Source organism: Bacillus sp. MYb56 (genome assembly GCF_002976445.1).
In the GTDB taxonomy this organism is placed as follows: domain Bacteria; phylum Bacillota; class Bacilli; order Bacillales; family Bacillaceae_G; genus Bacillus_A; species Bacillus_A mycoides.
In genome coordinates this window covers 57,672-115,342 of the sequence record NZ_PCOH01000015.1, presented here as the reverse complement: position 1 = coordinate 115,342, position 57,671 = coordinate 57,672, and the positions used below count along the sequence as shown (strand labels likewise).

48 protein-coding genes, 3 pseudogenes and 4 riboswitches (2 of these 55 cut by a window edge) are annotated in these 57,671 nt (G+C 35.3%); of the genes and pseudogenes, 16 read left to right on the top strand and 35 right to left on the bottom strand.

Annotated elements, in window-relative coordinates; genetic code table 11:
* The 4 genes and pseudogenes from CQ058_RS18440 to CQ058_RS18420 form a co-directional block, all read right to left on the bottom strand.
* Positions 1-198: the 5' end (the start) of a TetR/AcrR family transcriptional regulator gene (locus tag CQ058_RS18440; protein WP_002124986.1), read on the bottom strand. 384 nt of this gene lie to the left of the window's left edge; the window shows 198 of its 582 coding nt (coding positions 1-198); it begins with the start codon at positions 196-198; the stop codon falls past the left edge of the window.
* Between the two features lie 293 nt (positions 199-491).
* Positions 492-743 carry a hypothetical protein gene (locus CQ058_RS18430; RefSeq protein WP_000394370.1) on the bottom strand — a complete coding sequence of 84 codons (252 nt, stop codon included), beginning with the start codon at positions 741-743 and terminating at the stop codon, positions 492-494.
* Positions 744-756: 13 nt separating this feature from the next.
* Positions 757-1,071 carry a thioredoxin family protein gene (locus tag CQ058_RS18425; RefSeq protein ID WP_002063639.1) on the bottom strand — a complete coding sequence of 105 codons (315 nt, stop codon included), beginning with the start codon at positions 1,069-1,071 and terminating at the stop codon, positions 757-759.
* A 10-nt stretch (positions 1,072-1,081) separates the two neighbouring features.
* Positions 1,082-1,452, bottom strand: a pseudogene (locus tag CQ058_RS18420) (DnaJ family domain-containing protein).
* 372 nt (positions 1,453-1,824) lie between these two features.
* Here CQ058_RS18420 and CQ058_RS18415 point away from each other — a divergent pair.
* On the top strand, positions 1,825-3,849 hold the full coding sequence (locus CQ058_RS18415; RefSeq protein ID WP_002191817.1) for a glycosyl hydrolase family 18 protein: 2,025 nt from the start codon (positions 1,825-1,827) through the stop codon (positions 3,847-3,849).
* Positions 3,850-4,321: 472 nt separating this feature from the next.
* On the opposite strand, the gene CQ058_RS18410 is transcribed toward CQ058_RS18415, so the two are convergent.
* From CQ058_RS18410 to CQ058_RS18385, 6 genes are all read right to left on the bottom strand, one after another.
* Entirely contained in the window at positions 4,322-5,854 is a 1,533-nt protein-coding gene (locus tag CQ058_RS18410; RefSeq protein WP_002191816.1) for an ABC-F family ATP-binding cassette domain-containing protein, read from the bottom strand.
* A gap of 445 nt (positions 5,855-6,299) precedes the next feature.
* Positions 6,300-7,049 carry an ABC transporter ATP-binding protein gene (locus CQ058_RS18405; protein ID WP_002124980.1) on the bottom strand — a complete coding sequence of 250 codons (750 nt, stop codon included), beginning with the start codon at positions 7,047-7,049 and terminating at the stop codon, positions 6,300-6,302.
* Positions 7,046-8,044 (bottom strand): ABC transporter substrate-binding protein, encoded by a 999-nt coding sequence (locus CQ058_RS18400; protein WP_002193395.1) that lies wholly within the window; start codon positions 8,042-8,044, stop codon positions 7,046-7,048. The genes CQ058_RS18405 and CQ058_RS18400 overlap by 4 nt, the downstream gene beginning before the upstream one ends.
* Positions 8,041-8,814, bottom strand: a complete 774-nt coding sequence (locus tag CQ058_RS18395) for an ABC transporter permease (protein ID WP_002091231.1) — start codon at positions 8,812-8,814, stop codon at positions 8,041-8,043. The genes CQ058_RS18400 and CQ058_RS18395 overlap by 4 nt, the downstream gene beginning before the upstream one ends.
* Positions 8,786-9,106: an MTH1187 family thiamine-binding protein gene (locus CQ058_RS18390; RefSeq protein WP_000082898.1), complete on the bottom strand. Its 321-nt coding sequence runs from the start codon at positions 9,104-9,106 to the stop codon at positions 8,786-8,788. The genes CQ058_RS18395 and CQ058_RS18390 overlap by 29 nt, the downstream gene beginning before the upstream one ends.
* Before the next feature lie 101 nt (positions 9,107-9,207).
* Positions 9,208-9,309: riboswitch (TPP riboswitch) on the bottom strand.
* Between the two features lie 61 nt (positions 9,310-9,370).
* Positions 9,371-11,110 carry a methyl-accepting chemotaxis protein gene (locus CQ058_RS18385; protein WP_002191812.1) on the bottom strand — a complete coding sequence of 580 codons (1,740 nt, stop codon included), beginning with the start codon at positions 11,108-11,110 and terminating at the stop codon, positions 9,371-9,373.
* A 142-nt stretch (positions 11,111-11,252) separates the two neighbouring features.
* A riboswitch (cyclic di-GMP riboswitch) is annotated at positions 11,253-11,337 on the bottom strand.
* Positions 11,338-11,619: 282 nt separating this feature from the next.
* On the opposite strand from CQ058_RS18385, the gene CQ058_RS18380 reads away from it, so the two are divergent.
* Positions 11,620-12,933, top strand: a complete 1,314-nt coding sequence (locus CQ058_RS18380; protein WP_002029556.1) for an anaerobic C4-dicarboxylate transporter family protein — start codon at positions 11,620-11,622, stop codon at positions 12,931-12,933.
* 345 nt (positions 12,934-13,278) lie between these two features.
* Here the strand turns inward: CQ058_RS18380 and thiE are convergent, their stop codons facing one another.
* Both thiE and thiM read right to left on the bottom strand, forming a co-directional pair.
* Complete coding sequence (gene thiE / locus CQ058_RS18375; protein ID WP_002191811.1) at positions 13,279-13,938, bottom strand: thiamine phosphate synthase; 660 nt, start codon at positions 13,936-13,938, stop codon at positions 13,279-13,281.
* Positions 13,939-13,954: 16 nt separating this feature from the next.
* Positions 13,955-14,761: a hydroxyethylthiazole kinase gene (gene thiM / locus CQ058_RS18370; protein WP_002191810.1), complete on the bottom strand. Its 807-nt coding sequence runs from the start codon at positions 14,759-14,761 to the stop codon at positions 13,955-13,957.
* Positions 14,762-14,833: 72 nt separating this feature from the next.
* A riboswitch (TPP riboswitch) is annotated at positions 14,834-14,943 on the bottom strand.
* A gap of 228 nt (positions 14,944-15,171) precedes the next feature.
* On the opposite strand from thiM, the gene topB reads away from it, so the two are divergent.
* Positions 15,172-17,361 (top strand): DNA topoisomerase III, encoded by a 2,190-nt coding sequence (topB, locus tag CQ058_RS18365; RefSeq protein WP_002124971.1) that lies wholly within the window; start codon positions 15,172-15,174, stop codon positions 17,359-17,361.
* A gap of 41 nt (positions 17,362-17,402) precedes the next feature.
* Here topB and CQ058_RS18360 read toward each other — a convergent pair whose 3' ends face one another.
* From CQ058_RS18360 to CQ058_RS18345, 4 genes are all read right to left on the bottom strand, one after another.
* On the bottom strand, positions 17,403-20,264 hold the full coding sequence (locus CQ058_RS18360) for a YhgE/Pip domain-containing protein (protein ID WP_105589922.1): 2,862 nt from the start codon (positions 20,262-20,264) through the stop codon (positions 17,403-17,405).
* Positions 20,265-20,569: 305 nt separating this feature from the next.
* Positions 20,570-21,361, bottom strand: coding sequence for an endonuclease/exonuclease/phosphatase family protein (locus CQ058_RS18355; RefSeq protein WP_002191808.1), 792 nt, complete (start codon positions 21,359-21,361; stop codon positions 20,570-20,572).
* 4 nt (positions 21,362-21,365) lie between these two features.
* Complete coding sequence (locus CQ058_RS18350) at positions 21,366-23,003, bottom strand: PTS transporter subunit IIBC (RefSeq protein WP_002016687.1); 1,638 nt, start codon at positions 23,001-23,003, stop codon at positions 21,366-21,368.
* 201 nt (positions 23,004-23,204) lie between these two features.
* A complete protein-coding gene (locus CQ058_RS18345) occupies positions 23,205-24,869 on the bottom strand; it encodes a glycoside hydrolase family 13 protein (protein WP_002167020.1) in 1,665 nt (554 codons plus the stop codon).
* Positions 24,870-25,244: 375 nt separating this feature from the next.
* Between CQ058_RS18345 and CQ058_RS18340 the strand changes: the two are divergent.
* Positions 25,245-26,579, top strand: a pseudogene (locus CQ058_RS18340) (FAD-binding oxidoreductase).
* Positions 26,580-26,609: 30 nt separating this feature from the next.
* Here the strand turns inward: CQ058_RS18340 and CQ058_RS18335 are convergent.
* Both CQ058_RS18335 and CQ058_RS33075 read right to left on the bottom strand, forming a co-directional pair.
* Positions 26,610-27,536, bottom strand: coding sequence for a methyl-accepting chemotaxis protein (locus tag CQ058_RS18335; protein ID WP_407060706.1), 927 nt, complete (start codon positions 27,534-27,536; stop codon positions 26,610-26,612).
* A 15-nt stretch (positions 27,537-27,551) separates the two neighbouring features.
* Positions 27,552-27,737 (bottom strand): annotated as a pseudogene (locus tag CQ058_RS33075) (HAMP domain-containing protein); the annotation flags it as partial.
* A 375-nt stretch (positions 27,738-28,112) separates the two neighbouring features.
* Between CQ058_RS33075 and CQ058_RS18330 the strand changes: the two are divergent.
* The 3 genes from CQ058_RS18330 (at position 28,113) to CQ058_RS18320 (ending at position 30,537) form a co-directional block, all read left to right on the top strand.
* Entirely contained in the window at positions 28,113-28,835 is a 723-nt protein-coding gene (locus CQ058_RS18330; protein WP_105589921.1) for an amino acid ABC transporter ATP-binding protein, read from the top strand.
* A gap of 121 nt (positions 28,836-28,956) precedes the next feature.
* On the top strand, positions 28,957-29,751 hold the full coding sequence (locus CQ058_RS18325; protein ID WP_002016697.1) for an ABC transporter substrate-binding protein: 795 nt from the start codon (positions 28,957-28,959) through the stop codon (positions 29,749-29,751).
* 93 nt (positions 29,752-29,844) lie between these two features.
* Entirely contained in the window at positions 29,845-30,537 is a 693-nt protein-coding gene (locus CQ058_RS18320; protein WP_002029538.1) for an amino acid ABC transporter permease, read from the top strand.
* Positions 30,538-30,587: 50 nt separating this feature from the next.
* Here the strand turns inward: CQ058_RS18320 and desB are convergent, their stop codons facing one another.
* On the bottom strand, positions 30,588-31,673 hold the full coding sequence (gene desB / locus CQ058_RS18315) for a Delta(10) desaturase DesB (RefSeq protein WP_002091268.1): 1,086 nt from the start codon (positions 31,671-31,673) through the stop codon (positions 30,588-30,590).
* Positions 31,674-32,251: 578 nt separating this feature from the next.
* Here desB and CQ058_RS18310 point away from each other — a divergent pair.
* Positions 32,252-33,778, top strand: a complete 1,527-nt coding sequence (locus CQ058_RS18310; protein ID WP_002016701.1) for an FAD-dependent oxidoreductase — start codon at positions 32,252-32,254, stop codon at positions 33,776-33,778.
* A gap of 98 nt (positions 33,779-33,876) precedes the next feature.
* Here the strand turns inward: CQ058_RS18310 and CQ058_RS18305 are convergent, their stop codons facing one another.
* Both CQ058_RS18305 and CQ058_RS18300 read right to left on the bottom strand, forming a co-directional pair.
* Positions 33,877-34,659, bottom strand: a complete 783-nt coding sequence (locus CQ058_RS18305) for a nucleotidyltransferase domain-containing protein (protein ID WP_002191799.1) — start codon at positions 34,657-34,659, stop codon at positions 33,877-33,879.
* A 113-nt stretch (positions 34,660-34,772) separates the two neighbouring features.
* Positions 34,773-35,882, bottom strand: coding sequence for a PRK06851 family protein (locus tag CQ058_RS18300; RefSeq protein WP_002191798.1), 1,110 nt, complete (start codon positions 35,880-35,882; stop codon positions 34,773-34,775).
* Positions 35,883-36,031: 149 nt separating this feature from the next.
* Positions 36,032-36,144, top strand: a riboswitch (SAM riboswitch).
* A gap of 85 nt (positions 36,145-36,229) precedes the next feature.
* Here CQ058_RS18300 and CQ058_RS18295 point away from each other — a divergent pair.
* Entirely contained in the window at positions 36,230-36,862 is a 633-nt protein-coding gene (locus tag CQ058_RS18295) for a cyclase family protein (protein ID WP_002091277.1), read from the top strand.
* Positions 36,863-36,887: 25 nt separating this feature from the next.
* Here CQ058_RS18295 and CQ058_RS18290 read toward each other — a convergent pair whose 3' ends face one another.
* The 7 genes from CQ058_RS18290 to CQ058_RS18260 form a co-directional block, all read right to left on the bottom strand.
* On the bottom strand, positions 36,888-37,271 hold the full coding sequence (locus CQ058_RS18290) for a hypothetical protein (RefSeq protein ID WP_033708170.1): 384 nt from the start codon (positions 37,269-37,271) through the stop codon (positions 36,888-36,890).
* 229 nt (positions 37,272-37,500) lie between these two features.
* Entirely contained in the window at positions 37,501-38,727 is a 1,227-nt protein-coding gene (locus tag CQ058_RS18285; protein ID WP_002193398.1) for an ATP-binding protein, read from the bottom strand.
* 143 nt (positions 38,728-38,870) lie between these two features.
* Positions 38,871-40,136, bottom strand: coding sequence for an S-adenosylmethionine decarboxylase related protein (locus tag CQ058_RS18280; RefSeq protein WP_033728360.1), 1,266 nt, complete (start codon positions 40,134-40,136; stop codon positions 38,871-38,873).
* Between the two features lie 231 nt (positions 40,137-40,367).
* On the bottom strand, positions 40,368-41,036 hold the full coding sequence (locus tag CQ058_RS18275) for an LSm family protein (protein ID WP_002191795.1): 669 nt from the start codon (positions 41,034-41,036) through the stop codon (positions 40,368-40,370).
* Positions 41,037-41,214: 178 nt separating this feature from the next.
* Positions 41,215-41,658, bottom strand: a complete 444-nt coding sequence (locus CQ058_RS18270; RefSeq protein WP_002029527.1) for a hypothetical protein — start codon at positions 41,656-41,658, stop codon at positions 41,215-41,217.
* Between the two features lie 20 nt (positions 41,659-41,678).
* Positions 41,679-42,203 carry a hypothetical protein gene (locus tag CQ058_RS18265; protein WP_002029525.1) on the bottom strand — a complete coding sequence of 175 codons (525 nt, stop codon included), beginning with the start codon at positions 42,201-42,203 and terminating at the stop codon, positions 41,679-41,681.
* Between the two features lie 248 nt (positions 42,204-42,451).
* A complete protein-coding gene (locus CQ058_RS18260; protein ID WP_002029523.1) occupies positions 42,452-42,691 on the bottom strand; it encodes a helix-turn-helix domain-containing protein in 240 nt (79 codons plus the stop codon).
* Positions 42,692-42,873: 182 nt separating this feature from the next.
* On the opposite strand from CQ058_RS18260, the gene CQ058_RS18255 reads away from it, so the two are divergent.
* Positions 42,874-43,242 carry a hypothetical protein gene (locus CQ058_RS18255; RefSeq protein ID WP_002010187.1) on the top strand — a complete coding sequence of 123 codons (369 nt, stop codon included), beginning with the start codon at positions 42,874-42,876 and terminating at the stop codon, positions 43,240-43,242.
* Between the two features lie 231 nt (positions 43,243-43,473).
* Here the strand turns inward: CQ058_RS18255 and CQ058_RS18245 are convergent, their stop codons facing one another.
* Entirely contained in the window at positions 43,474-44,523 is a 1,050-nt protein-coding gene (locus CQ058_RS18245) for an NAD(P)/FAD-dependent oxidoreductase (RefSeq protein ID WP_002191793.1), read from the bottom strand.
* A 338-nt stretch (positions 44,524-44,861) separates the two neighbouring features.
* Between CQ058_RS18245 and CQ058_RS18240 the strand changes: the two genes are divergently transcribed.
* From CQ058_RS18240 to CQ058_RS18230, 3 genes are read left to right on the top strand one after another with little or no spacing between them, the layout of a single operon-like run.
* On the top strand, positions 44,862-45,779 hold the full coding sequence (locus tag CQ058_RS18240; RefSeq protein WP_000732562.1) for an iron-hydroxamate ABC transporter substrate-binding protein: 918 nt from the start codon (positions 44,862-44,864) through the stop codon (positions 45,777-45,779).
* Between the two features lie 48 nt (positions 45,780-45,827).
* Positions 45,828-46,868 carry a FecCD family ABC transporter permease gene (locus CQ058_RS18235; RefSeq protein ID WP_002191792.1) on the top strand — a complete coding sequence of 347 codons (1,041 nt, stop codon included), beginning with the start codon at positions 45,828-45,830 and terminating at the stop codon, positions 46,866-46,868.
* On the top strand, positions 46,865-47,872 hold the full coding sequence (locus tag CQ058_RS18230) for a FecCD family ABC transporter permease (protein ID WP_105589920.1): 1,008 nt from the start codon (positions 46,865-46,867) through the stop codon (positions 47,870-47,872). The genes CQ058_RS18235 and CQ058_RS18230 overlap by 4 nt, the downstream gene beginning before the upstream one ends.
* 46 nt (positions 47,873-47,918) lie before the next feature.
* On the opposite strand, the gene CQ058_RS18225 is transcribed toward CQ058_RS18230, so the two are convergent.
* Genes CQ058_RS18225 through mtnK form a run of 3 tightly spaced genes read right to left on the bottom strand, consistent with a single transcriptional unit; the run spans position 47,919 to position 50,900 of the window.
* The gene (locus CQ058_RS18225) at positions 47,919-48,560 is read right to left on the bottom strand and encodes an L-fuculose-phosphate aldolase (RefSeq protein ID WP_002029515.1); all 642 of its coding nucleotides are present in this window, start codon (positions 48,558-48,560) and stop codon (positions 47,919-47,921) included.
* A 54-nt stretch (positions 48,561-48,614) separates the two neighbouring features.
* On the bottom strand, positions 48,615-49,658 hold the full coding sequence (mtnA, locus tag CQ058_RS18220; RefSeq protein WP_002191790.1) for an S-methyl-5-thioribose-1-phosphate isomerase: 1,044 nt from the start codon (positions 49,656-49,658) through the stop codon (positions 48,615-48,617).
* Positions 49,659-49,670: 12 nt separating this feature from the next.
* On the bottom strand, positions 49,671-50,900 hold the full coding sequence (gene mtnK / locus CQ058_RS18215; protein WP_002124934.1) for an S-methyl-5-thioribose kinase: 1,230 nt from the start codon (positions 50,898-50,900) through the stop codon (positions 49,671-49,673).
* A 590-nt stretch (positions 50,901-51,490) separates the two neighbouring features.
* On the opposite strand from mtnK, the gene ahpC reads away from it, so the two are divergent.
* Complete coding sequence (ahpC, locus tag CQ058_RS18210) at positions 51,491-52,054, top strand: alkyl hydroperoxide reductase subunit C (RefSeq protein WP_000924420.1); 564 nt, start codon at positions 51,491-51,493, stop codon at positions 52,052-52,054.
* A 14-nt stretch (positions 52,055-52,068) separates the two neighbouring features.
* Positions 52,069-53,595, top strand: coding sequence for an alkyl hydroperoxide reductase subunit F (gene ahpF, locus CQ058_RS18205; RefSeq protein WP_002124933.1), 1,527 nt, complete (start codon positions 52,069-52,071; stop codon positions 53,593-53,595).
* A gap of 50 nt (positions 53,596-53,645) precedes the next feature.
* Here ahpF and CQ058_RS18200 read toward each other — a convergent pair whose 3' ends face one another.
* On the bottom strand, positions 53,646-54,254 hold the full coding sequence (locus CQ058_RS18200) for an SAM-dependent methyltransferase (RefSeq protein ID WP_002029511.1): 609 nt from the start codon (positions 54,252-54,254) through the stop codon (positions 53,646-53,648).
* Positions 54,255-54,405: 151 nt separating this feature from the next.
* Positions 54,406-55,521, bottom strand: a complete 1,116-nt coding sequence (locus CQ058_RS18195) for a M20 peptidase aminoacylase family protein (protein ID WP_002191786.1) — start codon at positions 55,519-55,521, stop codon at positions 54,406-54,408.
* 289 nt (positions 55,522-55,810) lie between these two features.
* Here CQ058_RS18195 and nhaC point away from each other — a divergent pair, with 289 nt between their 5' ends.
* Positions 55,811-57,232 carry a Na+/H+ antiporter NhaC gene (gene nhaC, locus CQ058_RS18190; RefSeq protein WP_002010164.1) on the top strand — a complete coding sequence of 474 codons (1,422 nt, stop codon included), beginning with the start codon at positions 55,811-55,813 and terminating at the stop codon, positions 57,230-57,232.
* On the opposite strand, the gene CQ058_RS18185 is transcribed toward nhaC, so the two are convergent.
* Positions 57,229-57,671: the end of a hypothetical protein gene (locus CQ058_RS18185; protein WP_002191785.1), read on the bottom strand. 835 nt of this gene lie beyond the right edge of the window; only the last 443 of its 1,278 coding nucleotides appear in the window; its start codon lies off the right edge, out of view; its stop codon occupies positions 57,229-57,231. The two genes, nhaC and CQ058_RS18185, sit on opposite strands and share 4 nt — an antisense overlap.

Genomic DNA, 57,671 nt, shown 5'->3' with positions numbered 1-57,671 from the left:
CCAATCATACGTATGCTGTTTCACTACAAATAAAAATAATTCTTCTTTACTTTTAAAGTGATAATAAATGCTTCCTTTACTTCTCTCTGTAATCTCACAAATCTCTTCCATAGATGTAGCTGCATAGCCCTTCTGTGAAAACAGACTTTCTGCTTTATAGGCAATTTCTTTCTTTATCTCTTCTGCGCTTCTTCTCATATTCACACCTCTTTAAACCGACCGTTCAGTCTAATAATAACAAATAAAAAACCTCTATCGCAAGAGGCTATACTCCTTATTTAAGAAAACGTACTTTCAAACCACATTCGAATCATATGTATTATTCCAAATTTAAATCCTCATTTAGTAAGAAATACGGTTCCCTTTTCATTTCCCCTAGCATGTTAAAAATATTTAATCAAACGTTTGTTTAACTGTTTTTATGCATATGTAAGCCAACTAATCAAACGTTTGTTTAAAAAGAAATACGCCCCCTATAAGGCGTATTCTCATCAATCACCACCGCCTCCACCACCGCAGCTACCTCCACTATCTCCACCAAAAGAACCTCCGCAATCATGTGAACCGCCATCGTGCGAGCTATCATTATCCGATCCAGCAAAGAAAAATAATGGTGATGAGCTGTTGGATGAATTATGAATGTTATTTTGTTTTGTAAGATTTACCTTCTTTTTGTTTGATCGAACTGCTGTTACGATCGTTCCAACTACAACAAATAATAGTATGACAATAATAAATTCCATATAAAAGCCTCCCTTAATCTTCGAATAATTGAATGGTTCTCTCTAAATTTTCAAGTGAAATGAAGCGCGATTCACGAAGGATCTCTTTTCCATTATAAAATAATAAAACTGTTGGCCCTGTAAATACTGCATATCGCCCCGCAATCTCTTGCATGTCTTGTAGTAATATTTCTACTTTCTCTACGTAATCATAATTCTCTAATACGCAATTTACTTTTCTTAACATAACATCACAAACACCACAATTTTCCGTTTTAATAAACAGCAGTACTAATTGTTGTCCTTCAATATATGTCGCTAATTCTTCTATCGTTTCAAATGTATTCATCTTATCCCTCTTAGCGTAATTTACGAAATACTTTACCCTGATACATACGAAAAGCTGAACTATCTTTAATCTTTCTCTTTTCCATTACCTGCTGAAAACGCAGCGTTTTTGCTGTTAACTCTTCTTGTAATTCTTTTCTCTCTACTTCATCATAACAGCACGCAATTAAGTCTTCTATTTTTAATATATCTTTTTGTAGTTCCATTTCTGGTGGAATCATACCTGCATTTTTCAAGATTTTATAACTCATTCTAAGTTCTGGAGGTACCATTGAAAGGTCTTCTAATTGTAGTGGTTTCCTTTCCCCGGAATATGATCGAGATCACCATTCCGTATTGCTTGTCGAATTTTTTCTTCAGCAATGTTCAAAAAGACATCCACACCATTCGCTCTTTTACATATTTTTACTATTATTTTACATGATATTTTCTCATCTTGCTACGCTATTACAAATTGACTTTATACAATTTTTTCTCAAATTTAATTACAAGGAGCCTTTTCCTCCCTAATCAATATTTTATTTTCATGTGTAGTCTGTATTAGAGCCATTTAATATTGAGAAAGTCTTTGCGAATCAAATAAAGCGTTTACACCAAATCTTACATTTGCTACGATTTAATCATCCCCAGCTCCCTTGTATAGACTTCGTGATGTCTGATCATTTTTATCTAGACGTTTCATACGTCTAGATTCACTTTGGTTTATTGGCGCATGCCTTTAAATATATCTTTTATTTTGAAAGGAGAAATGACTATGAGATCAAAAAAATTCACGCTGCTATTACTATCCCTACTACTTTTCTTACCTCTTTTTCTCACAAACTTTATTACTCCAAATTTCGCATTAGCAGATTCACCAAAGCAAGGTCAAAAAATTGTTGGGTATTTTCCTTCATGGGGCGTTTACGGACGTAATTATCAAGTTGCAGACATTGATGCATCAAAGCTAACTCATTTAAACTATGCTTTCGCTGATATTTGCTGGAATGGAAAACATGGAAACCCTTCTACTCACCCCGATAATCCAAATAAACAAACGTGGAACTGTAAAGAATCTGGTGTACCACTGCAAAATAAAGAGGTCCCTAATGGCACTCTCGTACTCGGTGAACCATGGGCTGATGTCACAAAATCTTATCCGGGATCGGGTACAACTTGGGAAGATTGTGATAAATATGCCCGCTGTGGAAATTTCGGAGAACTGAAACGATTAAAAGCTAAGTATCCTCACTTAAAAACAATTATTTCAGTTGGTGGCTGGACTTGGTCTAACCGCTTTTCTGATATGGCCGCTGATGAAAAAACAAGAAAAGTATTCGCTGAATCTACAGTAGCTTTTCTTCGCGAATATGGATTTGACGGCGTTGATTTAGACTGGGAATACCCGGGTGTTGAAACGATTCCTGGTGGTAGTTATCGTCCTGAAGATAAACAAAACTTCACCCTTCTCCTTCAAGATGTTCGAAATGCATTAACGAAAGCTGGTGCAGAAGATGGTAAACAATATTTACTAACAATCGCGTCAGGTGCAAGCCAGCGTTATGCGGATCATACAGAGCTAAAGAAGATTTCTCAAATACTGGATTGGATTAATATTATGACATACGATTTCCACGGTGGATGGGAAGCTACTTCTAACCATAATGCTGCACTATACAAAGATCCAAATGACCCCGCAGCGGATACGAAATTTTACGTAGATGGTGCGATAGACATTTATAAAAATGAAGGGGTTCCAGCGGATAAACTCGTATTAGGTGTACCTTTTTACGGACGTGGATGGAAAAGTTGCGGAAAAGAAAATAATGGGCAATACCAACCTTGTAAACCAGGTAGTGACGGAAAGCTCGCTTCTAAAGGTACTTGGGATGATTATTCTACCGGTGACACAGGTGTGTACGATTATGGTGATTTAGCAGCTAATTATGTGAATAAAAATGGTTTTGTTCGCGGATGGAACGATGTAGCGAAAGTACCTTATTTATATAATGCGACTACAGGAACCTTTATTAGCTATGATGACAACGAATCTATGAAATATAAAACAGACTATATAAAGACAAAGGGTTTAAGTGGCGCAATGTTTTGGGAACTAAGCGGGGATTGCCGTACAAGTCCAAAATATAGTTGCAGTGGACCAAAATTACTTGATACGCTAGTAAAAGAATTACTTGGTGGACCTATTACTCAAAAAGATACTGAACCACCAACAAACGTAAAAAATATTGCTGTTACAAATAAAAATTCAAACTCAGTTCAATTAAACTGGACTGCATCTACTGATAACGTAGGCGTTACTGAATATGAAATTACTGCCGGAGAAGAAAAATGGAGTACAACAACAAATAGTATTACAATTAAAAACTTAAAACCTAATACAGAATATACGTTTTCAATATTAGCAAAAGATGCTGCTGGTAACAAATCACAACCTACTTCTATTCTTATAAAAACAGATGATGCTAACACAACACCTCCTGGTGGAAATGGCAATGCTACCTTTTCAGTCACTTCAAATTGGGGAAGTGGTTACAACTTCTCAATTATAATTAAAAATAGCGGAACGACCCCTATTAAAAACTGGAAATTAGAATTTGATTATAACGGCAATTTAACACAAGTTTGGGATTCTAAAATTAGTAGTAAAATAAATAATCATTACGTAATTACGAATGCAGGATGGAATGGTGAAATTCCTCCTGGTGGATCAGTTACAATCGGAGGGGCAGGAACAGGCAATCCCGCCGAACTTGTAAATGCATCCATTAACGAAAACTAAACGTAACCTCCATTAATTATTTCACTAAAGTTTGAATTTAGGTTTGAGTGCTCTATCCTAAATTCAAACTTTTAATTTTATGAAAAATCACACTTCATATTACAATAACCTATTATAATTATATTTAGTTTCTAATATGAAGTTCGCGTGAAGTTCATCTGAATTTTACATGACTTTCCTTTAAGTTCTATTGTCTTCCCATACTAATCACATTATCCTTTACATATAGGAATCATTTCCATTCCGTTTCAAACTATCTATATATATAAAAAAGATAGTAGCCTATTAGGGAAAGGCATCTAGTATTATTATAAATATAACCAAAGAAAAAGAACTCTTATGGTGCGCTTATAAGCGCACCATAAGAGTTCTTTTTCATACAATTCTCATTTGGGAGTTCTCGAAAATCATGTTAATCACAAAGAAAAGGCATTAGCTCATAAAAGCTAATGCCTTTTCTTTGTGATTATTTTTAAACGTTCCATTCTTCAATATTCCATATTTTCGTTATCCATGCTTCATAGAAAGATGGCTCATGTGAAACAATTAAAACCGTACCTTTATATTGTTTTAACGATTCCTGTAAAGCCGTCTTAGTCTCTGTATCCAAATGATTAGTCGGTTCATCTAAAATTAAAACATTGCTTTTCGTTACGATAAGTTCACATAAACGCACTTTCGTTTGTTCTCCGCCGCTTAATAAACGAATAGGTTTTAATACGTGCTCTTCTTTCAAGCCACACTTTGCTAATGCTTGGCGTACTTCTTTCCTTGTCATATCTGGTCGTTCTGCCCAAACTTTCTCTAATGGTGTTGTTTCTGAAGCAAACTCTTCCTGTGCAAAATAGGCAGGATTTACTCGCTCACCAACAGAAATTGAACCACTTATCGGCTTTATTTGTCCTAATAACGTTTTTAACATTGTCGTTTTTCCAATTCCATTATGACCAACAATCGCTATTTTTTCTCCTTTTTTCACTTGTAAATTCAACTCTGGAAATAACGGATCACTATAACCTATCCTTAGTTTCTCAGCTTGCAATATACGACTCCCTGGCTCCTCATAAACATTGAAATCAAAACGGGATCGAGTTACATGATTAACCTTTTCAACCCTTTGCATTTTCTCTAATACTTTTTCTCGACTTTTTGCCTGTTTCGCTTTACGAATTTTATTTTTTTGAATAAAACCCTCTAAATGTACAATTTCTTTTTGTTGTTTCGCATACGCCGCTTGTAATTGTTTCCTTTGTAATTGATAACTTTGCAAAAAGGTTTCATAATCTCCTACATAGCGCTTAACCTTTCGTTCTTCTAGATGATAAATAACATTCGTAATATTGTTCAAAAATATTTCATCATGCGAAATGATAATATAAGCTTTTTCATACATTTGTAAATATGATTGCAACCATTCTATATGTGCTGTATCTAAATAGTTAGTTGGCTCATCTAATAATAAAACATCCGCTTTTTCTAAAAGGAGTTTCCCAAGTAACAACTTTGTCCGCTGACCACCACTTAACTTTGAAACATCCTTTTCCAATCCTATTTCAAACAAGCCTAAGCCTGTTGCTACTTCCTCAATTTCTGTATGAATTTGATAAAAATTAGAATTCTCCAATATAGTTTGTAACTCTCCATACCTTACTAACAATTTCGCTACTTCTCCTGCTCCAGCCATCTCTTCTGTAAGTTTTAACATGTCACGTTCCAACTCATACAGGTTAGAAAACGCACTTTGCAAGTATTCTTCAATTGTTATGCCTTCTTGTAAATCTATATGCTGTTGCAAAAAGCCAATCTTCACATGTGGAAACCATTCAATTTTCCCATCATCATGTATAAGTTCTCCCGTTAACAAGCGTAATAATGTTGATTTTCCAATTCCATTTTTCCCTACTAGCCCAACATGTTCGCCCTTTAATAATCGAAAGCACGTATTATATAAAATGGTTTTCTCACCATATGAATGACTTACATTTTCTACTGTTAATATACTCATCTTTTCTCTCTCCTTTTCTTATGATCCATAAGCTAAATAGAGAGAACAACAGTATAAAGCCTTATTTAGTTATACATATAAAAATGGGTAAGGTGAATACACCTTACCCATTACATATTATCGTAAGAAAGGATTAAGGTTCTTTACCTGCTGTCTTCAATTTAGCTTCATCTTTAAAAATGGGCAGACTTCTCCCGTATCAAGCTAAAACCATTTGAAGAACAGTTGATAAAGTCATTTTATCCTTTCACTCCTTTAACGTTTGTTATATTAAGAGTATAAATCACTCTGTTATATTCTATTCTCTACTTTTTCTTTTGTTCCTTCTTCCAATTTATCCGATGTTAATGAACCCACTATTTCCCCTATAGATTTCATCTTTCTCCTTCAATAGAAAAAAGCCTCTTAACAGCAATTATACAAAAAACTGTTAAAAGACTTTTTTCTATTTTTTCATGTAAGGAGCCAATACTCTTAAAATTTCTTCCTTATCCTTCTTTAACTCAAGAGATGTTAACATATCCATCGTTCGCGGCCTAGGTAATTCTACTTGGACCTCGCCAACTATTGATGCTGGTCTTTGAGATAAAATAAATACGCGATCAGAAAGTAAAATTGCCTCATCTAAGTCATGTGTAACCATAACAATTGTTTGCTTTTCTTGATGCCAAGAATTTAAAAGCCAACTGTGTACTTCCATTTTTGTAAATGCATCTAATTTTCCAAAAGGCTCATCCAGCAGCATAATTGGCTTTTCACATAAATACGTACGAAGAAAACTAATTCTTTGACGCATTCCACCTGATAACTCATCTGGATAATGATCTGCGTATTCATCTAGCTCAAATTGCTTTAATGCTTCCATTCCTTCTGTCAGCCTTTGTCTTTTAGGCTTCCCTTCGATTTCCAATGGAAGAACGATATTTTGCAAAGCCGATCGCCACGGTAGTAATAAATCTTGTTGCGGCATATAACTAACAACATCTTGTTTTTTTACATACTCCTCGTTATAAAACACTTCTCCGCTCGTTGGCTCTTCAACACTTGCAATCATATTTAATAATGTACTTTTTCCACAACCACTCGGACCTACAAAAGAGACAAACTCTCCCTCTTGTATAGACGCACTAATATTTGCTAATACATTCTTTCCATCGAAAGCTTTTACAATATCTTTTATTTGTAATCCACTCATTTTTCACTTGGAAGGAATTCATTTGTAAAGGCATCTTTTACATCGATTTTCTTTTTAATAACTTTGTTGTCATATAAGAAATTCATGTAATTCGTCCAAATCTCTTCCTTCTGTACTCCCCACGCTTTTGCATCATCTTGATACTTTGTACTTAACCACTTTTGGCTTTCTTGTACTAATTCTTTATTCACATCTGGAACAGCTTTAATTAAAATATCCGCAGCTTCTTTCGGTTCTTTAATTGCAAAATCATAACCTTCTGTCGTTGCCGTCATAAATTTTTTCACAAAATCTTTATCTTGCTTCGTATGTTTTTCACTTGTAATAATAACAGGACTATAGAAATCAAGCGCTGGATCTAAGTCTTTTACCATAATTGTATTTAACTCTTTTCCTTGACGCTTCGCTTCAATTCCATCCCATCCATAATAAATCCATTCAAAGTCTGCATCACGACCGATTGATTTAAAGAAATCTGTTTGTCCAAGAATAATTTTTTCAACTTTATTAAAATCAGCTTGATGTTTCTCCATAATCGTCTTTAACGTCGCTTCTTCTGCTGGTCCCCCCCAGCCGCCATAACGTTTACCTTCAAAATCTTTCGGTGACGTCATATTATCTTTTTTTAGAGATGCAAAAGCAGAGGTATTATGCTGAATAATTGCACCAACAGAAACAACTGGGATTCCTTCAACACGAGCTAATGTTACATTTTCTTGTGCGCTTATCGCAAAGTCTGCTTTCCCAGAAGCAATCATCTGCTCTGCCGTTACATTATCACCAGGCTGGATAATTTCTACATCAAGCCCTTGCTTTTTGTAATAATCTTTCGTTTGCGCTACATATAAGCCAGTATGATTCGTATTTGGAAACCAATCTAAAACGAATTTTACTTTTTTATCTTTACTTGAACTTTCTTCTTTCTTCGCCGGATTACATCCAGCAACAGTTACTGCTAATAATGCAGCTAACATAATTTTTAAACCTTTTTTCATTTTCTGCCGCCCTTTCTGTATATCCATGGTGCTGTTATTCTTGCCATAAATTCAACAATAAAGTACAGACATAATGTCACCATGACGATAATCGCTGCAACACCAAATACTCGAGCCGTTAAAAAGGATTTTGTTGCTCTTGTAAGCATAACTCCTAATCCTTCGCTGGCACCAAGCCATTCCCCAATAATCGCCCCCATCACACTATATGTAACAGCAATTTTTAAACCTGAGAAGAAGTATGGGAGTACTGCTGGAAACTTTACTTTCTGGTAAACTTGCCATTTCGTTGCCTTCATTGTTTGTAACAGTTTCAGCATATTTTTATCTACCGTTTGGAAACCTTCTAAAATGCTAAGCGCAATTGGGAAGAAACAAACAAGAATAACAACCATTACTTTTGGCAACATTCCGTATCCAAACCAAATAATAAATAATGGTGCGAGCACAACGATTGGAATTGTTTGCGAAATAACGAGCAATGGATTCATTAAAATCCGAAATAAAGGGATGACATCCATAATGATAGCAATACTCGTCCCAAGTAAAATTGCAAAAAACAACCCAATTATTACTTCCTGTAACGTTTGCACTGTATTCGGTAATAGTAAATCTTTCATTCCAATTAACTCTTGCACAATTGCAGACGGCTTCGGTAAAATCCACGGCTCAATTTTAAATAATGAAACAGATCCTTCCCATATAGCAATGAGAAGGATAAGCCAAATTGTTGTGATTATTTTAGATCGCTTCTGGTTTTGCATATTCATCACGGTACTTCCAAACTTTTTCGTCAATCGTTACGCCTGTACTTGGACGATAGTGAATTTTAATAGAAGTGATTACTTCTTCTGCTCCAGCATCGACGCAAGCTTGTTGCGCGCGTTTAATGACGTCAAGAAGTACATCTAATTCTCCTTCCAACGTTGTTTCCATTGCCCCTACTTCATAACGAACTCCCGACTGTTGTACAACTTCAATTGCTTTATCAACAACGGAATACACATCTTTGTTCTTCGCTTGTGGTACTACTGAAAATGAAATTGTAACTTGTTGTGACATAATAAAATCCCCCTTACAAAATATGGTTTCAAAAAAAGAAAAGGCTTTCCTACCATGTAGGAAAGCCTTGTATACAAGTTATTCTATAATAACTTATGCTACATCACTTTAAAGTAACTCCCTACGCTGGCATTATCCAGATCAGGTTGAGGGTCGATGTATACTTACATCCTCTCAGCCAATTGGCTCCCCGGTTCTTAATTCGTTTTCATTGTAGCATGATTTATTTTATTGAACAAACAAAAGCATGCATAATCACTTCATTTAACTTTTGAATTCCCCAATTAACTCTTGTAACTCCTGTGAAAGCCAACTTAAAGAACTAGCTAATTCAGCAATATCTTGTACAGACATTTCCTGTTCTTTCATACTTTCTTGAACATTACTACTACTATTCGCATACTTATTTGCGATAAGTGATAGTTCATTTACAACACGAACAATATTTTGGCTATTTTGCAATATATCACTTGAATTGCTAGAAACAGCTCTAACTTGATTGGTAACAGTTTGTGCTGATTTCGAAATTTTTTCAAAGAAAGCACCACTACTTTCAACAAGTTTAATTCCTGATTCTACTTCTTTTGAAGCTTTTTGCATTGAAACAACAGCTTCTTCCGTTCCAGCTTGTGTTTCCCCAATTAATTTTGCTATATCTTTTGCTGATGCTTCCGTCTGCTCTGCTAATTTACGCACTTCATCAGCAACAACGGCAAATCCCTCTCCAGTTTCCTCAGCACGTGAAGCTTCAATAGTAGCATGTAAAGCTAGCGAATTAGTTTGATTTGAAATACCTGTAATTTCAGTTACAATATCACTAATTTCTTTTGATCTTGCTTCCAAAGAATAAATAATAGAAGATAAATCTTGTACTGCATTTTGTATTATGTTCATTTGATTAATCGCCTGTTTAATAACACCATTTTCTTTTCCTGAATGATGCTCTATACCTTCAGACTCTTTCGCCATTTGTTTTGCAGCATTCGTTATCTCTTCCATCTTATCTTCCATTTCATATACAATACCTAAATACTGTGGTACTGAAGTTTCTTGTGACTGGGCGCCAGCTCTTAACTCAACCATAGAACTTACGATTTCTTGAACTGCCATGCTATTCTCTTTCGTACTCACTGACAATTCTTTTGAAGATGAGGAAACCTGTTCTGCTGTCTGCTTCACTTTATCTATAATTCCTTTAAACTTCTCGATGGTATTATTAAAATACGCATTAATAATACCAATATCATCTGGTCTTTCCTCTAATTTAATACTTAAATCACCTTCACCGACTTTGCGCAACCCTTCACGTAAATCCCGCAATGGAGCAAGTGCGTTACGTACGATTAAGAATTGAATAACAGTTGCAATTAAAACAGAAATACAAATAAACATTAAACCTTGTATAATGAATTTTCCCTTTGTAATAGGAACAATAGAGGCATCTACATCGGCTGCAACAATTGCCACAATATTATCTTCTCCATCTTTAATTGGCTCTAATATCGTTACCCATGATCCTAATGCGTCTTCATATACTACTGTCATGTTTGCTTTTTTCGTGCTCATTACCTTATCATATGCTTTCATCCAAAGATCTGGTTGTTTATAATAGTCCCCCGGCTTTACTTCAACAACATTTGCTAAGTCTGTAGACAAGTCGACGATTTGTAACTCACCTTTTTCATTTTCTTTTGCTCCAACAATATACGTTTGTCCAACACTGTTCAATTCTTCCGTTGATTCATCTAATTTCTCTGTTAACTTCTCTCTCTTTTCTCTTTCTGCCGTTGGATCTTTTGCAACATCTCTCACTATTTCTGCGTCTAATTTATGTAATACCGTATCTCCTGTTTCAAAAGAATGCCTTTCAAATATAGACATCATACTATTTTGAAACATGTTAAAACTTAACGCCCCCATACTACCAACAAGCGTCAAAATAACTAATACAGTTAACAATACATTTTTTTGAAGAAATGATAGCTTGTGCCAATACTTTTCCATTAACATCACCTTTCTAAATTAACTTAGTATAAAATAAAACTATTAAAATATAAACCTCATCAATAAATGATAACAATTCTCATTTGTTTACAAATAAAAAAAAGACCAATGAAAAAGCATTGGTCAAAACCAACCCTATCCGTCCGGTAACTGGCTAGCATAGTCATTTGACCTTAGCCCCTGTAGTTTTGCGCCCTCATGTTTCCATCAGTTTGCCTTTCTCGCTGAACGAGTTGAACGATATGGGAGTTCTATGAGAATTTAAATATTCTCTTTCAAAGATTACAACATAAAAATTAAAATGTCCACTTATTTAGAGATTTAAATATAAAGTTTTAATGTATTATTTTTTCGAAATAATTTAACAAAGTTCGTGAATGTTACATTTCTTGTGTTATATAATAAAAAACGTATACAACACAAGGATTATTCCGGATATTAATTTAATTTTCTTTCAAATTAAATTATTCGAATATATCTTAACTTACGAATTTCGGAGGTAGTTTATCATGTTTTGGCTACAATTTCTTACGTTACTACTCTGCATTTTTATTGGTGCACGCTTAGGCGGAGTTGGTCTAGGAGTAATGGGTGGCGTTGGTATGGCAATACTTGTTTTCGTCTTCCACTTACAACCTACAGCTCCTCCTATTGATGTAATGCTTATGATTTTAGCAGTAATTACAGCTGCCGGTGCTTTGCAAGCTGCTGGAGGAATGGATTACCTTGTCTACCTTGCTGAGAAAGCATTACGAAAAAATCCAAAGCGTATTACATTTTTTGCTCCTATTGTTACTTATTTATTCACGCTATGCGCGGGAACTGGTCATGTCGCTTATTCTGTACTTCCCGTTATCGCCGAAGTATCTCGCGAATCAGGAATTAGACCTGAACGACCAATGTCAATTGCCGTTATCGCTTCCCAGCAGGCAATTACAGCTAGTCCAATATCGGCTGCAACAGTTGCACTTTTAGCAATGTTAGCCGACTATAAAATCACCTTGTTAGATATTTTAAAAGTCAGTATCCCTTCTACTTTTATTGCTTGTATGGTAGCTGCATTCGTTGCTAGTAAAATGGGAAAAGAATTAAATGAAGACCCTGAATACTTGAAGCGATTAAAAGAGGGAATGATCCCTAAACTTGAAGAGAAAAAAGAATTTGCGGGTGTAAAAGGCGCTAAATTATCAGTTATCCTTTTCCTAGTAGGAACTTTCCTTGTCGTACTTCTTGGTTCATTTGAAGCCCTTCGTCCGGGATGGATGGTTGACGGGAAGTTAGCTCGTCTTTCCATGCCAAACACAATTGAAATGGTCATGTTAACCATTGCTGCTCTTATTATTATTTTCTGTAAACCAAATGTGGAAAGCATTGTAACTGGTAACGTCTTTAAAGCAGGCGCAACAGCAGTTGTTGCTATTTTTGGTATCGCTTGGATGGGAGATACTTTCTTCAACGGAAACTTAAATATAATTCAAGGATCAATTCAACACTTAGTGACAAGTGCACCATGGCTATTTGCTATTGCACTATTCATTCTATCTATTTTACTGTATAGCCAAGCAGCAACAGTTCGTGCTTTAGTGCCACTCGGACTATCACTTGGTATTCCGCCGGCATTACTTATTGCGATGTTCCCTGCAGTAAATGGATATTTCTTCATTCCAAACTACGGGACAATCGTTGCTGCAATTAACTTTGACCGTACTGGTACAACAGGAATTGGTAAATATGTTTTAAATCATAGCTTTATGATTCCTGGCCTAATCGCAACATTCACTTCTATCGGAATTGGAATGCTCTTAATTTCAATTATGTTTTAAATAAAGTGAAACTTTAATCAGTGGGGGGTTTTGTTCTTCCCCCACTGATTATTAGCCCGCACCAATCGGGCTTTTACGGGCAGCCCGACTCCCACCTAACCTCTTTGCTAAAGCCGAATTTTGAGGTGGGAGTTTTACTGCCCGGCGAATAGCGGGATAAAAGCACAAACCTACAATTTTAAAGAGTTTGTGCTTTTTTAATCAAACGTTTGTTTAAATAAATTGAAACTTTAATCAGTGGGTTTTGTTCATCCCCCACTGATTATTAGCCCGCACCAATCGGGCTTTTACCGGCGTAAGACTCCCACAAATAGCAGGATAAACGAAACAACTCATTTTGCGACTCTACAAACTCTTATTTACTTCCTCAACTAATTTCTTCGTACCTTCATACGCAGATTCCGCTAAGCTAATCGCTGAAATAACTGAAACACCATCCGCACCCGCTTCTATAACAGAAGCTGTATTTTCAATTGTAATCCCACCAATCCCAACGATCGGTATTGTAATCTCTTGTTCCCTAAAATACTTTAGACCTTCCGTTCCTTGAACCGCTTTTGTATCTTTTTTCGTACTCGTCGGGAAAATTGGACCAACTCCTAAATAATCGGCTCCATTTTCAATCGCCCAGCGTGCTTCTTCAATTGTATGTGTAGATACTCCAATAATTTTATCTCCCATTTTTTCACGAACAGAAGTAATTCCTTCATCATCTTGTCCAACATGCACGCCATCTGCATCTAACTCGAGGGCTAGTTCCACATCATCATTTACGATGAATGGTACACCGTACTCCTTGCAAAGTGCTTGTAGTTCTTTCGCAAAATCAATACGTTTCTCTCCCGTTAAAGCCCCTTCTCCCTTTTCACGAAGTTGAAAAATTGTTATACCACCTTCTAGTGCATCTCTCAATACTTGTAGTGGCTCCTTCGTACAATTGTTACTTCCCATAATAAAATATACTGGTAATAACCTAGACATTTCAGCCTTTGTAATACGCGGCATCTAGTTCCCCTCCTTACTATATAAGCTCAATCTTTCCATACTTCTCAATATCATCTGAAGTTGTATTCGCTAACTGATTTAAAAATTCAATTTGAAAGCTTCCTGGTCCATTCTCTACTGTTTTCGAAGCCGCTATTTCTGCTGCTACTCCATAGAATGTTAATGCAGCTACTGCTGCCTTTACATAATCCTTTTCTACCGCTACAAATGCTCCTATTACAGAAGTTAGTAAACAACCTGTTCCAGTAACTTTCGTTAAAATAGGATGTCCATTTCGAATAAGAATAGTTCGCTCTCCATCTGTAACAACATCTTCTTGTCCAGTAATTGCCGCAACTGTATTTAATTCATCTGCTGCCTGTTTTGCAATATTTACAACATTACCGTTGCCAGTACCAGCGTCTACACCTTTAATTTCCCATTTCTCATTAATAACGTTAGCTATTTCAGCTGCATTTCCGCGAATAACAGCTAAATCGATTTCAGCCGGAATATATCTCGCAACTTCTGTTCGATAAGAAGTTGCTCCTGCCCCAACTGGATCAAACAATACTGGTACATCATTCTTATTTGCTGATTTACCAGCAAGTAACATCGCTTCTACCTCTTCAGGACGAAGTGTACCCATATTTAAAACAAGGGCTCCCGCAATGCTAGCCATTTCTGCTACTTCTTCTTTTGCATACGCCATTACAGGTGATGCTCCTAATGCTAACAAACCGTTTGCTGTAAAATTTGTTACAACAACATTTGTAATATTATGCACGAGTGGATTAGACTCTCTCACCAAATCCACTACTTTACTAATTTCTTTCATATTCATCCTTTTCATCTCCTAACTATAGTAATGGGAGATACACAAAAAGGCACTTTGCGCGTACGCAAAGTGCCTGAACATGTGCTTTTACACTCTCCCTACGCTGGCATTATCCAACAGGTTCAAATGGTCAATGACGGACTAGTCATACTCTCAGTTTGCATCCACAAACTCCCATGTGTTTATTATTCATCTACTTCAAAGTCTACTCTTATTCTAGTAAAATAACAAGTTCTTTACTTTTATAGAATGATAGAGATCAGAACTCTCCTGGTTCAACCATTCTTCGCCTTTATATAAGTAAAACTCTCACACGTATATTTCACCACAAATAACTCAAACCGTCAGCAAGACTGAATAGAACAAAGATGTATGCTATATTTAACGTATGGAAATTTGAAAGGATGTTTTTAAATATGGCAAAAAGTATTGTAATTGCTGAAAAACCTTCTGTTGCACGTGATATCGCACGTGTACTGAAATGTGATAAAAAAGGGAACGGCTATCTTGAAGGTAGTAAATATATTGTTACTTGGGCTTTAGGTCATCTCGTTACATTAGCTGATCCAGAAAGCTATGATGTGAAATATAAACAGTGGAATTTAGAAGATTTACCAATGCTACCGGAGCGTTTAAAACTAACCGTTATTAAACAAACAGGGAAACAGTTTAACGCTGTAAAAAGTCAGCTTCTTAGAAAAGATGTAAATGAAATCATTATAGCTACTGACGCCGGTCGTGAGGGCGAGTTGGTCGCACGCTGGATTATCGATAAAGTTAAAATGCAGAAACCGATTAAACGTCTATGGATTTCATCTGTTACCGATAAAGCAATTAAAGATGGCTTCGCAAATTTAAAACCAGGAAAAGCATATGACAATCTATACGCTTCAGCTGTCGCACGTTCAGAGGCTGACTGGTATATCGGACTTAATGCGACTCGAGCATTAACTACTCGCTTTAATGCCCAACTAAATTGTGGTCGTGTGCAAACACCTACTGTAGCCATGATTGCAAGCCGTGAAGATGAAATCAAACATTTCAAAGCTCAAACTTACTATGGTATCGAAGCTCAAACAGCTGAGAGATTAAAGCTAACTTGGCAAGATACAAAAGGAAATAGCCGTAGCTTTAATAAAGAAAAAACTGATGCAATCGTGAACAAAATTAGTAAACAAAATGCTACTGTTGTAGACATTGATAAAAAACAAAAGAAATCGTTCGCTCCTGGTCTTTACGATTTAACTGAGCTACAACGTGATGCGAATAAAATATTTGGTTACTCTGCGAAAGAAACATTAAACATTATGCAAAAATTATATGAACAGCATAAAGTTTTAACGTACCCTCGTACAGATTCACGCTATATTTCATCTGATATTGTCGGAACACTTCCAGAGCGTCTGAAGGCTTGCGGAGTTGGAGAATACCGTCCTTTAGCACATAAAGTATTGCAGAAACCTGTAAAATCTAATAAATCATTTGTTGATGATAGTAAAGTAAGTGATCATCACGCAATTATTCCAACAGAGAGCTATGTAAACTTCTCAGCTTTCACAGATAAAGAACGTAAAATTTATGACTTAGTTGTAAAACGTTTCTTAGCTGTTTTATTCCCGGCCTTTGAATATGAACAACTAACATTGCGCACGAAAATTGGTGACGAAACGTTCATCGCACGCGGAAAAACGATTTTACATGCTGGTTGGAAAGAGGTTTATGAAAATCGATTTGAAGATGATGATGCAAGCGATGATGTAAAAGAACAAATCTTACCTCGCATCGAAAAAGGCGATACATTAAACATAAAACTAATTGTCCAAACATCAGGTCAAACGAAAGCACCTGCACGTTTTAATGAAGCAACATTACTTTCAGCGATGGAAAACCCAACAAAATACATGGATACGCAAAACAAACAACTTGCTGACACGTTAAAGTCAACTGGTGGATTAGGTACTGTAGCTACACGAGCTGATATTATCGACAAGTTATTCAATTCGTTCTTGCTTGAAAAACGTGGTAAAGATATTCACATTACTTCAAAAGGCCGTCAGTTACTTGATTTAGTGCCAGAAGAACTGAAATCTCCTACACTAACTGGTGAATGGGAGCAAAAGTTAGAAGCTATCGCTAAAGGAAAATTAAAGAAAGAAGTATTCATTTCAGAAATGAAGAACTATACGAAAGAAATTGTTGCTGAAATTAAATCGAGTGATAAGAAATATAAACACGACAACATTTCAACGAAGTCTTGTCCAGACTGTGGTAAACCAATGTTAGAAGTAAACGGTAAAAAAGGTAAAATGCTTGTATGCCAAGATCGTGAATGTGGTCACCGTAAAAATGTATCCCGCACTACAAATGCACGCTGTCCTCAGTGTAAAAAGAAACTAGAACTTCGTGGTGAAGGAGCAGGCCAAATTTTCGCATGTAAATGTGGCTATCGTGAGAAACTTTCTACATTCCAAGAGAGACGTAAAAAAGAATCCGGCAGCAAAGCTGATAAACGCGACGTTCAAAAATATATGAAACAGCAGAACAAAGAAGAAGAACCATTAAACAATCCATTCGCAGAAGCATTAAAGAAATTAAAATTTGATTAAACAAAAAGGTTCCTACCACTATCGGTAGGAACCTTTTATTTTTAATGAATAATTTTACTTCCTTTTGCGTTCTCAACAAACTTTTCACTTGATTTGTTAATTGGTGTTTTCAGTAATAATGCAGCCACAACCATGATTACTACGAAAGCACTTAACACAAGTAAATCTCTAGTTACTATATCCCAAAGCATTCCACCTACTGTTTCACGAATTGCACTAATAGCATATGTGAATGGTAAGAACGGATAAATCGCTTGGAAGAATGGTGGTGTCATTTGAATTGGGAACGTACCACCCGATCCTGCTACTTGTAGTACAAGTAAAATAATCGCCATCGATTTCCCAACGTTTCCGAAAATAGAAACGAGTGAGTATACGATACAAACAAAGACTCCCCCAATAAATAAACTAAATAACACAAACCAGAACTTATCGACTACGTACGTACCGAGTAAGAATATATCTCCCATTGATACGATAAACGCTTGTGAAAGACCTATCGTTAAGAATGTTAATAAACGTCCGAAGTAAACTTCATGGCTCTTATAATTCGCGCCCTCTTCGTGTACTTCTACCGTTAATAATGAAACCATTAATAATGCGCCTACCCATAATGCAAGCACTGTATAGAATGGTGACATTGCTGAACCGTAGTTCGGCATTGCAAATAATTTATTCTCTTTTAAATTTACTGGATTTGCAAAGTAGTCACTTTGCTTTTCAACATCATTCTTTAATAAGCGTATGATGTCTTTTATATCCTCTTCAGATTCAAAATCACGAATTTTATCTGCTAATTCTTTAATCTTTTTCTCAGTCACCGGCATTTCAGCTTTAATGTCTGCTAATTTCTTTCTACCGTCTACTAAGCCTTTGGATGAATCTTCTAGTAATTTTTTAACATCTGGAAGCTTTTTGTCTGCATCATTTAAAATTTGAGTTGTATTTTTCGACATCTCTTTTGTACGAGCAATTGCTGTATTAAAGTTCGGAACAATTTCTGAATCATACGTGGACAATACATCTGCTAATTGAGCAGCTCCACCTTTAGCTGCATTGTTAATACTTTCAATTACATCTTTTGTAGGTTTCTGGCCATTGTTAAGAAGTGTAATCCCCTTATTCGTTGCCTCTACACCTTTTTGCAAACTGCTTTTCGCTTTATTTAATTTTGCAATTCCATTATTAAGGTTTTTATCACTATTTACATCAGCTAAAACCTTATTTGTGCTTTCTAGAACTGGAATCATATCATCAATTAAACCGATTCCAGATTGGAATTGACCATTCAAACTTTTTAAGGCTTCCTTCGAACCTTCTAAACCGTTAACGCCTCTATTTTGTACATCCTCTAGTGCTTTTTGGAAACTAGATTTAGTACTTTCAAAACCATTTTTCGCTTTATCGTAATCTGCTTTCGCATTATCATATAATTCATTTGCATCAGCTTTAGCTTGATCTACTGTGCTAACTGCTTTTTTATAATCTGCTACAAATGTTTCATTATAATCTTTTTCAGCTTGATCAATTAACGCATTTGCTGCATCTAATTTTTGATTAGCTACATCTGTTACATCTTTCTTTACTTCTTGTCCTGTACCAATAGCATTTACAATATCTTTAATACCGTTATTTGCATTTTCCATACCGCCTTTAAGCTTCGTCAGGCGATCCACTCGTCCTTGGAAAAAGCTTTTACCAAAATCAGTCGTTACTGATTTCTGAAGTTCGGTAAATACATTAATAAGATACGAAATACCCTCTGTACGCGATTGCAATTGATCTGATACCGCATTTAAATCTTTCTTTGCTTGTTCCGGATCAAATTTTCCATTTTGCAATCCATTTACAACACTTTTCCCATAAGCCGTTCCTGCACGGGATGAACTTAAAACATTATTTACTGTTTGATTAATATTTTGCGCTATACTTTTGTAACCATCATTGTTCAACTTAGAAAGATCCGGTCTCGCCGGGAATTCAGGTAATCCATTCCTTCCAGACAAATCAGGGATATTTAAATCTACACCCGGATTCATTAAAAAGTCAGTAAATGCAGCTGCACTATCCATAACACCTTGGACTACTACTAAATCATTTCTTATCGTCCCTGGAGCATTTTTCAATGTTTGATCTTGATTCGCAAAGAACTTATCTAAGTTTGCCAATGCTTCCTGCCCATCATTTATTACACTCTCTACAACAGGTAGATCTTTTTGTGCTACTTTCACGATATCTTCCGCTCGAGTCGCATCATCTAACGCCTTATCCATAAGTGTATTCATTTCTGGGAACTGCGCTTCTAATTTAAATACAAGATCTTTTACTTTTTCGATGCTTGGTAAGTTTGTTTCTAAATCGATTCCAAGGTCATTGAAGATTTTAAAAATCTCACCGTTTGCTGTTTTAACAAAGTTTTTACTGACCTCTTCTGTAAGACCCGATGCACCTTTAGCTGTAATTTTCGGTGCAATCGCATTTACTTTTTCATTTACATAGTAATCAAGTTCTGGTTTCTGTGGATTTTCATTCAAGACCGTTGCAATCTTTTCAGAAAAATCTTTTGGAATAGTAATACTTGCGGAATAATCTCCACGCTCTACTCCATAAATTGCTTGCTTTTCATCAACAAACTTCCACCCGAAATTTTTGTCCTTCTTAAGTGAATCTACAATTTCTTCCCCGATGTTAATATCTTTCCCTCTTAAATTTGATCCAACATCTTGGTTAGAAACTGCAATTTGGATTCCTTTCGTATTTCCGTAAGGATCCCAAGAAGCTTTAATGTTAAACCATGCATATAACGATGGTAAAATCATTAACCCTAAAACAATAACAATTGCAGCCCAATGTTTGGCTACATTCCGTAAATCTGTCTTATAAATACGCCAAATTTGTTTCATAAAAGTTATCACCTAATTATATATTTTTCCTTCTTTAGAAAATGATACATACATTTTGTAATTATATCACTTTCTACATCGTGGATTAAACGAAAACATACTATTTTTCCCATTAAATATTTCACTTACTTCATTATATAACGAAGTAAAAAAAGTATGCATACAAAATGACCAAATTAGTTTTACATTCAATAATAACAAATATATAGGAAATGTCATAAAAAATACAAGTATTTTCTCTTGGGAATACTTGTATTTATCAAAAAATCCTCACAGCTTTTCATTATCTGTGAGGATTTCTTCTATTATATATCTAATTGTACTTCTACACCGAAATGGTCAGAAATTACATTTCGATTTGTTCCATTAAAAATGACTTTTGAAGAATTAACTGTTTTACTTTGATTGCTTAATATTAGGTCGATTCGTAAGTTTTGTTTATTTTCATCCCAACCAGCAATCTCTCCTTGGACAGTTGTTCCTTCATCCTTCTCTATCGCTAGTTCATATGTGTCATATAAACCTTTTTGCATCATATACTCATAACCCTCTCCTTCCAAACGAGCATTGTTATTAAAATCACCCATTAAGAAGGAAAGTTCATTGCTATTTACACGCTCCATTAAACGATCAACTTGGTCTTTGAATGATTCTTCTTCATCATTCCACCAACCGAGATGGCAAGAATAAAACGTTATATTCTTATTATTATAAGCAATTGTTGCACTTACAATTTTGCGTGTTTTCCAATACATTGTATCCTTATTTTCTGAGACAAAGAACGTATCTTCCTTTACAATGTTGTGCTTTGTTATAATTGCTAATCCTTCTTCGTACACATCATATCCAATATGAGAGAAATCCCAAATAATATTGTATTCTTTTACATTTAATGCTCTTAACTCTTCTAGCAGTAAAAGTCCAAAATTATCTTTTTTCTTGTTACCGCATACATTTTCAGCTTGTATAGACTGACTTACTTCTTGCAATGCGATCACATCATAATCTTCTTCTTGAATTGCTTTAGCAAGATACTTTATTTTTTCAATTTGATTCTCTTCTTGCCAAGAGTGACAATTTAAAGTTAGCAATTTCATATTATTACGCACCTAACATATCTTGAATATCTGACTTTAATACGTCAGCTTTCGGGCCATATACTGCTTGTACACCTTTATCTTTTACAATAAGTCCTAAAGCACCATTTTGTTTCCATTTTGCTTCTGGTGCAACGGCATCTAAATCTTTTACTGTTACACGTAAACGTGTCATACAAGCATCTACGTCAGCAATATTATCTTTTCCGCCCAATAAATCAATAACTTTTGTTGCTAATGAACCATCTTGTACATTTCCTGTTCCTTCTGTTGACTCATCTTCATTATCAATATAGTTTCCTGCACGCCCTGGCGTTGGTAAATTGAATTTTTTAATTAAGAAGTTGAATAACGTAAAGTTAAGGCCGAAGAACACTAATGAAACAATGACAAAGTTGATTAAATCTCTCGTTAAACCTGCATTGATCATCATTGGTGTACGTGTAATTAACTCAATAAATCCAAATGCATGAACACGTAAATTAATTAAATCCGCTAATGCGAATGCAAGTCCTGTTGTAATCGCATACACAACATATAATACTGGTGCAATAAACATGAACATGAATTCAATTGGTTCTGTTACACCTGTTAAGAATACTGCTAATGCAGCTGATAAGAACATTGGTTTATATTTTGCACGTTTTTCTTTATCAACATTACGGAACATCGCAAACGCAATCCCCATTAACGCTGCCGTTGAGCCTATAACTTGTCCAGCTTTGAAACGAGCTGGTACAACGTTATTTAATAAATCGTTATATGCTTTCGTATCTCCATTTGCTAATAAGTTATTTAAATCTGTAATCCATGCAAGCCATAACGGATCTTGTCCCGCTACAATTTGTCCAACCTTTGAGCCAGTTAACATCGTATATGTTCCGCCTAGCTCTGTGTAGTTCATCGGAATTGTTAACATATGATGTAATCCAAATGGTAATAATAAACGTTCTAACGTTCCATATACAAACGGTGCAATAACTGGTGCACTATCTTTAGATGCTGCAATCCAGCGACCAAATTCATTTAATCCACTTTGGATAAATGGCCATACAAGTGATAATACAATCGCAGTGACTGTAGACCAAACAATTACAACGAATGGTACGAATCGTTTTCCATTAAAGAATGCTAATGCCTGTGGCAGTTTATTATAATTGTAGTATTTGTTATATAAAGTAGCTCCTAAGAAACCTGTGATAATCCCTACGAAAACTCCCATGTTTAATGCTGGTGCACCAAGTACAGAAGTAAAGTAATCTTTTACAAGTAAATCTCCTGCTAAAAATGAAGAAACTGTCGCTTTTGAATCCGTTAACATTTGAGCGTTTACGCCAAATATAGCTCCTGTAATTCTGTTTGTTAAGACGAATGCTAATAGTGCTGCAAATGCACCACCTGCTCGATCCTTCGCCCAAGATCCCCCAATTGCTACTGCGAATAAGATGTGTAGATTTGTAATAATTGCCCAACCGATGTCTTCCATTACTCGAGCAATGGTATGAACTGCGTTAACATCCCCAGCAGACATCCCAATTAACTTACCGATGGAAATCATTAAACCAGCTGCTGGCATTACAGCTACAACAACTAGTAACGCTTTCCCGAACTTTTGCCAAAAATCAAAAGACGTAATTTTCATCTGTTTTTCCTCCCCTTTATTTATAACAACATAATGATTTAAATTATAATTTCTGTTTCTCTTATGAAAACGATTCCTTATGTTTCTTTTTCCCTTTACGCAACCGTTTTCATAAATCTATTTTAATAAAAGCGTTTTCACATTGCAATAGAAATTTATTTTTTTTCATAAAAAAAGATGCTCAAGGAGCATCCTTTTTCATTATAAAATGCGATAAACCCTTGTTTCATAAGGTTTCAACGTGATTGTAGTTATTTGTTCATGTTCCGCAACTTCATAGTTATTTAAAAGCAAACGTTTGCGTTCTAATGCGAATAAACTCTCATTATACACAGATTCCTCTTTTGAGATATTACTAATTACAATGACTTTTTCATCCTGTAGCGTACGTGTATATGCATAAATTTGTGGATCGTCTTCTAATAGTAAATCGTACGTACCGTAGTTCAGTACATCGTGCTCTTTTTTCAAGGCAATCATTTTCTTATAGAAATTGAAAATAGACTTTTCTTCATTTTTTTGCTTTTCAACATTAATTTCTTTGTAATTTGGATTCATGCTAAACCAAGGTGTACTTGTTGTGAAGCCAGCATTCATTTCATCGTTCCACTGCATAGGTGTACGTGAATTATCGCGGCAAGAAGCCCATATAATTTCCATCATATCTTGATGTGATACGCCCTCTGCAATTTTCTCACGATATAAATTTTTAATTGCTACATCATCGTAATCTTCAATATTTGGGAACTGAACATTTGTCATACCAATTTCTTGTCCTTGATAAATAAACGGTGTGCCGTGCATAAAGAAATACATCGCTCCTAAAGCCGTTGCACTTTCACGCCAATATTCTTTATCATTTCCCCAAGTAGACACAATACGTGGCTTATCATGATTTTCAATATATAAAGCATTCCATCCCTTATTTTCTAAACCTTTTTGCCACTTTGTTAATACTTTTTTCAACTCAACAACGTCAAGATCTTTCTTCTTTTCTGCATCCCATAAGCTTAAATGCTCAAATTGGAATACCATATTGAATTTACCATTCTCTTCTCCAACCCAAAGATCAGCATCTTCAACTTTCACACCATTTGCTTCTCCAACAGTCATAATATCGTATTTAGCAAATGTGTTTTCTTTTAATTCTTCTAGTAATGGCTGAATACCATTTACATTCATATGTTTGTCAAAAGAAGGCACATACTTTAACCCTTTTGGGTTTGGCATATCCTTGAGGCCATCTTCTTTTTTTATATGACTAATCGCATCGACGCGGAAACCATCAATACCTTTATCAAGCCACCAATTAACAGTATCATATAAAACTTCACGAACTTCTTTATTCTCCCAGTTCAAATCTGGTTGTTTACGCGAGAATAAATGTAAATAATATTGCTCTGTCACTTCATCATATTCCCATGCAGAACCATTAAAGATACTTTCCCAATTGTTTGGTTCCGCGCCGTCTTTACCATCCTGCCAAATATACCAATCACGCTTCGGATTGTCTTTAGAAGAACTTGATTCAATAAACCATGGATGTTCATCACTTGTATGATTAATAACTAAATCAATAATAAGCTTCATGTCACGCTTATGAACTTCATCTAGTAGCATATCAAAATCTTCCATCGTACCAAATTCATCCATAATATCTTGATAGTCACTAATATCATAACCATTATCGTCATTAGGTGATTTATACATTGGACAAATCCAAATTACATCTATACCTAAATCTTTTAAATAATCCAGCTTTGCAATAATCCCCTGTAAATCTCCAATACCATCACCATTTGAATCCATAAAGCTACGTGGATAAATTTGATAAGCGACAGCTTCTTTCCACCATGTCTTATTCATAATAATTCTCTCCTTTTGCATCCCATCGGATTTTTTATGCAAACGTTTTCGTAACACTATCATAACAAAATATGAATAGTTTGCAACTGTTTTCATTGAACTCTATGTAGTTTCCTTATTCTTATGCCTTATTTATTTCTCACAAAGATAAAGTGAAACTTTAATCGTTAAGGCGATGTCCATTCCCCGCTGATTATTAGCCCTTACCAATCGAGCTTTTACGAGCAGCCCTATCTTCTTTGTTTCAGCCGGATTGTCTTACTGCTCGCAAATAACGGGATAAATCTAACCCTTCTCTTCTTCTCGTCCATGCGTGTTAAATACACTCTTCATATACTAATACAAGCTCATATTATTCCAGAAAGGAGATATAAATTGAAACAAACAAAATTAACTGGTCGTATCGTCGTTCCCTCGGATCCTGGGTATGACATAGCCCGAATAAATTTAAATTTAAGCATTCCAAAATTTCCTTGTATTATTGTTTTTTGTCAAAATAAAAATGATGTGTGTAACGCCTTAAAATGGGCACGTGAGCGTCATATACCATTTCGCTTAAGAAGTGGACGGCATAGCTACGAAAATTTCTCTCTTTTAAATGGCGGGCTTATTATTGATGTGAGTGAAATGAAGCAAATTACGGTTAGTACAGGAAAATTAACAGCAACAATTGAAGCGGGTGCAAATCTTGGCACTGTGTATAAAGAACTTTGGAAATATGGTGTTACAATACCAGCTGGCACAAGTGCAAGTGTCGGAATTGTGGGGTTAACACTCGGCGGTGGCATTGGCATGCTTTCACGCTTATTTGGACTAACATGTGATCAATTAGTAGAAGTCGAAAAGGTACAAGCGTGAGGGAAATTTGGTGCAAAAATCATTCGTGCAAATGAACAAGAAAACCCTAACCTATTTTGGGCATGCCGTGGCGGTGGCGGTGGAAATTTCGGGATTATTACTTCCTTAACCTTTCGAGTCCACCCTATTAAAAACGTATCAATTTTCTCACTTACATGGGAATGGAAAGACTTTATTGCTGCATTTCAAGCTTGGCAAAACTGGGCACCTTATATAGATGAACGTCTCACTTCATCAATTGAATTATTCTCTAAACAACGAAATAAAATCGAGGTGAAAGGTGAATTTGTCGGCTCTCCTTCTGAACTCTATCATCTATTATCTCCTCTTCTTGAAACTGGTAATCCTTCTCTCTTTATAGATGAAGTCCCTTATATAAAGGCTGTTCAATTCTTTAATAGCGGCAATATTCCTGAAAAATTCAAACGCTCTGGTTCCTACGTATATAAACCTATCCCTCTTAAAGGTATTCAAATCTTACAATATTTTCTTTCTCATGCACCAAATAAAGATGCGAGTATTTGGCACCAATCACTCGTAGGTGCTGTAGAAAACATTTCGCCTAATGAAACAGCTTATTTCCACCGCAAGGCAATTATTGCTCAAGAATATATTACTTCTTGGAAATGCAACGATGAAGAAAATCGAAATATACGCTGGGTTAAAGATTTACGGGAAAGCTTAGATCCTTACACACTAGGAGACTATGTCAATTGGCCCGATATCGACATAAAAAATTGGCAAACTAGTTATTATGGCTCTAATTTTCAAAGGTTGCGTAAAGTGAAGACAGCATATGACCCTTGTAATGTTTTTCGTTTTCAACAAAGCATTCCTCCTGTCCATACGTAAAAAGGAAGAACAGAATTCTGTTCTTCCTTTTTACATTGAAAATCGTTCAATGGTTTGTTTCAAGTCCGCTGCTTGCTTCTCTAAATCCTTTAATAATTGATCGATTACTACCATATTTTTAGATTGTTGCAACGTCACACGTGCCACTTCTTGTGAACCAGCTGATGTTTCCTCAGCAATTGCTGCTACAGCCTTCGTCTGTGCTCCTGTTTGATGAATGTGACTCACTTGCTCGTTCATATAGCTACTAATTTGCTTAGTTGCATCGGCAACTTCCATAATGCTTGATGACATTTCTTTTAAAATTAATTCAGTAGCTTCTCCTCGTTTTGCCTCTTCTTTAGCTGTTTTCACTTGCTCCGTCATTTTCAATGCGACTTGTTGCACTTCCTCTTGCATATTTCGTAATAACTGCGATATATTTCTTGCAGAATGATCGCTTTCATCAGCAAGTTTACGTACTTCTTCAGCTACAACTGCAAAGCCCCTTCCATGCTCTCCAGCACGAGCTGCCTCAATAGAAGCATTTAATGCTAATAAATTCGTTTGACTAGCAATCTCACTCACAACAGAAACAATATGTTCTACTTGTTTCATTCGTTCTTCTAACTTCTGTACATTTTGCATCGAATCTTCATTCTCTTTTGCCAATGTTTGAATGCCTTGAATTAAAGAAGTAAAGACACGTGTACTTTGTCCTAAAGCTTGAACCATTTCTAAAGACAATTCGTCGGACTTTTTTGCTTTTTCTTCTACTTCACTCGCAATAGAGGTTGTTGTATCGACAGTTGAAACAATCGCCTGAATGGAAGCTGCTGATTGCTCGGCGCCAGAAGAAATCTCTGCAAGAGTTTCAGACACACCGCGTGCTTGCTTTGTCGCTTCCCCTGTTTGTCTTCTAATTTGCTGAACTTGATTATTTGTATACGAAAATGTAGTATCGATATTTTTTACCATACCTCTTAAGTTCTCGAGCATCATATTAAATGCAACACTTAAAGATTTAATCTCATCATCTACTTTTGGCAACGGGACATCTTCACGAATATCACCATCAGCCGCTTTCCTTGCTGCTTCTTCCAACTTTCGAAGTGGTTTAATTAAAAATATTGCTGCCCCATACGCTAAAATTCCAGACCATACTACACCTAATAACATAACGATAATATTATAAACAGTTTGACTTACATAACTTTGAAAATAATCATATATAACGTAAATAAAAAATAAACTTGTTGAATATGTAATTAAAGCTAAAACTGTAGTGAATAGCATAAGTTGTGTACATAAGCCAAAGGAAAATGTCTTCCTTTCTTTTTCCATCTCTTCTTTCCCCCTTCTTATAAGCAATATAAGTGCTACCTATATATTATTATCCATATTTTCGTTATAGAAAGATATAGAGATTTTAAAAATCATAATTCCCTTGAATATCAAATTCCGTCAAAAAAATAAAGGATTCTGACAATTTATGACTAATAACAGAAATAAGGGGAAACATTTGTAAAATATATTTTTGACTGGGGGTTTTGTATGATTCAAGTTCGAAATCTAGTAAAATCATTTGGCTCACTTGATGTTTTAAAAGGAATTGATTTAGAAGTAAAAGAAAAAGAAGTTGTTGTTTTAATTGGTGCCAGTGGTTCCGGTAAAAGTACATTACTTCGCTGTCTTAACTTTTTAGAAATGTACGATGAAGGTGAAATTCACTTACAAGGTGAACGAATTGATCCAAAGCATTCAAATTTAAACAAAGTCCGTGAAAATGTCGGTATGGTTTTTCAGCACTTTAACCTCTTTCCTCATATGACCTCACTAGAAAACATCATAGAAGCACCTATCCATGTAAAAAAATTAGAAACAATAAATGCAAAGGATATCGGAAATCAGCTTTTGCAAAAAGTCGGCCTACAAGATAAAGCAGATGTAACTCCTCACCTCCTGTCAGGTGGTCAAAAACAGCGCATTGCCATTGCACGAGCTCTTGCTATGAATCCTAAAATTATGCTATTTGATGAACCTACCTCAGCCTTAGACCCTGAACTTGTTGAAGAAGTATTGCAAGTTATGAAAGAACTTGCTGAAGAAGGAATGACCATGATTATTGTTACTCATGAAATGAATTTCGCAAGAGATGTAGCTGATCGCGTCATATTTATGGATGACGGAAAGATTGTAGAGGACGCTCCGCCAGCACAATTCTTTTCAGCTCCATCACATGAACGAGCAAAACAATTTTTACGCAACGTTTTATAATGTAACTTCTGTTTCAAATGAAAAGAAATACATCCATACGGTGCACAACTAATTGTCCAAATAAAATATCTCAGTAACATACTTAAAACCATCCGTATGATCAATATATAGGAGGGGTTTTATGAAAAGAAAACTATTAACCATTGTTGCGAGTATTACATTATGTACATCCTTCATACTAGGAGCCTGTAGTAAGGAAAGTGCTACTACTTCTTCAAATGGTGAAAAAGAATTTCGTTATGCGATGAGTGGCTTATATAAACCTTTTAACTATAAAGAAAATGACGGAAAGCTTGCCGGTTTTGATGTGGAAATTGGTGAGGCACTTGCGAAAAAAATGAATATGAAACCCACTCCTATTACAAATCCATGGGAAACGCTAATTCAAGGTCTACAATCGAAAAAATATGATGCTATATTGGGCAGTATGGCAATTACAGAAGAACGCTTAAAAGCTGTTAGTTTCTCCAATCCTTATTATCGTTCTGGTGCCCAAATTTTTGTGGCTAAAAAGAATACATCTATCTCTTCTCCAGAAGATTTGAAAGGTAAGAAAATTGGTGTTGTAAAAGCTAGTACCTTTAAAGACCTTGTTGCAAAACATACAGATCAAATCACAGAATATGATAGCGATATTACTGCACTTATGGACTTAGAGCCTGGACGTATTGATGCAGTAATCACTGATCAAATGGTCGGTTTACGTATGATCAAAGAAGGTAAATCAAATATAAAAGAAGCTGGAAAACCATTAAATCTTGATGAAATGGGAATTGCTATTCGTAAAGATGATAAAGAAATGGTTGAGAAAGTAAATAAAGCTTTAGATGAAATCATTAAAGATGGTACGTATGAAAAGATCAGTAAAAAATGGTTTGGGCGTAATATTCTCGGTGAAGAGGAAAAAACGAAGTAAATTAGCTAGTCAAATGTTTCATACATTATGCCCCACTTTTTATGTGGGGTATTTCATTCCCTACTAAAATCCATACAATATGAGGTGACACATATGTTTGAAATTTTTATGTCTACTTATCCCACACTCTTAAAGGCTACTATTGTCACATTACAATTAACACTAACATCCCTATTACTCGGTTCACTAATTGGATTACTATTCGCTTTTTTTCGAATCTCTAACAATAAGATTTTAAATAGTATTGCTCATGTATATATCGCCATTATTCGTGGTACACCTTTAATTGTTCAAATTGCCATTCTCTATTTCGGTATTACATCGATTATTGTCTTCACTCCTTTTTGGGCAGGAGCAATTGCTTTAGCAATCCATAACGGTGCATATATTACTGAAATTTTCCGCGGATCCATTCAGTCCGTTGACCGTGGACAATTGGAAGCTGCTCGCTCTTTAGGTATGCCTTACCCTTTAGCTATGCGCCGAATTATATTACCACAAGCATTTCGTCTGTCTCTTCCCCCTCTAGGGAACCAATTTATTATTGGATTAAAAGATTCTTCTCTTGTTGCTTACGTAGGATTGTCCGAATTATGGGGATCAGGTTTATCAATTGCTGCAAGTAACTTCCAACAATTAGATACATACATAATTGTTGGTTTATATTACCTCGTACTTGTTCTTCTATTTACTTATTTTGTTAATCTTTTAGAAAAACGACTTCAACGAAAAGAAAATAACTCTGTCCAGGTCAAGACGAAGAACAAGAAAGAAGTCTCTTTATAACAAAAAGCAAGCTCTAAGAGAGCTTGCTTTTTCATCGTAAAATATGTCTATTATTGATTTACTTTTTTTATAGTCTCTTTTTCCTCTATATGTTCCTCACGATATGAAATATTATGAGGATCCAATCCATTTCCTAAAGAACCATAGAAATGCTCCCTATGCGGATCAACTAATTCACTTCCGTGATAATACACACGTGGTGTATTCCAAAGTGCTGCCAAAGCTTTTGTCATCGGCATTTCGTGATAGCGTTCCGGCCACATTTCTTTAATTTTATCTTTTACTAATGGATAGTATTTAGAACTCATAGCAGGAAACAGATGATGTTCTGTATGGTATGAGAAATTGAAATGTAAAACGTCTACCCAGCGCGGTACTGTTACTGATAAACAGTTTGCTAAAGGATCATTTACTGGAACAATAGGATTTAAGCGGTGATTTGTTGCGATATACGCCATTACAATAAAGTTAGCAATTAACAACGGAATCACGTATGCAAAGAACCACTTTGTAGGTCCCATAATAAACAATAAACTAATCCAAACTGTCCAGGGTAAAAGAAGTTGAAGCCATACAGATTTTTGATTGGATGACTTAAATTCTTTTATAAAATGAAAGAACATTCGAGTCGAATGTAACGTAAATTGAATTGTTAGTGACAGGAAACTAAAGAATGAACGTACATGAAGAGGCATGCGATATACCCAACTCAAAAACTTACTCTTTTTCAGTTTCTCAAATGTCGGCCATGCATCTGGATCATTCTCTTCATGCTGTGTGTGAACATGATGCGTTGCATTATGCCACTTTCTCCAAAGTTTTGGGCCAGTTGATAATGGCATAAATGCTATCGCACCTAAAAAATCACGAAGCCATGCCTTTCTTACAACTGTTCCATGTAAAATTTCATGTCCTAAAAATCCAAGTGAAGCAAAACATAATCCAAGAACAATTGCAATTCCTAGATTTGCCCACACATTCAATTCAAATACACCGATCGTTATTAAACCAGCCAATGCCACAAGTAAATAAGCCAGTCCACCAAATAATCGATTAGGAACTGGTTTAAATGCTTTTTTCGGCAAATGTGGTGCTACACGTGCTGCATACCACCCAAACGTATGAAGCTCCTTCATCCTTTTGCCCCTTTCTTATGCCGCGCCCCGCGCAACTTGCATATATCAATTCTTGCTTCCAGATTGATTTTACTACGTGATCCAAAAAGCATTTATCATAAGGAAAATATACTCACTCTATCGTCACTTAATTTTCGCTTTTATTATCAATGAAAAACATTTCTCTTTTTACTCTCTATCAACCTTTCCACATGATGAATCATAACAATAGAATTTCTATATTGTCAACAACTTTTATGACCTAGTAATAAAAGTTGGTTATATTTTTATAATTATACTTTATTTCACTAAAGAAAAAGCATAGATTTCATAAGGCTTTATCAGGTATATATACATATCCACTTAAACAACATAGACTCTATCTTATTCAAGAACTCTCTATGTAATCAACAAATGGAATCACTTGAATTTAGCTTTATATAAATCCTACTTCTTCATACTGCCCCAATAAAATAATTATATTAAAATATTTTTTCTTTCGTTTAGTAAGAATAGAACGCTACGAAAACAACATACATGAATTCCATATAATATGGAAATATTAAAAGGAAAATTGTTCTAATTTGGAGGTTTTCAAAATGACAGATGACACATTTCCGCAGTTACCATCATCCTATTGGATTGAATCTACTCAATTTCCTACTTTTCCTCATTTATCCGAAAATATAAAGACAGAAGTTGCTGTTATCGGAGCTGGTATTACAGGCATTACCACCGCCTATTTACTCGCTAAAGAAGGAATGAAAGTCGTTTTAATTGATTCTGGTTCTGTTTTAAATGGAACAACTGGGCATACAACCGCAAAAGTAACAGCTCAACATGATCTTATTTATGATGAATTAATAAACAATTTTGGTGTTGAAAAAGCCAGGCTTTACTACGAATCAAATAGTAAAGCTCTACAATTCATAAACGAGACTGTACAAACATATAAAATCGACTGTAATTTCACAAATGAAGATTCGTATTTATATACAACTACCAATAATGGCTTGCGAAATTTAACGAAAGAATATGAAGCCTATCAAAAATTAAATATTCCTTGTGACTATGTTCAATCCCTGTCGATTCCTATTCCCGTACAATCTGCACTTGTGATGAAAAATCAAGCGCAATTCCATCCCCTCCTTTATTTAAAAACACTTTTAGAAAAGTTTGTGGAAATGGGTGGAAAAGTTTATGAGCAAACAACAGCTATTGATGTGGAAAAAGGAGATTATCCACAAGTTATTACAAAGGGTGACCATCGCATCACTTGTAAATATATTGTCTCTTGTTCACATTTTCCTTTTTATGATGCTAATAGCTTTTTCTTTACGCGAATGTACGCAGAACGCTCCTATGCCCTCGCAATAAAAGCAAAAACGGATTATCCAGGGGGCATGTATTTAAGTATCGATGATCCAAAACGCTCCATACGTTATACGACAAGCAATGGAGAAAAGTTGATATTGATTGGCGGAGAGAGCCATAAAACAGGCCAAGGAATTAATACGATGCTTCATTATGATGCACTATATTCCTTTGCTGAATCTACTTTTGGAGTAGATGAAATTCCTTATAGATGGTCAGCGCAAGATTTAATCACGCTAGATAAACTCCCTTATATCGGACATATTAACGAAAGGAATCCAAATATATTTGTGGCAACTGGATATCGTAAATGGGGAATGACGACTGGAACTGCAGCAGCTCATTTACTGAAGGACTCCATTCTAAAAGTCCACAGCCCATATAAAGAACTGTTTGCACCATCACGCTTTCATGCAAATCCGGATATAAAAACTTTCCTCTCTCAGAACATTGATGTTGCTAAACACTTAATTGAAGGAAAAATTGAAACCGCATTACGTAAGCCAGAAAATCTTGAAGTTGGCGAAGGTTCTGTTGTACATGTCAACGGTAAACGAGCAGGTGCTTATAAAGATAAAGAAGGAAAATTACATATCGTCGATACAACTTGCACACACCTCGGTTGTGAAGTTGAATGGAATAGCGGTGATTGTACTTGGGATTGCCCTTGTCACGGTTCCCGTTTTTCAATTGATGGGGATGTTATGGAAGGTCCAGCAGATCAACCATTAAAGCGAGTTGATAACGAATAATTACAGATTCAGCGTGAGTTTTCATTTACTCCCTTTTGTAAGAATAATCGTAACTAGCACCGTTTTCTTTATTCCTAAAACACAAAAAGAGCACAAACTCACTTGTGCTCTTTTTCATATACTTCAAACAACATATTTCGAAATAATGTATTCAAACTCTCAATATCAATCCCTAATCCCTTTTCAATCCCTTTCACGTATTGCTCATAATAATCAATTTGTTCTTCTAAAAATTGATTTAACACCTCAATTTTCAATCCAACATCTAATTCCGTACCTGCTTTTTTCTTTATTAACAACTTTTCAATTTCATCTAATACACTAGGCTCGACTGATAGTTCCATAATTAACCGGTCAAATTCTACTGGGGGCAATGTCCCTTTCTCTTCTAACCATTTACAAGCTAAAATAGGACGTAATACGTAAAAGTACTTTTTCAACTTTACATTTTCACCTTGTAAAAATTCACGATAGTTTTTTGAAGCCATATGTAAGTAATGATATATCGTTGATTTCGGATTAAAATCCTTTTCACTCATTTGCTGAAGCTGTTCTGGAAGGTTCGAGTTTTTCGAATAAAAAATCGGCGATCGAATCCATTCGAGTAACGCTGGATTTGACTTTGCAAACAGTTGCAATGCCTTTTTAATATCCCAACCACTTATGTCTAAATCATCACTAATTGGATATTCGATTACATCACGCTTATCATGAATTGATAAATACCATTCTACTGGATGTATATAAACAAACCTAACATCATAATCGCTATCTTTCGATGGGAATCCCCAAGCACGACTCCCTGATTCCACTGCAAATAAAATTTTCACATCATTCTCTTTTTCAATTCGTTCTAGTTCTAATTCAATTTTCTCTCTCATTTCATACCATCTCCATTTTTTGATTATTTCCCTGGTAATTCGACAAATATACGACTAATTTTACTATATACCAAAACAGCTGTCAGAAAATTTCTGACAGCTCAATAAAGCACCTATTTTTTCTTTTCCATTACAGTAGCCGCAATGCGTTCAAACTCATTTTGAATCTCCTCTTTATATGCATCCACTTTTGAAAAATCCATAGCAGCAATATAAATTCGTTCTAATTTATCACGAACTGATTTTGCTTTTGCTAAGAAAGACATTGCCTCATTCATTTTTGCTTTATATTGAATGGAAACGTCACGAATTTCTGTAGCATACTTCTCATCCGTCCCCGGTTTAACAATAAGAGTATACATATCTATAATCTCATCACCTTCGCGACTTGGAAAATATTCATGTGGTGCGGTACTATCAAAAATTGCAAATCCTAATTCTCTTACGATAACCATATCAAGACTATTCGGGTCAAATCCGCAATGATATACTTCAACGTCAAAACCTTTTTCTTCTGCTGCCTTCGATAACTTTTTAAGCATTGTTGATTTTCCAGAACCCGGGCGTCCTTTTATAAAATAACGATGTGGTAATCCTTCTGTTAAATTAGGAACAAAATCAACTGCTCCTTTCGGTGTAGCAGCTCCTAAAAAACGATGTTTCACAATCGATTGTTTTCCCTTTTTATCTGCAAATAATTTCTGAATTAGCTGTTCTGTTAGTTCATTTGCTTTATTAAAATCAATGTTATTAATATATATTTTCTCCCACTCATCATGTATAACTAACGCCTCTTTAAAACATCCGTAAGCAGATTTGAAAGCCTTGCCCGCTTCTAATACAAATCGTTCAATTTCTAACTTCTGCTTTCTTAATTTATCTGAGTCCCAAGCAACTCCTAAATTTATATACTCTTCAATAACTCCTGGCATTTTCGGCTCAATAACATGCGGTGATGTTCCATCAACAATTCCTACTTTTAATTTCGGAATAATCACCCCATCAACTGACTTATTATCAGAAGAACAATGCAAAAGTTCAATATCATATCCTTTTTCAACCCATTCACGACCTATTGCCTTAATTAAAGAAGATTTTCCCGTTCCTGGGCCTCCCTTTAAAATAAACAACCTGTCTAGCCCCTTCAAATTCTCTTCGTATAAGCTGTGAAATCCTCTAGCTGTATTTCCACCGGCATAATAATTTAATACATTCCCTGTCACTGCACTCACTCCTTCGCAACAGTCTACTTACATAAGCTACAATATGCGAGCAACTTTATTTGGGTGAACACCTAATTTGTATTGCGCGAAAAAAGGAAATGAATTACAATTTAAATATCACGAATATTCCGAATTTAAAATCGAATAAACCTTTATCAAGAGAGGCAGAGGGACCGGTCCTTTGAAGCCCAGCAACCTCAGTTTATGCAAACTGAATAGGTGCTAATTCCTGCAAAATGCATTGCATTTTGGAAGATAAAACTCAACTAGTATGTAAAGCTCATCTTTCTTGATTATGAAGGATGGGCTTTTTATTATTTGAAAAAAATATATTGGAGGTATGTAAAATGAAAGTAATTGATCTATCACAAACGTTTGAAAATAATATGTCTCAATTTCCTGGAACACCAAAAATCCAACTAGAAGCCATTACAAGCGTTGAAGAAACAGGTTATCAAGTTACGAATTTTCATTCTGTCGTTCATGTTGGTACGCATTGTGATGCGCCTGCTCATTTCATTTCAGGCGCAACCACTATTGATCAATTACCCCTAAATCAATTTGTAGGCGAAGCTGTTCTTATCGATGTGACTCATGTTCAAGAGCGAAAATTACCTAAGGAAGTATTACATACTGTCGACATAAAAGAAGGCGATATTGTCATTTTCCATTCCAATCTATCTAATAAATGGAATACCGAAGCTTATGAGAAAGAAGCGTTTTATCTTTCCGAAGAATTAGCTGAAGAACTAGTTCAATTAAAAGTAAAATCTGTCGGTTTAGATTTTATTTCTCCTGATGAGGTAACGACAGAAACATCACCGATTCATCACATACTGTTAGGAAATAATATTTACTTAATTGAAAACTTAACAAACTTAGATGCCATTAAAGCGAAACGATTCTTTTTCTCAGCAGCACCTTTAAAAATTAAAAATAGTGACGGTGCTTTCGCAAGGGCATTCGCTGTTATTTTTTAAACATGGTCTACAAAAAAAGCAAAGATCACTTTTGACCTTTGCTTTTATATTTTTTATTTAAGTTAAAAAAGAATTGCTCCACCCTTGGTCGTATCCAAGCTAAATAATCTTTATCTTTCTTCTTTGTACAAGCTATCTCTTCTCCATCTACCATTTCGACAAGTTCTAGCTCTAACAGTTGCCTCGTAAATGCTACCATATTTACTTCTTCTGCTGGATATTCTTCTTTTAATTTCTCCTCAATTTCTCCCAATAAAAAACCGTCACGCATCATTGCTAGTGCATCAATCCAAAGTGGCGGCATTTCATATGTCTCTCCTGTAATCGTATCTTTTACAATATAGTTCTTTTGCTCTTTTCGAAATTGAATCGTGTGTAAACATACAGTCGAATTTAATGTTAATTCCATCATACCACCCCTTTCATCATATCCGCATAGAAAAAAGGATGCGCGTGCACCCCTTCTTTTCTTTTCATAACACTACTGAACCGTTACATGAGCTAAAAGCTCTATGTCGATATTTTCCTCCATTATAAACGAAGTTTTTTATAAAAAAAACCCTTCTTGAAACATTTTATAAAATGTTTATATTTACACAACAAGAACACTTTTCTGAAAAGTAATTTCGTCTAATGCACTACACTGTTGGTAAATAAATTTCCACTTTCGTTCCTATCCCCATACTACTTTCAATCGCGATACTCCCTTGATGTTCTTCAATAATTTTATATGTAATCATTAATCCAAGACCTGTACCATTCTCTTTTGTTGTATAAAAAGCTTTTCCGATCTTTTCTATTTTCTCATTTTCTATCCCAAGACCTTGATCTTCAACAGAAATACACAAGTTCTCTCCAGCCTTTTCATATGCCAGAATCCGAATATTCCCGCCTCCTGGCATCGATTCAATTCCATTTTTGATGATGTTTAACAACACTTGTTTTAATTGCTTATCATCACCATTTATAACGGGTAAATTTCCATCTACTTGCAAATTAAATTTAACTTTATATTGAGTCGCATAGCTTTCCATTAACTGTACAACATATAAAAGGATTTCCCCTATATTACACCATTCATAATTTGTTGGTTTCGGTTTTCCTAATAACATCAATTCACTAACAAACCCATTAATTCTCTCAATTTCTTGCAGCATAATCTCATAGCTCATCGTATCTTCAGGATTTCTTTCTTTTTGAATTTGTGTAAATCCTTTTAAAGCTGTTAATGGATTTCGAATTTCATGAGCGATTGTTGTAGACATAGTCCCAATAACCGCTAAATTTTCTGTCTCTTTCATACTGTTCATCATCTCAACAACTGTCCTTACATAAGATTGAAATCTCTTTAATAAAGAATGCGAAATGATGAAAAAGAATATACATAATACAAGCGGAATCACAACTTTTACATCTTGTAATATTAAAGTAAAAAATACATATTTTCCAATTACACTACAGGAAACGAAATAAAAATATTTTCTGTTCACGAAAATCGGTGCAAATAGAATTAAAAATATTTCAACCATATTTCCATTTTCAAAAACACGATCACTGTGTAAATAAATCATTAAGTTATTAATAAGATCAATAAGCATGTACCCAATTAAAAATAAGTATTTCACAAAATATACATAACCTTGTTTTTGAAGATATATTGAAATAGGAAATAAAGATATTACTAATATATATACACCTATTCCCATACCACCTTCTGGCCACCCTACCCTTGCTTCATTAATATTCATAGCGGGATAAACAAAATAATAGATAACGTCATATAAAAATAATATAATATAGAATAATAATATAAATACTTTTAAAGCTTCTCTTTCTTCATAAATCAAGCTCTTGTATTTGTTCATATAAAAACTCCTCTTGATCAATACAAAAAAACATTTCAAGTGTTATCTCTTTAAATTATAATTATGAAATTGCTTTCAGGGCAACATGTAACCTTCTAATACTAAAAGGAAGGAGATACAGCTCCTTCCTTTTCAGTTACAATTTATATCCATCTTACCCTATCATTTAGCAATCCATCTGTAAAATTATTATGTCCTACTACAAAATCCTTCATATATAAATTTAAATATTCCCCATACTTACTTTCAGTATTTAATAATAATTCTTCTACATAATAAGCGCCTTGTCCAAAAGTATCTAACAGTAAACTACATAAGCCAGCATAAATTCCACACCCTACTTGGAAGTACGTCGCATTTGTTTTATATTTTTGAAAAACTTGGCTACTATTCATTACATTATACATGTATGTCTCATTATGTTCATAAACGAGTAACACACCGACTAAATCTTCTCCTATAATATCATCTTCTGCTGGATTAAATACTTTACGATTCCAATTCCGTAAATCTTCCACTTTATCTAAGTTCTGTCTAATTAAGTTTGTTGTATACTCATTGATCCGATAAAGAAAACCCACTTCCATATTAAAAGATTTCCCTAAAATTAAAACTTCTTCATGTGGCATTAAGCAACCATAAAATTCTTTTTCACCTAACTTTACTTTATACTCTGAAGCATATACATCCTCATAAAAGTAAAGTGGACGATGATGACTCATATACATAGGATAACTCCATATCGCTTCATCAAGAAAACGCTCAACTGCCCATGATGCATAAAGTGTATGAGGTTTTATAAGCTCTTTATCATTCAAAAATGAATTATCATGTTCTACAATATAGCATGCTCGCGGCTTTTCATTTGGACGTTCTTTCATAAGCTCAACAACCATCCATTGAACAACACCAGGATTCATACCTGAGCCTATAATCGCTCTTGTATTTGTAAATGTTTCTTTCTCCTTCTCAAACCTCGTATACCTTTCCGTAAGCTGAAAACCAAGTAAACTATCGTCTTGATCTACTGCCTCATTTTCCAAAGCCGAATTAATATAACAAATGCCAAGGTCATTACAACAACTCAGTACCCTAATTGTATCTGCACCTGAAACATCAATAACAACCTTCGTTCTTTTTTCCTTTAAATGATGTTTAAATTTGACTACATCTTGAAGGTTTATTTCATATAAAAAAAATTGCTCTTTCAAATTTGGAAACAACTCATCATAATAACTTTTATCTTTTTGTTTTATATCCACTAAATGGAAGTTCACATTCTTTATCACTTCATAAATTGGATCTTTTTCATTTACTACCGCTTGATTCAAAATTGCTAACACTGCTTTTGCTGCTCCACCCGCACTGCCAAGTAATGTAATCGAAAACGAATCTGGAAACTGCTCCACAAACAAAACCCCTTTAATAAAGTAGTTGAGCAGCACTTCCTCAAAAGTGAGTTGAATACACAAAAAGGTAGCTCGTACACCTTTAGTACAAGATTGCCCCTTCAAAGATCACACTAACATACCTATATGATATTCAATTCATTTCCCCCTCATATCCAAATCGAATGAAACAAATAGGCTCGACCTTTTCTTCCCTATATATAAAAGAAAAAGCCAGCCCTTTCAACTAGTCTACGGACAATGGACAGATTTTACATGTTGAATATTTACATACATTTTTGCATCACGTGCTTTTAATATTTCAATATGCCCTTCATCAATTTTCGCCATCTTTCCGATTTTATTAGATTCTTCACCTAAATCAAACACCATAATTTTCCCAGACATTTTAATAAGCTGCTCTTCGAACGTTCTCGCTAAAGTAATATTTAATGGATTTACGGGGAGTTCATTTTTATTGAGGGAATAAGGGACTTGGTTCTCTTTATAAGGAATTAGCCATTTCAAATGCTTTAAAGATATATATACCGTTTTATAAACTGGACTATAAAAAACAATATAATCGTTCATTACACTTGTAACATAACCGTGTATCGGAACATTTCCTGCCACATAAATTTCTGTAAAAATCCCTTTAGATGTGATTAATACTTTTCTCAAAGAAATTGAAGGTGATTCCCTCTTAATTACAGAGTCCACACCAGGCTTTAATATTTCTTCATCATACTCTCTTAAAAATCTATAATATTGAATATGATATAAAGATATATATACATAGTCTTGTCCATTGTAAAGAACTACAATATCATTTCCTACATCAATTAATACACCTTTAAATTTTTTTTCACCGATCAATTTAACGTATATGTTTTCTCCAATATTCTTGTTTAACTCATTCATCTATATCCTCCTTTCTATGAAATTGCGCTTTTCTGTCTTCCATTTCAAAAAAATAATCAGGGGCAATGTTCCGTCTTTTAATAGTAAGAATTCTTTTTCATATACCGCGAAATTATTGCAGCAAAATATGAAATCGTTCTTCACTTTCAATCATAATGCCCCTTTTATTTATTAAACATTATTCTTCTTCATTCTTTTTGTTTTTAACTATTTGACTCACACTCTTAATATGAGAATTAATTATATAAATGACCTCATCACCGTTTACTAGTGTAATACTTCCATCATGTATATCACTTAATAAACCTTCCACACACTCTGGTCCACCACGATTAATCTTTATCCATTTATACTTCAAGTCATTTAATACATCTAAAAAAGTATCTTCATCAGCATAGAAATATGAACCATATTCTCCCGGTGCTTCTTTCACTTTCCTAACTAGACTCTTCACATGTTTCAACTGGTAATATACTAATTCTCCAAGAGGCAATTGTAGTGTAAGGTAATCTTTTCCTAATGATACGAGTACACCTACTCTACTTTCTGGTCCGCGAAGATTTACTTTTACATTTTCACCGACTAAACCTTTAATTTGATCACAGCATAATACACTCTCCAATTTTGTACCCTCCTTTCTTATTATCTTCCTCTACTTGATTGTCTTTGTGCACGAGCGCGACTTGAATTATTACTGTTTTCATTACTTTTCTCATCGCTACTCTCATCACTATTCTCTCCACTTACTGGTGCATTATAATTAACACTCTTAATATGAGATAGTGCAATTAATACCACTTCTTCTTTTATAATTAACGTTACATAATCGCAAGAAACGTCTTGTAAAATACCTTCAACTTTCTCTGGACCACCACGATTAATTTTCACCCAGCGGTATTTGAAGCCTTGAAGTAGCGTTTCAAAGTCTTCTGCACTGTCTTCTTCCGACCATACAGAATCACCTATCCCACCATCTTTCGTATTTTTTGTAATGCTTTTCAGATGGCGAAGCTGGTAGTAATGGTACTCTCCTTTTTCATTCTGTAATACGACGTAGTCCGTACATACTGACACTATTATTCCTTTTTGAGATTCCGGTCCACCTCTGTTTACTCTTACATAAGATCCAATTAATTCTTTCAAAAAATCCCAATGAAATAAACTCACGAGAAAACCCCTTCCATTAATTTATAAGCTTTTGCACTGATAGTATATGTATCTGTACAGGTTATGTTCGCTATGTTTGTCCCCGCTATGAAAAAATATGCTTTTAACCAATAATACTAATCCCCATAAAATCTTCTTTCCCTTAAAGTAACTCTAGGATTTCGGATGACTTTTTCATCCCTTAATATAAAAAGCCCCCGTATTAAGATACATTTCTGCATATCTTAATACGGGGGCTTTTTATAAATTTAATCTTCGTCTTTAACATCCATATCTTCTGGAATTGGTTCATTTAATATTTCTTCCACTAACTGCTTATATTTCTCCATTTGTTCTAAATGTGTATTAAACTGTTCCTTATTTATTAAATATTGCTCTCCATCAAACAGTGCACGAATTTTCTTTTGCTGAATTAAGTCTTCAACATACGATTTTGGTAATTTCAAATACTCCGCAGCCTCTTCTATCGTTATATACAATGTGTTCATTCCTTTATTATTTTTTCATATACATAATGTATCTTACTTTATTTTTGTAAACAAATAAAAAAGATTTTGTAAATACAAATTAAAAAGCAGGTAGATGCATTCCATATATTGTATAATAGTATAGTAAGTATTTTTTTAAATATAGAATGGTATTACCCATTTACACAAAGGAGAGTTAACATATGGCTACTCGTCACATCATTACAATGTTAGAAAAAACATTACGAGTTGAAACAGAAAACACAATTTCTCATCTATCTAAGTCTTTATCCGATCGTATTCTTTCACAAAGTGCAGCAGTACATGAAAATAATTGTTATCATACGATTGGTGAATGGTACAAAAATCATTTCTTATTCCAACAAGATGATTTCCTTTGGGCTAAATACGTTTTCTATGATGCATATTGTGAAGCTATAAAAAAACAAGGCAATCTTACAAAACGCGTTCGTCAAATATTAGAATCATTAGCTCGACAACATGGAAAACAATATATTGTTTCTATACAAAATATCCCATTTCCTAATGAACAGGAAAAAGGGACAGCATAATTTAATAATGGTCCGCACAAACCAACTATAGATTCATTGTTTCCTGGAAATATTTACAAATAAAATGTTCAAGTCTTTGTGTTCCCTTTTTATAGAAATACATTCATATGACATGAACTAATGAAAACGGTGTCATGAAAATGATTGAAAATATAGTAAACAGGAAAAACCCCATTTGTATCTCTCGTCCATAGAAATAGAGATGTAAATGGGGGTATACTTGTTCCTTTATTATTTCATCATCTGCTTAATCAATTCTCGATTTCTCTTCTTAAATACTTCATTATGGGAAGAAACCATTCCGTACTCACTTGCATCAGGTTGAATAAATTGTTTCGCTTTATTCACAGCGTTTCCAGCATCTTGGAATGCCCCTGCAATTAAATGTAATTTCCCGTCATGCTTTAAAATATCTCCAGCAGCATATAATCCATCTACAGACGACTCACTATTTGCATTCCCTGCAATATAATAATTATCAACAATAGCAACATCTAACTCACTATTTTCCAATAATGTAATATCACGTTCATATCCATGATTAATAATAACTTCATCGATAGATAAATGAGAAATCTCTCCTGTTTCATGATTTGTTAATTCTACATATTCAATCGCTTCATGGTTATCACCAGCAATTAATTTTGTAATCGATGTATTAAAGAAACATTCTGCCGAACTGTTCATAAGTTGTTTTACTTGTGCTTCATGACCAGATAATTCTTCTTTTCTATATGTTAAATAAACTTTTTTCGCAATCGGTTCTAATTCATTTGCCCAATCAATTGCAGAGTTCCCTCCGCCTGAAATAATTACCGTTTTATCTTTGAAACGTTTTAACGATTTAACTGTATAATTTAAATTTGAGACTTCGAATCTCTCAGCACCTTCAATTGATAACTTTTGTGGATTCAATATACCACTCCCAGTTGCGACGATCACTGTTTTTGAAAAATGTTCTTCCCCAGAGCTTGTTTTCAACGTAAAAATACCCTCTTCATTACGAATAATTGATTCTATTTTTGTATTCAATACAACTTCAGGCTGAAATGTTAATCCTTGTTGTACAAGTTGCTCAATTAATTTCTCACCAGTAACCGGTAACAATCCGCCAATATCCCAAATCATTTTTTCCGGATAAACATGTATTTTTCCACCTAACTGTGGTTGAAATTCTATTATTTTCGTTTTCATCTCTCTGAGTCCACTATAAAAAGCTGAATAAAGCCCTGCAGGTCCTCCGCCTATCACAGTTACATCAAACAATTCTTCTCGATTCATTCGTGCCCACTCCTCAGCTATTAGCAATTGATTATCATTCTCAATAAAATATAACCTGTTTCCGCAAAATTTACAATCAAAATTACTATTGACAATACACCTATATAAAATTATATTATTTAAAGAATCAATAGTGATAATCATTATCAGTTTGTTAATAATTAGCAAATTTGGGATTACATCTTCTTTCATTAATATGGTCAATACTATATTATGAAATCTCATATTCAAGATTTTTAATAAATATTTTGTATTCTGTATTACCACTACTCTTTCAAAAAGATTGCAGTTAAACAAATTATTGTATACACATATCATCTATTTAAAGGAGAAAGACGATGAAAAAATTATTTATTTCACTAACAGTTCTGTTCGTCCTTGTTATGAGTGCTTGTAGCAACGGTTCAACAGACAAGAAGAACGACGCAAAAGGTAAGAAATCAGAAACAATTACATACCAATCTGAAAATGGTAAAGTAGAAGTTCCAGCAAATCCACAACGTGTTGTTGTCCTATCATCATTCGCTGGTAACGTAATGTCATTAGGTGTAAATCTTGTTGGGGTAGATTCATGGTCTAAACAAAACCCACGTTTCGATAGCAAACTGAAAAATGTCGCTGAAGTATCAGATGAAAATGTTGAAAAGATTGCAGAATTAAATCCAGATTTAATCATTGGTTTATCAAATATTAAAAATGTTGATAAGTTAAAGAAAATCGCTCCTACTGTAACATACACTTACGGAAAAGTTGATTACTTAACACAACACTTAGAAATCGGTAAATTATTAAATAAAGAAAAAGAAGCAAAAACTTGGGTTGATGATTTCAAGAAACGCGCACAAACAGCTGGAAAAGACATTAAAGCGAAGATTGGTGAAGATGCAACAGTTTCTGTTGTTGAAAACTTCAACAAACAGCTTTACGTATACGGCGAAAACTGGGGCCGCGGAACAGAAATTCTTTACCAAGAAATGAAATTAAAAATGCCTGAAAAAGTAAAAGAAAAAGCTTTAAAAGAAGGATACTACGCATTATCTACTGAGGTATTACCTGAGTTTGCTGGTGATTACTTAATCGTAAGTAAAAACAAAGATACTGATAACTCATTCCAAGAGACAGAATCATATAAAAATATTCCAGCAGTAAAAAATAATCGTGTATATGAAGCAAACATGATGGAATTCTATTTCAATGATCCACTTACATTAGATTTCCAACTAGACTTCTTCAAGAAGAGCTTTCTTGGTCAATAATACAAACATGAGGAATTCTTAATTTAAGAATTCCTCTTCCTTTATTCTATGAAAAGAAAAGATGTGAAACGAATGAAAAAAGAGCAAGACAACCTACGTTCCAACGCTTTTACATACAAATTAATTTTGAGTATCATTGCATTCTTTCTTATTTTTATGTTTGCAATGGTGTTAGGCGCTGCAGATACTTCTATAAAAGACGTATGGTTAGCACTTACTTCCTCTGCTAAAGGAGATAAGCTATCCATCCTTCGTGAAATACGTTTACCACGTGAAGTTGCTGCTATTTTTGTAGGAGCTGGACTCGCTGTTTCTGGTGCAATTATGCAAGGATTAACGCGAAACCCACTTGCCGATCCTGGATTACTTGGCCTAACTGGTGGCGCAAATGCTGCACTTGCACTAACACTTGCCTTCAATCCTTCTATAAGCTATCTTTACTTAACACTAGCTTGCTTTATCGGTGCTGCAATTGGCGCTATTATGGTATTTGGAATTGGCATGGTGAAAAAGGGCGGACTTTCCCCTCTTCGAATTGTATTAGCTGGTGCTGCTGTTTCAGCATTTCTACTTGCAATCTCAGAAGGTGTTGGCATTTACTTTAAAATTTCACAAGATGTATCAATGTGGACGGCTGGGGGCGTAATTGGAACGAGTTGGAGCCAATTAAAAATTATTATTCCGGTTATTTCAATAAGTATATTTATCGCTATCTTACTTGCAAAGAAATTAACAGTTCTTAGTTTCAGTGAAGAAGTTGCTGTTGGACTCGGTCAAAAAATTATCGTCATTAAAACAATTTTATTTATCATTATTATCTTGCTTGCAGGTGCTTCTGTAGCGCTTGTCGGAAACATGGCATTTATCGGCCTTATGGTACCCCATATGGTTCGTCCAATCGTTGGACCAGATTACCGTTTTGTTATACCGATGTCAGCGATCGCTGGTGCTTCCTTTATGCTGCTCGCAGATACAATCGGACGCACAATTAACGCTCCGTATGAAACACCAGTTGCTGCAATCGTCGCAATTGTAGGATTACCATTCTTCCTATTTATTGTACGTAAAGGAGGAAGATCTTTCTCATGATGCAATCTATTCTAAAGAAACAACGCCTTATCATACTTGCATTACTCATACTTACCATCACAACAATTGTAATTGGAATGGGGCTCGGTTCTGCCGCTCTCTCCTATGACAGATTAATCCCAACACTTATGGGACAAGGTTCATTTAAAGAAGAATTCGTTTTATATTCTTTAAGGCTACCTAGAATCGTCATTACATTATTAGCTGGTATGGCACTCGCTTTATCAGGTGCTGTATTACAAGGTATTACCCGAAACGATTTAGCTGAACCTGGTATTCTCGGCATTAACGCTGGTGCTGGTGTTGCAGTTGCTTTTTTCTTTCTATACTTCCCGATAGACGTAGGTTCATTCCTTTACCTACTACCAGTCGTTGGATTTATCGGTGCGTTTCTAACAGCTGTTCTAATTTACGTATTTTCATATAGCAAATCCACAGGCCTTCAGCCAATAAGATTAACATTAACCGGCATCGGTTTTTCCTTTGCACTATCTGGCGCGATGATTGTACTTATTTCATCTGCAGATCGTATGAAAGTAGACTTTATCGCTAAATGGATTGCCGGAAACATTTGGGGAGATGACTGGACATTTGTTTTAGCAATGCTTCCTTGGCTAATCGTATTAATCCCATTTGTTTTCTATAAGGCAAATAGATTAAATATACTAGCATTAAACGAGCCAGTAGCAATCGGTGTTGGAATTGAAATTGAAAAAGAACGAAGATACTTATTAATCGCAGCCGTTGCACTTGCTGCCGCTGCTGTTTCCGTAACAGGAGGCATTAGCTTTATCGGACTTATGGCTCCTCACATCGCCAAATCTTTAGTAGGTCCAAGGCATCAAATATTCATCCCTATCGCCGTTTTAATCGGCGGATGGTTATTACTACTAGCGGATACAATTGGACGAAATATCGTCGAACCTAGCGGTATTCCAGCTGGTATTTTCGTTGCTTTAATTGGTGCACCTTACTTTATGTATTTGTTATTGAAGAAGGTATAGAGAAACACCCTCAAGATTTTTTTCTTGAGGGTGTTTTCATTTCATTCTACTGCTGCCCATACCCTTCAAACTTCTTCGCCAAATTCTCCATCTCGTCTTCTGGCAGTAATTTCGGTTCTCCGACACTTTTCGTTTGATAATAAATTTGAGCACAAAACTCTATTTCTTCTGCAATAGTAAACGCCATTTTTATATTATTCGCTCCGGCCATTAAACCATGGTTCGCAAGTAAAACTGCACGGCGATCAATCATGCCCTCGAAAGCAGCCTCTGCTAATTGCTCCGTACCAAATGTTTCATACGGTGCACAGCGTACATTCGGGCCTGCAAAAGCAATTAAATACGATACTGCAGGAAGTTCCCACCCTAATGATGCGATTGTCTTCGCGTAAGGAGAATGTGTATGCACAAGCGCATTTATATCTTCACGATTTCTATAATAGATAAGGTGCATATCTAATTCGCTTGATGGTTTTCTCTCTCCTTCTATCACTTCACCATCTAAATTCAATATAACTACATCTTCAGGCGTCGTTTCATAATAATCTAGACCACTTGGGCTAATTGCAACAAGACCTTGTTCACGATTGAAAATACTAATATTACCGCCAGTCCCCTTTGTTAAACCACTAGAAATCATTTTCTTTCCGTACGCTACAACTTCTTCTCTTTCTTTTTGCAGTAACATATACATCCCCCTAGTAAGAAACTTATGATGACTATTTTTCTAAAAACTATCTATTTATTGAAATAGCTTTTTTAAATTCTCCATAAACGGTGCTTTTACAATCCCTTTTTCCGTAATAATCGCTGTTATATTTTCATATGGCGTGACATCAAATGCCGGATTGTATACTTTACTTTCTTGCGGAGCAGAGTATTGTCCGAAACGATTGATCACTTCAGAAGCATCCCTTTCTTCAATTGGAATTTCTTTTCCTGTCAGTGTTTTCAAATCAATTGTCGGCGTTGGTGCTGCTACATAAAATGGAATGTTATAATATTTAGCCAAAATCGAAACACCTAATGTTCCAATTTTATTTGCTACATCCCCGTTTGCTGCTACACGATCACATCCAACGATTACTGCATCGATTTTCCCTTGTGACATGACCATTGCCGCCATATTATCTGTAATGACCGTTACATCAATTCCCGCTCGCTGCAGTTCTAATGCCGTTAACGTTGAACCTTGTAATCTAGGGCGTGTTTCATCGGAATAGATTTTTAAGTCCCATCCTTTTTCTTTCGCTAAGTACATTGGAGCTGTCGCAGTTCCATACTTAGTCGTTGCTAACGCACCTGCATTACAATGCGTTAATACCCCCATGCCATCATGGAATAATGTTAATGCATGTTCTCCAATTTGACGGTTAATTTCTTCATCTTCTCTATGAATCTCTTTTGCTTCTTCTAATAATCTATCTTTCAACTGCGCAATTGATAAGTGAGCATTCTCTTTCGCGACACTTTCCATTCTTTCAAGCGCCCAAAATAAATTTACTGCCGTCGGTCTTGATGTCGCTAAGTATGCACATACCTTTTTTACTTCCGCTATGAATTCTTCCGCCGAACTTTCCGCAACTTCCTTTACTCCTAAATACACACCGTAGGCTGCTGAAACACCTATTGCCGGCGCTCCTCGTACTTTCATTACTTGAATCGCATCCCACACACCCTCAGCCGTTTTAAAAGATTCATAGACTACTTCGTTCGGTAATACCGTTTGATCCAATAACACTAAAGCATCATCTTTCCACTGAATTGGTATTAATTGCTCTGCCATCATCTTCTCCCCTTATTTCGCACTATGCATTGACTGTTTTTTTAACGTTTCTACAAAGCTGCTACCTGTTTTATATTGATTCGCTTGTAAAATAAACTTCTTCGCTGTCTGAAGACAAATTCGCTCCGCTCTAGCACGCGCCTCTTCATTCTCAATACAAGTCATATCCTTTACCTTCGCTAGACCAACAATACGACGAATTAACTCAAGACCCGTCACTGCAGCTGTATCCTCTAATACAGATTGTAAATAAACTCGGTTAAAGCCTTCTTCCTTCGCCATAATCTCTGTCACATGAATATCCCAAGCATCTAAAAACTTCTTCTTAAATAAATCAATTACATCTATCATGGTAGATTCTATCCAGTTCATATATGTATCTTTCTCAATACCAGATTGCATCACTGCATCTGCATTCACCCATGCAAACATTAAATTCGCCATTATATTCCCAACGTCATATCCCATAGGTCCATAAAAAGCAAATTCAGGATCAATAACCTTTGTAGAATCACTTTTTACAAAAACAGAACCAGTATGTAAATCACCGTGAAGTAGCGCTTGTGCATTCGTCATAAACGAAAACTTAAGTTTTGCTACTTCCATACGAAGCTCTTTATCACTATAAATATGCTCCCTAATCCATCCTTCATTTAATTGAAACAATTCGTTGCGTTTATTATGGTTTGTGAATGGCTCTGAATATACGAGGTCCTCTGTAATCTCACATAACTCAGGATTTATATAATTCTTCACGAGTTCCTTCTTCTCTTTATGATTCATTACAACATCTGATGTTAATAGAAGGGTATTTACCATAAAAGTAGTTAAATCATCAGCAAGCCTCGGAAACATTTGATGATTTATGAGTGCTGTACGCAATATTGTGTGATCTGATAAATCTTCCATCACGCAACAATTCATCACACTATCAAACAAATATACATTTGGCACGAGTCCAGATGCTAACTCTCCTTCTAATCGCAAAACATCTGATTCTATACGGATTCGATTCGTCGACAACTTAAACTCATCTGAAATACGCGCTGTATCCCCAGCTTGCTTTACAATGACAGAAATGTTCTTTTGTTCATCCCAAACGCGGAACACATAATTTAAATTACCATCACCTATTTCTTTACACTTTAGCCCCTTTGCATGCTCGAACTTAGGTAATTTCTCTTGCACATATGCAATCACATCTTTAGCTTCCATTAAAAAATACTTCGTGAACTTAGACATGGTTTCCCCTCCACACTAAATGTAAACGTTTTCTAAAAGCCGTAAAAAATAATAGACTGAAATTTTTTCAATCTATACTATATCTTCTCTATTGCAATACATATCTCGCTTTTATTATATCTTGTTAGAAATGGGCGTCAATGTTTCTATTTCTCATTGCAATATACTTCTTATTATATATATTTATGATGACAATAATTGTTCACAAAGATTCCGATACATTTTGTTTTATTTATTGCACAATTCTTTGTAAAATAGAAGTAAGCAGTTCCTTTTCAAATCCACAACTTCTAAGAAATATTTCCTTCCTAAGAATTTATACTTACACCATGTCTCTAACATACACACTACTCTTTCAAATACTCATTGAAAATTTATGACTTGAAAATTACCTTTTAATTCCCTAGCAGCCTTAATTGAGAATAAATATTAATTAAATTGGTATAAAGTTGGTTTATTCTCTTGACAAAATAACCACTTCTATATGATAATTAATATCGAATTAGAATTATTATAGTTAATTAAAAAATATATTTTATGAGCAAACTAATTTCCGATGCTCAAAACCAACCTTTAGGAGGAATTTTAATATGTTATTAATCGGCACAGAAGTAAAACCGTTTAAAGCTAATGCTTACCATAATGGAGAATTTATCCAAGTTACTGACGAAAGTTTAAAAGGAAAATGGAGCGTAGTTTGTTTCTATCCAGCAGACTTCACATTCGTTTGTCCAACTGAACTTGAAGACTTACAAAACCAATACGCAACTCTAAAAGACTTAGGCGTTGAAGTATACTCTGTATCTACAGACACTCACTTCACTCACAAAGCATGGCATGATAGCTCAGAAACTATCGGCAAAATCGAATACATTATGATTGGTGACCCAACTCGCACAATCACTACAAACTTCAACGTTTTAATGGAAGAAGAAGGTCTTGCTGCTCGTGGTACATTCATCATCGATCCAGACGGCGTTATCCAATCTATGGAAATCAATGCTGACGGTATCGGCCGTGACGCAAGCATCCTTGTTAACAAAATTAAAGCAGCTCAATACGTACGTAACAACCCAGGTGAAGTTTGCCCAGCTAAATGGCAAGAGGGTTCTGCAACACTTAAACCAAGCCTTGACCTTGTAGGCAAAATCTAAGGAGTTCGATCAAAATGATACTAGATGCAGATATAAAAACACAACTATCCCAATACCTTCAGTTAATGGAGAACGATATTTTACTTAAAGTAAGCGCAGGAGACGATAACGTATCTAAAGATATGTTATCTCTAGTAGATGAATTAGCTACTATGTCATCTAAGATTACAGTAGAAAAAGTTGAACTAGAGAGAACACCAAGCTTTAGCGTAAATCGCCCTGGTGAAGACACTGGTGTCGTATTCGCTGGTATTCCATTAGGACACGAATTTACTTCATTAGTGTTAGCTTTACTACAAGTTAGTGGACGTGCTCCAAAAGTTGAACAAAAATTAATCGATCAAATCAAAAACATTCAAGGCGAATATCATTTTGAATCTTATATCAGCCTAAGTTGTCATAACTGTCCTGATGTTGTACAAGCTCTTAACGTGATGAGCGTTCTAAACTCTGGTATTACACATACTATGATTGATGGCGCTGCATTTAAAGAGGAAGTAGAAAGTAAAGACATCATGGCAGTACCAACTGTTTACCTAAATGGCGAATCTTTCGGAAGCGGTCGTATGACACTTGAAGAAATTTTAGCTAAAATGGGTAACGGTCCAGATGCATCAGAGCTTTCTGATAAAGATCCATACGATGTTCTTGTTGTTGGTGGCGGCCCAGCTGGTGCAAGTGCAGCAATTTATGCAGCACGTAAAGGCATCCGCACTGGTATCGTTGCTGAGCGCTTCGGTGGTCAAGTAATGGATACTATGGGTATTGAGAACTTCATCAGCGTAAAACGCACTGAAGGTCCTAAGCTAGTAGCAAGCCTTGAAGAGCACGTAAAAGAATACGACATCGATGTAATGAATCTACAACGTGCGAAACGTTTAGAGAAAAAAGAACTTATTGAAGTGGAACTTGAAAACGGCGCTATTCTGAAAAGTAAGAGCGTAATCGTTTCAACAGGTGCTCGCTGGCGTAATGTTGGCGTACCGGGTGAAGCTGAGTTCAAAAACAAAGGTGTAGCATACTGCCCACACTGTGACGGTCCATTATTCATCGGAAAAGATGTAGCGGTTATCGGCGGTGGTAACTCTGGTATTGAAGCAGCTATCGACTTAGCAGGTATTGTTAAGCACGTAACTGTTCTTGAATTCATGCCAGAATTAAAAGCTGATGCTGTATTACAAGAACGTCTTAACAGCTTACCAAACGTAACTGTTCTGAAAAACGTTCAAACGAAAGAAATCACTGGTACTGATAAAGTAAACGGTATTTCTTACATCGATCGTGAAACTGAAGAAGTACACCATGTTGAATTACAAGGTGTATTCGTTCAAATCGGTCTTGTGCCAAACACAGACTGGTTAGGCGAAACAGTTGAACGCGTTCGCGGTGAAATCGTAACAGACAAGCACGGCGCTACAAACGTACCAGGAGTGTTTGGTGCAGGTGACTGTACAAATAATCCGTACAAACAAATCATCATCTCTATGGGTTCAGGTGCGAATGCAGCTTTAGGTGCATTTGATTACTTAATCCGTAACTAATTATATAAACGTGAGTTTAAAAAAAGCAGGTGCCAAGGCACCTGCTTTTTTTATAATCCTAATGTATAAACTAAAAATCTCTCATTCCCATTCTTCTCATAAGCACCCGGTAATCTTATTTCCTTCTTCAATTCAAATGCAGTCTGATTCTCCAAGAAGAAAATATAATCTTCAGAAGGGTAGTATAAAATAATATCAATTTCTCTCTCCACCGCTTCTACTGAAAGCAAAATGTTATTTACTACGTTCATAAACACTTGTACAGAAAATGGATTGAAGAAATAAAACCGGTTATCACGCGGATCAATCTCATATTCCTGCGCTAAACAACATTCAAACCGAATTTTATCTTTACTGTTTCTCACTTTTCGCGCATAACGATCACGATTATCCATTGCTTCTTTATAAAACTCTTCATTCATTTCAATTCCAACCGCTAATGCATCGCACTTATGGTGCATGTAAAAATTCAATCTCCCTTTTCCGCACCCAAAGTCTACAATTCGATCGCTACTTGTTATTTCATATTGATTCAATAACTCATCTAACCCGCTATATGGCGTCGGTTCATAACGGTGATAATGCATAGACTTATTAAATCCTTTTTGCTCGCCGACAGTTTTTATATTTAATACAGCATCGTAATATTGTTCGTTCATTCGTTTGCTCCTATTAAGAAATATTACTATTATTATACACCACGTACTGAATGCTCATTTTTATCAAATTAATTGGTACGTGAAATTATATTATCGCGAAATCAAATATATCGACTTAACAACAAATTCCTACCAAAAAAACAGGAGCTTTCTAGCCCCTGTCTTCTAATACTTTCAATACAGTTCGTTTCAATATTTCTACTCCATCCATTATACAGCTATGATCAAACTTCATATACGGATGGTGTAATCCAGGTTGTAAGTTCGCCCCTAGTCCAAGCATGACAGCTTTTAAATGGGGTCTTTTCACTGTATAGTAATGGAAATCATCGCTTCCTGTCGTATACAGTGGTCCAGTACATCCCTCTTCCCCGTACACTTCAAGAATGCCTTTCCGCATGAAACGCTCAGCTTCTTCTGACACTTCAGCTCCTGGTGCGAGATCAATCCACTCATAAGAAAGTTTAGATCCCATTGATTCAGCTGACTGAATTACTTGCTCTATTCTTCGCTTCAATTCATCTAGTAATATGTTATTTTCTGCTCTTACATCTAAACTAAAGTGCCCGTTACCTGGAATAATATTTAGATTATCACCACCAGCTTGGCATCTCGTCATCTTAACAGAATAAGACGTCTGCGGCGGTAACCATATATTTTTCAATCCAATATTGATCATCGAAATGACATCAATTGCATTTATACCTTGATGTGGGCGTGCACCGTGTGCATCATCTCCATGAATCATCCCTTCTAAAAATGCTGCAGCTCCGTGACGAATAGATGGGGCTGCTTGTTTCAAAGGCAGTTCTTCAATCGGCCTTAAATGAACACCAAATAAGAAATCAGCATCATCCACGGCGCCCTTCTCTACCATCTTTAAGGAACCATTTCCTTTTTCCTCTGCCGGCTGAAAAATAAATCTAACAGTACCACTATCCCATCTCATATTTTTCAATTGTAAAATAAGGCCCATCACAATTGTCATATGAGCATCGTGGCCGCACGAGTGATTCGCTTTAAATTCTCCGTCTACTTCTTGCCATAGTGCATCCATATCAGCACGAATCGCGATAACTGGATTCCCTCTTCCGATTTCAGCAATCACGCCAGGGCAATCATCAAATATTTTATATGAAATTCCTTCTTCTTTTAGAAAGTTAGTAATATAAGCTGTCGTTTCATATTCCTTCCAGCTTACTTCAGGGTTTTCATGTAAATGCTGAAAAATTTCAGTTAAACGCTCTTGTAGTTCTAATGTTTTCAAAGCTTCATTCTCCTTCCCCTAATTACAAACCATTCAGATTAATTATACTTATGAAAAACAGATGTTTTTATGAACATATTGAATTTTAAGAAAAAAGTCAATTGTTTATTTTTTAATACCGTTAATACCCGATTTCAACTCATCTTATAAAGATATCCATACAAATAGAAGATTCGATATTTTCTGTTTTTATATTGACGCTTACATCTATTTTTAGTTATTATAACTTAATAACGTCTATTTTGCGACAATTCTAAAAATACAAACATACATAATGAGGAGGCAGTTTATGAAAAGAGAAATACCTTTTGGCATAGCAATAATCCCTATTATCATTACAGTTGCAGTTATGATGGTTACAATTGTTGTATTAGAACAAAGCCCTCACGTCCCACTTATTATCGGTACAACCGTTGCTTCGATCGTCGCTTGGCGATACGGTTACAAATGGAATGACATTGAAGAATCGATGTATAAAGGAATTCGCCTTGCATTACCCGCTATCGTTATCATTATTCTTGTAGGTTTAACGATCGGTGCTTGGATTGGCGGCGGAATCGTCGCTACTATGATTTATTACGGCTTAAAACTTTTAACTCCATCACTATTTTTAGTTTCAATTACAATTATTTGTTCTATCGTTGCATTAGCAATCGGTAGCTCTTGGTCTACAATGGGAACAATCGGTGTTGCTGGAATGGGAATTGGCCTAAGTATGGGAATCCCAGCTCCAATGGTTGCTGGCGCTATAATTTCCGGTTCTTATTTTGGCGATAAAATGTCACCGCTTTCAGACACGACAAACTTAGCAGCGGGATTAACAAATACAGATTTATTCACACATATTCGTCATATGTTATTTACTACAATTCCAGGTTTAATTATTACTCTTATCGTCTATGCTTTCTTAGGAAGAAGCTTCGGCGATAACAATATCGATGCAAAAAGCATCGATCAAACGTTACAAGTATTGCAACAAAACTTTGTTATTTCGCCTTTCCTATTAATTATACCCGTAGTCGTTATGGTATTGGTCGCTAAAAAAGTCCCTGCTATACCAGCTATTCTCGTAGGTGTTATTTTAGGATTCTTATCACAAGTCTTTATTCAAGGTGGCTCTGTCTCATCAGCTGTCGGTGCACTCCAAAGTGGATTTGTCATAGACACTGGAAACAAGCTAGTAGATGAACTATTTAACCGCGGTGGCTTAAGCTCTATGATGAATACAGTTTCTATGACAATTGTCGCTATGACTTTCGGCGGAGTACTAGAACATACTGGCATTCTTCGCTCAATTGTAAATCAAATTTTAAAATTAGCGACATCATCAAAAGGACTTATCGCTTCTACCATCGCATCTTGCTTTGCAACGAATCTTACTTGCTCTGAACAATATATTTCGATTGTTGTTCCTTCAAGAATGTATGCAAATGCGTACACAGAAAAAGGACTACATTCTAAAAATTTATCCAGAGCATTAGAAGATGGTGGAACATTAACTTCTGTTTTCGTACCTTGGAATACATGTGGTGTATTTATACTCGCAACACTTGGAGTCGGTGCATTCGAATATGCTCCTTATGCTATATTGAATTTCATCGTACCTATTATCTCAATCATTTATGGTATAACTGGCTTCACAATTACGAAGCTATCTGATATTGAAAAAGCAGACCTACTGAAAAAACAAAAAGCACAACTAGAAGCTTAAAATTTTTGAAACGAATACAACGGTAAATTTAGCTCATATATTGCACGAGGGCGCCCTTGTTGATAGGGCATTTCCTCGCCGCAAATATTGGCATATCTGTAATCAACTAATTTCTTTAACAGCCTTTCCGTCGATCGCCGAGTCACTTGTAAGTACTCAGAAAGATCCGCCGCTGTAAATTTCAATGATGGATGCGATTGACTAAACTGAATAATTTTTGACAAGTTTGCAGGACTAAGCTTCGTTTCCTTCGCTATTTTCATTAATTCAGGATTATCGTTTTTTAATCTTTGTACTCTCTGTTCTTTCGGGAACGGACCAAATAATTCTTTATCACTTGTTAGTATATAAAAGCAGCTTTCTATCGGATTATTCTTTGCGAAACCTCGAGCGATTTTTGCATTTTGTTCCGCTTCATTTACTGTTTTTCCGTAACCAA

Excerpts from the sequence above, each read along its gene's own strand:
- CQ058_RS18430 (WP_000394370.1), bottom strand. The coding sequence starts at position 743 with ATGGAATTTATTATTGTCATACTATTATTTGTTGTAGTTGGAACGATC.
- CQ058_RS18425 (WP_002063639.1), bottom strand. The coding sequence starts at position 1,071 with ATGAATACATTTGAAACGATAGAAGAATTAGCGACATATATTGAAGGA.
- CQ058_RS18415 (WP_002191817.1), top strand. The coding sequence starts at position 1,825 with ATGAGATCAAAAAAATTCACGCTGCTATTACTATCCCTACTACTTTTC.
- CQ058_RS18410 (WP_002191816.1), bottom strand. The coding sequence starts at position 5,854 with ATGAGTATATTAACAGTAGAAAATGTAAGTCATTCATATGGTGAGAAA.
- CQ058_RS18405 (WP_002124980.1), bottom strand. The coding sequence starts at position 7,049 with ATGAGTGGATTACAAATAAAAGATATTGTAAAAGCTTTCGATGGAAAG.
- CQ058_RS18400 (WP_002193395.1), bottom strand. The coding sequence starts at position 8,044 with ATGAAAAAAGGTTTAAAAATTATGTTAGCTGCATTATTAGCAGTAACT.
- CQ058_RS18395 (WP_002091231.1), bottom strand. The coding sequence starts at position 8,814 with ATGAATATGCAAAACCAGAAGCGATCTAAAATAATCACAACAATTTGG.
- CQ058_RS18390 (WP_000082898.1), bottom strand. The coding sequence starts at position 9,106 with ATGTCACAACAAGTTACAATTTCATTTTCAGTAGTACCACAAGCGAAG.
- CQ058_RS18385 (WP_002191812.1), bottom strand. The coding sequence starts at position 11,110 with ATGGAAAAGTATTGGCACAAGCTATCATTTCTTCAAAAAAATGTATTG.
- CQ058_RS18380 (WP_002029556.1), top strand. The coding sequence starts at position 11,620 with ATGTTTTGGCTACAATTTCTTACGTTACTACTCTGCATTTTTATTGGT.
- thiE (WP_002191811.1), bottom strand. The coding sequence starts at position 13,938 with ATGCCGCGTATTACAAAGGCTGAAATGTCTAGGTTATTACCAGTATAT.
- thiM (WP_002191810.1), bottom strand. The coding sequence starts at position 14,761 with ATGAATATGAAAGAAATTAGTAAAGTAGTGGATTTGGTGAGAGAGTCT.
- topB (WP_002124971.1), top strand. The coding sequence starts at position 15,172 with ATGGCAAAAAGTATTGTAATTGCTGAAAAACCTTCTGTTGCACGTGAT.
- CQ058_RS18360 (WP_105589922.1), bottom strand. The coding sequence starts at position 20,264 with ATGAAACAAATTTGGCGTATTTATAAGACAGATTTACGGAATGTAGCC.
- CQ058_RS18355 (WP_002191808.1), bottom strand. The coding sequence starts at position 21,361 with ATGAAATTGCTAACTTTAAATTGTCACTCTTGGCAAGAAGAGAATCAA.
- CQ058_RS18350 (WP_002016687.1), bottom strand. The coding sequence starts at position 23,003 with ATGAAAATTACGTCTTTTGATTTTTGGCAAAAGTTCGGGAAAGCGTTA.
- CQ058_RS18345 (WP_002167020.1), bottom strand. The coding sequence starts at position 24,869 with ATGAATAAGACATGGTGGAAAGAAGCTGTCGCTTATCAAATTTATCCA.
- CQ058_RS18335 (WP_407060706.1), bottom strand. The coding sequence starts at position 27,536 with ATGGTAAAAAATATCGATACTACATTTTCGTATACAAATAATCAAGTT.
- CQ058_RS18330 (WP_105589921.1), top strand. The coding sequence starts at position 28,113 with ATGATTCAAGTTCGAAATCTAGTAAAATCATTTGGCTCACTTGATGTT.
- CQ058_RS18325 (WP_002016697.1), top strand. The coding sequence starts at position 28,957 with ATGAAAAGAAAACTATTAACCATTGTTGCGAGTATTACATTATGTACA.
- CQ058_RS18320 (WP_002029538.1), top strand. The coding sequence starts at position 29,845 with ATGTTTGAAATTTTTATGTCTACTTATCCCACACTCTTAAAGGCTACT.
- desB (WP_002091268.1), bottom strand. The coding sequence starts at position 31,673 with ATGAAGGAGCTTCATACGTTTGGGTGGTATGCAGCACGTGTAGCACCA.
- CQ058_RS18310 (WP_002016701.1), top strand. The coding sequence starts at position 32,252 with ATGACAGATGACACATTTCCGCAGTTACCATCATCCTATTGGATTGAA.
- CQ058_RS18305 (WP_002191799.1), bottom strand. The coding sequence starts at position 34,659 with ATGAGAGAGAAAATTGAATTAGAACTAGAACGAATTGAAAAAGAGAAT.
- CQ058_RS18295 (WP_002091277.1), top strand. The coding sequence starts at position 36,230 with ATGAAAGTAATTGATCTATCACAAACGTTTGAAAATAATATGTCTCAA.
- CQ058_RS18290 (WP_033708170.1), bottom strand. The coding sequence starts at position 37,271 with ATGGAATTAACATTAAATTCGACTGTATGTTTACACACGATTCAATTT.
- CQ058_RS18285 (WP_002193398.1), bottom strand. The coding sequence starts at position 38,727 with ATGAACAAATACAAGAGCTTGATTTATGAAGAAAGAGAAGCTTTAAAA.
- CQ058_RS18275 (WP_002191795.1), bottom strand. The coding sequence starts at position 41,036 with ATGAATGAGTTAAACAAGAATATTGGAGAAAACATATACGTTAAATTG.
- CQ058_RS18260 (WP_002029523.1), bottom strand. The coding sequence starts at position 42,691 with ATGAACACATTGTATATAACGATAGAAGAGGCTGCGGAGTATTTGAAA.
- CQ058_RS18255 (WP_002010187.1), top strand. The coding sequence starts at position 42,874 with ATGGCTACTCGTCACATCATTACAATGTTAGAAAAAACATTACGAGTT.
- CQ058_RS18245 (WP_002191793.1), bottom strand. The coding sequence starts at position 44,523 with ATGAATCGAGAAGAATTGTTTGATGTAACTGTGATAGGCGGAGGACCT.
- CQ058_RS18240 (WP_000732562.1), top strand. The coding sequence starts at position 44,862 with ATGAAAAAATTATTTATTTCACTAACAGTTCTGTTCGTCCTTGTTATG.
- CQ058_RS18235 (WP_002191792.1), top strand. The coding sequence starts at position 45,828 with ATGAAAAGAAAAGATGTGAAACGAATGAAAAAAGAGCAAGACAACCTA.
- CQ058_RS18230 (WP_105589920.1), top strand. The coding sequence starts at position 46,865 with ATGATGCAATCTATTCTAAAGAAACAACGCCTTATCATACTTGCATTA.
- CQ058_RS18225 (WP_002029515.1), bottom strand. The coding sequence starts at position 48,560 with ATGTTACTGCAAAAAGAAAGAGAAGAAGTTGTAGCGTACGGAAAGAAA.
- mtnA (WP_002191790.1), bottom strand. The coding sequence starts at position 49,658 with ATGGCAGAGCAATTAATACCAATTCAGTGGAAAGATGATGCTTTAGTG.
- mtnK (WP_002124934.1), bottom strand. The coding sequence starts at position 50,900 with ATGTCTAAGTTCACGAAGTATTTTTTAATGGAAGCTAAAGATGTGATT.
- ahpC (WP_000924420.1), top strand. The coding sequence starts at position 51,491 with ATGTTATTAATCGGCACAGAAGTAAAACCGTTTAAAGCTAATGCTTAC.
- ahpF (WP_002124933.1), top strand. The coding sequence starts at position 52,069 with ATGATACTAGATGCAGATATAAAAACACAACTATCCCAATACCTTCAG.
- CQ058_RS18200 (WP_002029511.1), bottom strand. The coding sequence starts at position 54,254 with ATGAACGAACAATATTACGATGCTGTATTAAATATAAAAACTGTCGGC.
- nhaC (WP_002010164.1), top strand. The coding sequence starts at position 55,811 with ATGAAAAGAGAAATACCTTTTGGCATAGCAATAATCCCTATTATCATT.